Origin of the sequence: Saccharopolyspora ipomoeae (assembly GCF_029952525.1) — a bacterium.
Taxonomy (GTDB): Bacteria; Actinomycetota; Actinomycetes; order Mycobacteriales; family Pseudonocardiaceae; genus Saccharopolyspora; species Saccharopolyspora ipomoeae.
The window spans coordinates 1-57,007 of record NZ_JASAOF010000024.1; the positions used below are offsets into that span (position 1 = coordinate 1).

52 protein-coding genes (1 of these 52 cut by a window edge) are annotated in these 57,007 nt (G+C 70.1%); 22 read left to right on the top strand and 30 right to left on the bottom strand.

What is annotated here, in order from left to right; translation table 11 throughout:
* Positions 1 to 113: 113 nt before the first annotated feature.
* Positions 114 to 938 carry a TrmH family RNA methyltransferase gene (locus QFW96_RS25625; RefSeq protein ID WP_425524793.1) on the bottom strand — a complete coding sequence of 275 codons (825 nt, stop codon included), beginning with the start codon at positions 936 to 938 and terminating at the stop codon, positions 114 to 116.
* Between the two features lie 18 nt (positions 939 to 956).
* On the opposite strand from QFW96_RS25625, the gene QFW96_RS25630 reads away from it, so the two are divergent.
* Together QFW96_RS25630 and QFW96_RS25635 are read left to right on the top strand one after the other, a co-directional pair.
* Positions 957 to 2,393: a WS/DGAT/MGAT family O-acyltransferase gene (locus QFW96_RS25630; protein ID WP_281458290.1), complete on the top strand. Its 1,437-nt coding sequence runs from the start codon at positions 957 to 959 to the stop codon at positions 2,391 to 2,393.
* Entirely contained in the window at positions 2,390 to 2,887 is a 498-nt protein-coding gene (locus QFW96_RS25635; RefSeq protein ID WP_281458291.1) for a DUF6912 family protein, read from the top strand. The genes QFW96_RS25630 and QFW96_RS25635 overlap by 4 nt, the downstream gene beginning before the upstream one ends.
* A 1-nt stretch (position 2,888) precedes the next feature.
* Here QFW96_RS25635 and QFW96_RS25640 read toward each other — a convergent pair whose 3' ends face one another.
* From QFW96_RS25640 to aroA, 3 genes are all read right to left on the bottom strand, one after another.
* The gene (locus QFW96_RS25640; protein ID WP_281458292.1) at positions 2,889 to 3,743 is read right to left on the bottom strand and encodes an SCO4651 family lipoprotein; all 855 of its coding nucleotides are present in this window, start codon (positions 3,741 to 3,743) and stop codon (positions 2,889 to 2,891) included.
* Positions 3,744 to 3,865: 122 nt separating this feature from the next.
* Positions 3,866 to 4,873 (bottom strand): ribosome small subunit-dependent GTPase A, encoded by a 1,008-nt coding sequence (gene rsgA, locus QFW96_RS25645; RefSeq protein WP_281458293.1) that lies wholly within the window; start codon positions 4,871 to 4,873, stop codon positions 3,866 to 3,868.
* Between the two features lie 16 nt (positions 4,874 to 4,889).
* Positions 4,890 to 6,158 carry a 3-phosphoshikimate 1-carboxyvinyltransferase gene (aroA, locus tag QFW96_RS25650; protein WP_281458294.1) on the bottom strand — a complete coding sequence of 423 codons (1,269 nt, stop codon included), beginning with the start codon at positions 6,156 to 6,158 and terminating at the stop codon, positions 4,890 to 4,892.
* Positions 6,159 to 6,289: 131 nt separating this feature from the next.
* Here aroA and QFW96_RS25655 point away from each other — a divergent pair, with 131 nt between their 5' ends.
* From QFW96_RS25655 to QFW96_RS25665, 3 genes are all read left to right on the top strand, one after another.
* Complete coding sequence (locus QFW96_RS25655; protein WP_281458295.1) at positions 6,290 to 7,045, top strand: SOS response-associated peptidase; 756 nt, start codon at positions 6,290 to 6,292, stop codon at positions 7,043 to 7,045.
* Between the two features lie 220 nt (positions 7,046 to 7,265).
* Positions 7,266 to 7,982: an SOS response-associated peptidase gene (locus QFW96_RS25660; protein WP_281458296.1), complete on the top strand. Its 717-nt coding sequence runs from the start codon at positions 7,266 to 7,268 to the stop codon at positions 7,980 to 7,982.
* Positions 7,979 to 8,590: an alpha/beta hydrolase family protein gene (locus tag QFW96_RS25665; RefSeq protein WP_281458297.1), complete on the top strand. Its 612-nt coding sequence runs from the start codon at positions 7,979 to 7,981 to the stop codon at positions 8,588 to 8,590. The genes QFW96_RS25660 and QFW96_RS25665 overlap by 4 nt, the downstream gene beginning before the upstream one ends.
* A 313-nt stretch (positions 8,591 to 8,903) precedes the next feature.
* Here QFW96_RS25665 and ybaK read toward each other — a convergent pair whose 3' ends face one another.
* Entirely contained in the window at positions 8,904 to 9,380 is a 477-nt protein-coding gene (gene ybaK / locus QFW96_RS25670; RefSeq protein WP_281458298.1) for a Cys-tRNA(Pro) deacylase, read from the bottom strand.
* Between the two features lie 225 nt (positions 9,381 to 9,605).
* On the opposite strand from ybaK, the gene QFW96_RS25675 reads away from it, so the two are divergent.
* Positions 9,606 to 10,292 (top strand): sigma-70 family RNA polymerase sigma factor, encoded by a 687-nt coding sequence (locus tag QFW96_RS25675; RefSeq protein ID WP_425524794.1) that lies wholly within the window; start codon positions 9,606 to 9,608, stop codon positions 10,290 to 10,292.
* Entirely contained in the window at positions 10,289 to 10,609 is a 321-nt protein-coding gene (rsrA, locus tag QFW96_RS25680) for a mycothiol system anti-sigma-R factor (RefSeq protein WP_281458299.1), read from the top strand. Before QFW96_RS25675 ends, rsrA begins: the two co-directional genes overlap by 4 nt.
* A gap of 219 nt (positions 10,610 to 10,828) precedes the next feature.
* Here the strand turns inward: rsrA and QFW96_RS25685 are convergent, their stop codons facing one another.
* From QFW96_RS25685 to QFW96_RS25695, 3 genes are all read right to left on the bottom strand, one after another.
* Positions 10,829 to 11,464, bottom strand: a complete 636-nt coding sequence (locus tag QFW96_RS25685; RefSeq protein WP_281458300.1) for a response regulator — start codon at positions 11,462 to 11,464, stop codon at positions 10,829 to 10,831.
* A 59-nt stretch (positions 11,465 to 11,523) separates the two neighbouring features.
* Positions 11,524 to 12,006, bottom strand: a complete 483-nt coding sequence (locus QFW96_RS25690; RefSeq protein ID WP_281458301.1) for a DoxX family protein — start codon at positions 12,004 to 12,006, stop codon at positions 11,524 to 11,526.
* Positions 12,007 to 12,081: 75 nt separating this feature from the next.
* Positions 12,082 to 12,696: a macro domain-containing protein gene (locus tag QFW96_RS25695; RefSeq protein ID WP_281458302.1), complete on the bottom strand. Its 615-nt coding sequence runs from the start codon at positions 12,694 to 12,696 to the stop codon at positions 12,082 to 12,084.
* A 189-nt stretch (positions 12,697 to 12,885) separates the two neighbouring features.
* Between QFW96_RS25695 and pheA the strand changes: the two genes are divergently transcribed.
* Positions 12,886 to 13,809, top strand: coding sequence for a prephenate dehydratase (pheA, locus tag QFW96_RS25700; protein WP_281458303.1), 924 nt, complete (start codon positions 12,886 to 12,888; stop codon positions 13,807 to 13,809).
* Positions 13,806 to 14,456 (top strand): histidine phosphatase family protein, encoded by a 651-nt coding sequence (locus tag QFW96_RS25705; RefSeq protein ID WP_281458304.1) that lies wholly within the window; start codon positions 13,806 to 13,808, stop codon positions 14,454 to 14,456. The genes pheA and QFW96_RS25705 overlap by 4 nt, the downstream gene beginning before the upstream one ends.
* Here QFW96_RS25705 and QFW96_RS25710 read toward each other — a convergent pair.
* Positions 14,453 to 15,331 carry an intradiol ring-cleavage dioxygenase gene (locus tag QFW96_RS25710; RefSeq protein WP_281458305.1) on the bottom strand — a complete coding sequence of 293 codons (879 nt, stop codon included), beginning with the start codon at positions 15,329 to 15,331 and terminating at the stop codon, positions 14,453 to 14,455. The genes QFW96_RS25705 and QFW96_RS25710 overlap by 4 nt on opposite strands.
* Positions 15,332 to 15,463: 132 nt before the next feature.
* Here QFW96_RS25710 and QFW96_RS25715 point away from each other — a divergent pair, with 132 nt between their 5' ends.
* Positions 15,464 to 16,030, top strand: coding sequence for a TIGR03086 family metal-binding protein (locus QFW96_RS25715; protein WP_281458306.1), 567 nt, complete (start codon positions 15,464 to 15,466; stop codon positions 16,028 to 16,030).
* Between the two features lie 18 nt (positions 16,031 to 16,048).
* Here the strand turns inward: QFW96_RS25715 and QFW96_RS25720 are convergent, their stop codons facing one another.
* Positions 16,049 to 16,399 carry a metallopeptidase family protein gene (locus QFW96_RS25720; protein WP_281458307.1) on the bottom strand — a complete coding sequence of 117 codons (351 nt, stop codon included), beginning with the start codon at positions 16,397 to 16,399 and terminating at the stop codon, positions 16,049 to 16,051.
* Between the two features lies 1 nt (position 16,400).
* Positions 16,401 to 17,417 (bottom strand): septum formation family protein, encoded by a 1,017-nt coding sequence (locus QFW96_RS25725; protein WP_281458308.1) that lies wholly within the window; start codon positions 17,415 to 17,417, stop codon positions 16,401 to 16,403.
* 145 nt (positions 17,418 to 17,562) lie between these two features.
* On the opposite strand from QFW96_RS25725, the gene QFW96_RS25730 reads away from it, so the two are divergent.
* The 3 genes from QFW96_RS25730 to serS are packed head-to-tail and all read left to right on the top strand — an operon-like array spanning position 17,563 to position 20,702.
* Positions 17,563 to 18,219, top strand: a complete 657-nt coding sequence (locus QFW96_RS25730; protein WP_281458309.1) for a hypothetical protein — start codon at positions 17,563 to 17,565, stop codon at positions 18,217 to 18,219.
* A 4-nt stretch (positions 18,220 to 18,223) separates the two neighbouring features.
* The gene (locus tag QFW96_RS25735) at positions 18,224 to 19,390 is read left to right on the top strand and encodes a glutathionylspermidine synthase family protein (protein ID WP_281458310.1); all 1,167 of its coding nucleotides are present in this window, start codon (positions 18,224 to 18,226) and stop codon (positions 19,388 to 19,390) included.
* Positions 19,391 to 19,439: 49 nt separating this feature from the next.
* Positions 19,440 to 20,702 carry a serine--tRNA ligase gene (gene serS, locus QFW96_RS25740; RefSeq protein ID WP_281458311.1) on the top strand — a complete coding sequence of 421 codons (1,263 nt, stop codon included), beginning with the start codon at positions 19,440 to 19,442 and terminating at the stop codon, positions 20,700 to 20,702.
* A 153-nt stretch (positions 20,703 to 20,855) separates the two neighbouring features.
* On the opposite strand, the gene QFW96_RS25745 is transcribed toward serS, so the two are convergent.
* Positions 20,856 to 21,485 (bottom strand): endonuclease, encoded by a 630-nt coding sequence (locus tag QFW96_RS25745; protein ID WP_281458370.1) that lies wholly within the window; start codon positions 21,483 to 21,485, stop codon positions 20,856 to 20,858.
* Between the two features lie 52 nt (positions 21,486 to 21,537).
* The gene (locus QFW96_RS25750) at positions 21,538 to 22,410 is read right to left on the bottom strand and encodes an LLM class flavin-dependent oxidoreductase (protein WP_281458312.1); all 873 of its coding nucleotides are present in this window, start codon (positions 22,408 to 22,410) and stop codon (positions 21,538 to 21,540) included.
* A 118-nt stretch (positions 22,411 to 22,528) separates the two neighbouring features.
* On the opposite strand from QFW96_RS25750, the gene QFW96_RS25755 reads away from it, so the two are divergent.
* A complete protein-coding gene (locus QFW96_RS25755) occupies positions 22,529 to 23,341 on the top strand; it encodes an HAD family hydrolase (protein ID WP_281458313.1) in 813 nt (270 codons plus the stop codon).
* A 77-nt stretch (positions 23,342 to 23,418) separates the two neighbouring features.
* Here QFW96_RS25755 and QFW96_RS25760 read toward each other — a convergent pair whose 3' ends face one another.
* Entirely contained in the window at positions 23,419 to 24,510 is a 1,092-nt protein-coding gene (locus QFW96_RS25760; RefSeq protein ID WP_281458314.1) for a peptidoglycan recognition protein family protein, read from the bottom strand.
* A 133-nt stretch (positions 24,511 to 24,643) separates the two neighbouring features.
* Positions 24,644 to 25,882 carry a glycosyltransferase 87 family protein gene (locus QFW96_RS25765; protein WP_281458315.1) on the bottom strand — a complete coding sequence of 413 codons (1,239 nt, stop codon included), beginning with the start codon at positions 25,880 to 25,882 and terminating at the stop codon, positions 24,644 to 24,646.
* A 301-nt stretch (positions 25,883 to 26,183) separates the two neighbouring features.
* Here QFW96_RS25765 and glf point away from each other — a divergent pair, with 301 nt between their 5' ends.
* The 5 genes from glf to QFW96_RS25790 all read left to right on the top strand — a co-directional run bounded on the left by glf (position 26,184) and on the right by QFW96_RS25790 (position 32,738).
* Positions 26,184 to 27,374, top strand: a complete 1,191-nt coding sequence (glf, locus tag QFW96_RS25770; protein WP_281458316.1) for a UDP-galactopyranose mutase — start codon at positions 26,184 to 26,186, stop codon at positions 27,372 to 27,374.
* 1 nt (position 27,375) lies between these two features.
* The gene (locus tag QFW96_RS25775) at positions 27,376 to 29,331 is read left to right on the top strand and encodes a glycosyltransferase (RefSeq protein ID WP_281458317.1); all 1,956 of its coding nucleotides are present in this window, start codon (positions 27,376 to 27,378) and stop codon (positions 29,329 to 29,331) included.
* A gap of 22 nt (positions 29,332 to 29,353) precedes the next feature.
* Entirely contained in the window at positions 29,354 to 29,926 is a 573-nt protein-coding gene (locus QFW96_RS25780) for a phosphatase PAP2 family protein (RefSeq protein WP_406688268.1), read from the top strand.
* Between the two features lie 139 nt (positions 29,927 to 30,065).
* Positions 30,066 to 31,025 (top strand): decaprenyl-phosphate phosphoribosyltransferase, encoded by a 960-nt coding sequence (locus QFW96_RS25785; protein WP_406693185.1) that lies wholly within the window; start codon positions 30,066 to 30,068, stop codon positions 31,023 to 31,025.
* 144 nt (positions 31,026 to 31,169) lie between these two features.
* Entirely contained in the window at positions 31,170 to 32,738 is a 1,569-nt protein-coding gene (locus tag QFW96_RS25790; RefSeq protein ID WP_281458319.1) for an alkaline phosphatase D family protein, read from the top strand.
* A 604-nt stretch (positions 32,739 to 33,342) separates the two neighbouring features.
* Here the strand turns inward: QFW96_RS25790 and QFW96_RS25795 are convergent.
* The 9 genes from QFW96_RS25795 to QFW96_RS25835 all read right to left on the bottom strand — a co-directional run bounded on the left by QFW96_RS25795 (position 33,343) and on the right by QFW96_RS25835 (position 46,209).
* Entirely contained in the window at positions 33,343 to 34,620 is a 1,278-nt protein-coding gene (locus QFW96_RS25795) for an NAD(P)/FAD-dependent oxidoreductase (RefSeq protein WP_281458320.1), read from the bottom strand.
* Positions 34,617 to 35,015, bottom strand: a complete 399-nt coding sequence (locus QFW96_RS25800; protein WP_281458321.1) for a GtrA family protein — start codon at positions 35,013 to 35,015, stop codon at positions 34,617 to 34,619. Before QFW96_RS25800 ends, QFW96_RS25795 begins: the two co-directional genes overlap by 4 nt.
* Positions 35,002 to 36,012, bottom strand: coding sequence for a glycosyltransferase (locus QFW96_RS25805; protein ID WP_281458322.1), 1,011 nt, complete (start codon positions 36,010 to 36,012; stop codon positions 35,002 to 35,004). Before QFW96_RS25805 ends, QFW96_RS25800 begins: the two co-directional genes overlap by 14 nt.
* Positions 36,013 to 36,014: 2 nt before the next feature.
* Positions 36,015 to 39,098 (bottom strand): arabinosyltransferase domain-containing protein, encoded by a 3,084-nt coding sequence (locus tag QFW96_RS25810; RefSeq protein WP_281458323.1) that lies wholly within the window; start codon positions 39,096 to 39,098, stop codon positions 36,015 to 36,017.
* A gap of 105 nt (positions 39,099 to 39,203) precedes the next feature.
* Positions 39,204 to 42,416: an arabinosyltransferase domain-containing protein gene (locus QFW96_RS25815; RefSeq protein WP_281458324.1), complete on the bottom strand. Its 3,213-nt coding sequence runs from the start codon at positions 42,414 to 42,416 to the stop codon at positions 39,204 to 39,206.
* Between the two features lie 112 nt (positions 42,417 to 42,528).
* Positions 42,529 to 43,353: a class I SAM-dependent methyltransferase gene (locus tag QFW96_RS25820; RefSeq protein ID WP_281458325.1), complete on the bottom strand. Its 825-nt coding sequence runs from the start codon at positions 43,351 to 43,353 to the stop codon at positions 42,529 to 42,531.
* 425 nt (positions 43,354 to 43,778) lie between these two features.
* Positions 43,779 to 44,540 (bottom strand): decaprenylphospho-beta-D-erythro-pentofuranosid-2-ulose 2-reductase, encoded by a 762-nt coding sequence (gene dprE2 / locus QFW96_RS25825; protein WP_093423073.1) that lies wholly within the window; start codon positions 44,538 to 44,540, stop codon positions 43,779 to 43,781.
* Positions 44,537 to 45,889, bottom strand: a complete 1,353-nt coding sequence (dprE1, locus tag QFW96_RS25830) for a decaprenylphosphoryl-beta-D-ribose oxidase (RefSeq protein ID WP_281458372.1) — start codon at positions 45,887 to 45,889, stop codon at positions 44,537 to 44,539. Before dprE1 ends, dprE2 begins: the two co-directional genes overlap by 4 nt.
* An 8-nt stretch (positions 45,890 to 45,897) precedes the next feature.
* Positions 45,898 to 46,209 (bottom strand): hypothetical protein, encoded by a 312-nt coding sequence (locus QFW96_RS25835; RefSeq protein ID WP_281458326.1) that lies wholly within the window; start codon positions 46,207 to 46,209, stop codon positions 45,898 to 45,900.
* 181 nt (positions 46,210 to 46,390) lie between these two features.
* On the opposite strand from QFW96_RS25835, the gene QFW96_RS25840 reads away from it, so the two are divergent.
* Positions 46,391 to 46,816: a GtrA family protein gene (locus QFW96_RS25840; RefSeq protein ID WP_281458327.1), complete on the top strand. Its 426-nt coding sequence runs from the start codon at positions 46,391 to 46,393 to the stop codon at positions 46,814 to 46,816.
* Between the two features lie 410 nt (positions 46,817 to 47,226).
* On the opposite strand, the gene QFW96_RS25845 is transcribed toward QFW96_RS25840, so the two are convergent.
* The 5 genes from QFW96_RS25845 to QFW96_RS25865 form a co-directional block, all read right to left on the bottom strand.
* On the bottom strand, positions 47,227 to 50,526 hold the full coding sequence (locus QFW96_RS25845; protein ID WP_281458328.1) for an arabinosyltransferase domain-containing protein: 3,300 nt from the start codon (positions 50,524 to 50,526) through the stop codon (positions 47,227 to 47,229).
* Positions 50,527 to 50,742: 216 nt separating this feature from the next.
* A complete protein-coding gene (glfT1, locus tag QFW96_RS25850; RefSeq protein WP_281458329.1) occupies positions 50,743 to 51,654 on the bottom strand; it encodes a galactofuranosyltransferase GlfT1 in 912 nt (303 codons plus the stop codon).
* Positions 51,651 to 52,469, bottom strand: coding sequence for a galactan export ABC transporter ATP-binding subunit Wzt/RfbE (gene wzt, locus QFW96_RS25855; RefSeq protein WP_281458330.1), 819 nt, complete (start codon positions 52,467 to 52,469; stop codon positions 51,651 to 51,653). The genes glfT1 and wzt overlap by 4 nt, the downstream gene beginning before the upstream one ends.
* 16 nt (positions 52,470 to 52,485) lie before the next feature.
* Complete coding sequence (wzm, locus tag QFW96_RS25860; RefSeq protein WP_281458331.1) at positions 52,486 to 53,349, bottom strand: galactan export ABC transporter permease subunit Wzm/RfbD; 864 nt, start codon at positions 53,347 to 53,349, stop codon at positions 52,486 to 52,488.
* Positions 53,350 to 53,455: 106 nt separating this feature from the next.
* Positions 53,456 to 53,992, bottom strand: coding sequence for a bacterial proteasome activator family protein (locus QFW96_RS25865; RefSeq protein WP_281458332.1), 537 nt, complete (start codon positions 53,990 to 53,992; stop codon positions 53,456 to 53,458).
* 144 nt (positions 53,993 to 54,136) lie between these two features.
* On the opposite strand from QFW96_RS25865, the gene QFW96_RS25870 reads away from it, so the two are divergent.
* Positions 54,137 to 55,336, top strand: coding sequence for a cysteine desulfurase-like protein (locus QFW96_RS25870; RefSeq protein WP_281458333.1), 1,200 nt, complete (start codon positions 54,137 to 54,139; stop codon positions 55,334 to 55,336).
* 105 nt (positions 55,337 to 55,441) lie between these two features.
* Here the strand turns inward: QFW96_RS25870 and QFW96_RS25875 are convergent, their stop codons facing one another.
* Positions 55,442 to 56,419: an NAD(P)H-quinone oxidoreductase gene (locus tag QFW96_RS25875; protein ID WP_281458334.1), complete on the bottom strand. Its 978-nt coding sequence runs from the start codon at positions 56,417 to 56,419 to the stop codon at positions 55,442 to 55,444.
* A gap of 150 nt (positions 56,420 to 56,569) precedes the next feature.
* Between QFW96_RS25875 and QFW96_RS25880 the strand changes: the two genes are divergently transcribed.
* Positions 56,570 to 57,007, top strand: partial view of a M28 family metallopeptidase gene (locus QFW96_RS25880; RefSeq protein WP_281458335.1) — the start only. Its footprint extends 1,074 nt past the window's final position; only the first 438 of its 1,512 coding nucleotides appear in the window; its start codon is at positions 56,570 to 56,572; its stop codon lies off the right edge, out of view.

Consider the following 57,007-nt stretch of genomic DNA (forward strand, 5'->3'; position numbering starts at 1 on the left):
CCGACACATTCCTTACAACGGGGCCGGTAGAAGGCAACTTCTACCGGCCCCGTTTCGTGCGTTCTGGAGAAGGAAGGGGCCGGGCCGACGGAGGTCGGCCCGGCGCCGACAGATCAGGCCGACCAGCGGCGGCGGAGTTCGAAGCAGAGCACCGCCGCAGCGCTGGCGACGTTGAGGGATTCGACGCCGCCGGCCATCGGGATGGACAGGGGCTGGGCGATGCGCTCCTCCACCTCGGTGGACAGGCCGGCGGTTTCGCTGCCGAGGACGAACACGGCGCGGTCGCCGAAGTCGGTGTCGTAGAGGCTGTGCTCGGCGTCGGCGTCCAGGGCGTAGAGCGGGTAGCCGGCTTCGGTGAGGAGTTCGGCGGCTTCGGCGGCGGTGCGGCTGCGCAGCACGGGGGCGTGGAACGCGACACCGGCGGAGGCCTTGATGACCAGCGGGTCGAGACCGGCGACTCCGCGGTGCGGGACGACGATGCCGTCGATGCCGGCGGCGGTCGCGGTGCGCAGGATCATGCCGACGTTGGCGGGCGTGGTCAGGCCGTCCAGCAGCAGGACGGTGCGCGGTGCCGTGGCCGGGTCGGCGAGTGCGTCCACGAGCGGTCGCATCCGGCGGGCGACGACGTCGGCGACGACGCCTTGGTCGTGCCTGCCGTTCCCGGCGAGGACCTTCACCCGGTGCGCGCTGGCGCGCTGCACCTTCACCGCGCGGTCGGCCGCGGCTTCCTCGATCTCCGAGATGGCCCCGCCCCGGAGCCCTTCGGCGACGATCACCTTGTCGACCCGCAGGTCGTAGTCGGCCAACGCCTCCAACACGGGCTTGCGGCCGTAGACGGTGACGAATCGGTCCTTCGGGGAAACTTCGCTGGTCACACCATCAAGTGTCACATGCCCGCCTGAGGGCTCGGCGGGTGAACCCCTCGGTCCGCAGGCCATGTGTGCCAGGATCTCGGCATGCCCGATCGTCTTTCCGCCGTCGACGCCTCCTTCCTCTACCTGGAGGACTACACGACCCCGATGCACGTCGGTGGTGTCGCGGTGTTCCGGCGGCCGCGGAGCGGTTTCGACTACGAGCACCTGCTGTCGATGGTCGATCGCAGGCTCGGTCTGGTTCCGCGCTACCGGCAGCGGGTGATGGAGGTGCCGGGCAGCCTCGCACGACCGGTGTGGGTGGACGACCAGGACTTCGACCTCACCTACCACGTGCGCCGGTCGGCGCTGCCGAAGCCGGGCAACGACGATCAGCTGCACGACCTGGTGGCGCGGCTGATGTCGCGCAAGCTCGACCACACCCGGCCGCTGTGGGAGCTGTACCTGGTGGAGGGCCTGTCCCGGAACCGGGTCGCGATCATCACCAAGACCCACCAGGCGATGATCGACGGGATCGGCGCGATCGACATCGGGCAGGTCATCTTCGACGTGCAGCGCAACCGCGAGATCGAGGACCCGGACGCGCTGTGGATGCCGCGGCCCGCGCCGACGGTGACACAGCTGCTGGTGGAGGCCGCCACCGACGTGGTCCAGCGGCCCGGCGAGATCGTGGAGAACGCGCGGGCCGCGATGGTCGACGCCTCGGCGACGGTCCAGAAGGTGACGCGCGCGCTCGGCGGCGTCGCCTCGGCGGTCCGGGCGGCGGTGGTGCCCGCGCCGAGCGGACCGCTGAACGCGCCGACGTCGACGCAGCGCCGGTTCGCGGTGGCCAAGGCGAAGCTCGACGACCTCCGCGCGGTCCGGCGGGCGCACGGCAGCACGGTCAACGACGTGGTGCTGGCGGTGGTGGCGGGTGCGCTGCGGAACTGGCTGCTCTCGCGCGGCGAGGTGGTCACGCCGTCGACGACGTTGCGCGCGATGGTGCCGGTGTCGGTGCGGTCCGACGACGCCGAGGCGGACGCGGCCTACCAGGACACCGCGAGCCTGCCGGTCGGTTCCGCGGGCAACAAGGTCTCGGCCTACCTGGTGGACCTGCCGGTGGGCGAGGGCAATCCGACGATGCGGTTGCACCAGGTCAGCCACGCCATGCGGGCGCACGCCGAGTCGGGCCAGTCGGTGGCGGCGGACGCGCTGGTGAAGGTCAGCGGTTTCGCCCCGCCGACGTTGCACGCGCTGGGAGCCCGGGTGGCCAACCAGTTCTCGGACCGGTTGTTCAACGTGCTGGTCACGAACGTGCCGGGCCCGCAGGTGCCGCTGTACGCGGCGGGGGCGAGGATGATGGAGATGTTCCCGGTGGTGCCGCTGGCCAAGAACCAGTCGCTGTCGGTCGGGGTGACCTCGTACAACGGCGCGGTGTACTTCGGGCTGAACGCGGATCGGGATGCGATGCCCGACGTCGGCGTGCTGGCGGCGATGATCGGTGAAGCTGTAGACGAGATGATCGGGACGGTCGACGCATGAGGATTTACCTGCCCGCCACGCTGCCGATGTTGCAGCAACTGGTGGCGGACAAGCAGCTGCAGCCGCTCGGCGGGACGGCTTTCGCGTTGACTCCGGCGCTTCGCGAGTCCTACGCCACCGGCGACACCGAGGAGCTGGAGTACGCGGCGATGCGGGAGGCCGCTCGCGCGTCGCTGCGGCTGCTGGCCGCCGACGAGGACGGCAAGATCGAGCAGCGCCGCGTGGTGGTCTCGGCCGACGTCGACGACGTGACGTTGCGGCCGGACCTGGACCACGCGGTGGTGAAGGTGTCCGGCCCGGTGAGCTGGAAGCAGCTCGCCGCGGTGCACGTGGACACCACCGAGGCGGAGGACGCGGTGAAGGCGGCGGTCGAGGTCATCGACGCCGCGGACCTCGGCGACCCGGACGCGGAGTTCGCGCTCGGTGAGGCCGAGGACCACGAGCTCGCCTGGTACGCCCCGCAGGAGGTTCCGTTCCTGCTGGAGCTGATGTAGGTCAGCGCGGCTGCGCCATCGGCGGGAGTCCGTCGAGGACGCCGACGTCGTTGGCCGGGGGCAGCGGGATCTCGACCGGGCTGCCCCAGTCGCGGTAGGTGGAGGTCAGCGAGACCTCGCCGGCCTGGGCGACGCGGGTGGTGGCGGCGAACTTGGCGGGCAGGCCCTGGTCGTCGAGCCAGAGCTGGTAGCCGAGTTCCCGCTCGCCGTCGTCGGCGGCCTGCTGGAAGCGCTCGCGCTGCTGCTCGTCGGGCGCGATCTCGGCGGCCTCGTCGGTGAGGATGCGCAGCTCGTAGCGGGTGGTGGGTCGGCCGTCGACGGTGTCGGGGGCCGTGCCCTGGATGCGGGTGGCTGCTTCGACGCCGCTGAACGTGGCGCGCGGGTCGACGGATTCGTGCAGCTGGTCCAGGGCGGGGCTGAGCAGCTTGGAGCCGAAGTCCGAGCCGTCCTGGGAGATCTTCAGCCACTGCTTGCTCGGGTCGGGCCGGGCGAGCGGGGTGTTGAGGTAGCCGGTGTTGTCCACGATGGACACGGCGAGCTTCTCGGTGCGCGTGTTGCGGGTCTTGCCGTCGAGCGCGAGGTCGGCCTGCGGGCCGCGGTAGCGGACGACTCCGTCGGCGTTGAGCTGTCCGACGACGCCGAGGCTGCCGGTCATGGTCGCGTGCGCGGTGCCGGTGCTGTTGATCTTACCGATGGTGTCGGCGAGCATCGACTCGGCGGCCGGGCGCGGATCGGGACGGGCGGCGGCCCGGGGCGCGGCCGCGTGGGGCTGGGGCTCGCTGGTGCAGGCACCGAGTGCTGCGGTCAGGGCGAGACCGGCGGACAACACCGCAGTCCTGGTGCGGGCTCGGGGCATCGGGACGCGCTCCTCCGGCGGGTGGCGGGATGGCTCGGATTCCGCTGGCCAACGTAGCAACGAAGCCGGGAGCCCACCGGGGACGCGCGTCCCCGTTCGGGGGACGCCCCGAGATCACCGGATCAGGACTCGTCCAGGCCGGCGCGGGAGCGCAGGAGCCTGCGCAGCGAGCTGAGCTGCTCGGCGCTGCCGCCCTCCTCCGCCGCGTAGGTGTCGAGGTGGCAGTCCGGGTCGTCGGTGCCGCCGAGGTGCCCGCAGTTCGGCGGGCACTCCTCGGCGGCTTCGGCGAAGCCCTCGAAGGGGGCGATCACGTCGTCGGCGGTGACGTGGGCGAGGCCGAAGGAGCGGATGCCGGGCGTGTCGACGACCCAGCCTCCGCCGGGCAGCGCGAGCGCGACGGCCGAGGTCGAGGTGTGCCGGCCCTTGCCGACGCCGCTGACTTCGCCGGTCGCGCGTTCGGCAGCCGGGACCAGCTCGTTGACCAGCGTGGACTTGCCGACGCCGGAGTGGCCGACGAGCGCGGAGACCCGGTCGGAGAGCAGCGAGCGCAGCTCGTCGGGCTGGGTGCCGAGGCTGGTGATGGTGATCGGCATGTCCAGCGAGGAGTAGCTGGCGATCCACTCGCCGGGATCGGCGAGGTCGGCCTTGGTCAGGCACAGCACCGGGGAGAGTCCACCCGCGTAGGCGGCGACCAGGCAGCGGTCGATGAAGCCGGGGCGCGGCGGCGGGTCGGCCAGCGCGGTGACGATGATCAGCCGCTCGGCGTTGGCGACGACGACCCGCTCGTAGGGGTCGGTGTCGTCGGCGGTGCGGCGCAGCACGCTGGATCGGTCGGAGACGCGCACGATGCGCGCGAGCGTGTCGGGCTTGCCGGAGATGTCGCCGACGACGCCCACCAGGTCGCCGACGACGACGGGCGTGCGGCCGAGCTCGCGGGCGCGCATGGCGGTGACGACGCGGTCCGGGTCGCCGTCGAGGGCGACGGTCCAGCGGCCGCGGTCGACGGCGATGACCATCGCCTCGGCGGCGTCGGCGTGCTTGGGGCGTTGCTTGCTGCGCGGCCTGCTGCCGCGCCCGGGCCGCACCCGCACGTCGGATTCGTCGAGGTTGCGCCACCCGCGCTTGCTCATCTGCCGGCTCCCGGGGTCACGCGGTCTCCTCCAGCATCGCGGTCCACATCCCGGGGAAGTCGGGGATGGTCTTGCTGGTGGTGGCGATGTCCTCGACGACCACGCCCGGGACCTTGAGGCCGAGGATGGCGCCCGCGGTGGCCATCCGGTGGTCGGCGTAGGAGTGCCACTCGGCGCCGGACATCGGGGCGGGGTCGATGACCAGGCCGTCCTCGGTCTGGCCGGCCTGCGCGCCGAGCTTGTTCAGCTCGGTCTCCAGGGCGGCGAGCCGGTCGGTCTCGTGCCCGCGCAGGTGGGCGATGCCGCGCAGCCGCGACTGGCCGGTGGCCAGGGCGGCCAGGGCGGCGACGGTGGGGGTGAGCTCGCCGACGGCGCGCAGGTCGATGTCGACGGGGGCGAGCTCGTCCGGGCCGGTGACGGTGAGCCCGTCGGCGTCGAGGCGGACCTCGGCTCCCATCCGGTCCAGGATTTCGCGGATCGCGTCGCCGGGCTGGGTCGTGCGGGCGGGCCAGCCGGGGACGGTGACCGTGCCGCCGGTGACCGCGGCGGCGGCCAGGAACGGGGTGGCGTTGGACAGGTCGGGCTCGACGTCGCAGTTCAGCGCGCTGATCGGGCCGGGTTCGACGCGCCAGGTGTTGCGCTGCGAGCGGTCGGCGACGACGCCGGCGTCGCGCAGCATCTCGACGGTCATGTCGATGTGCGGCAGGGACGGCACGGGCGGTCCGGAGTGGCGGACGGTCACGCCCTGGTCGAAGCGGGGCGCGGACAGCAGCAGGCCGGAGACGAACTGCGAGGACGCCGAGGCGTCGATGGTGACGACGCCGCCGGTCAGCGCGCCGGTGCCGTGGACCTCGAACGGCAGGGCGCTGCCGGTGATGTCGGCGCCGAGCGCGCGCAGCGCGTCGAGCACGGTGCCCAGCGGGCGCTTGCGGGCCTGCGGGTCGCCGTCGAAGGCGATCCGGCCGACGGCCAGCGCGGCAACCGGCGGTACGAAGCGCATCACGGTGCCGGCCAGCCCGCAGTCGACCTCGGCGGGTCCGCGCAGGTCAGCGGGGGTGACCTGCCAGGATCCGTCCGGTCCGTCGATGATCGTGGCGCCCAGCGAGCGCAGCGCGGAGGCCATCAGCTCGGTGTCCCGGCTGCGCAGCGGTGCGCGCAGCGTCGACGGGCCGTCGGCGAGCGCGGCGAGCACCAGCGCCCGGTTGGTGATCGACTTCGAACCGGGCAGCGGGACCGTCGCGCGCACGGTGCCGGTGGCGACGGGAGCGGGCCAGAGCTGGGTCATGGGTCAATGATCCCGCACTCCACCCGGTTGTTTCAGCGCCGGGGCGGTCGGGACGCTCGCCTGGGGCGAAGCGGACTGCCAGGATGAAGTGGACTGACGGCTCGTCGGCACGCGGGAGGGTGGAGAAGCGGATGTGCGGCAGGTACGCCTCCAGCAAGGATCCCGGCAAGCTCGCCGCGGAATTCGCCGCTCTGGACGCCACCGGTGGTGCGGCGCCGGGCGCGGACTTCAACGTGGCCCCGACCAAGCGGGTGCTCACGGTGGTGCAGCGGCATCCGCGGGACGAGGCCGCGGAAGCCGACCTGGAGCGCACCGAGCGGTCGATCCGGGTGATGAGGTGGGGTCTGGTGCCGTTCTGGGCCAAGGACAAGTCCATCGGCAGCCGGATGATCAACGCCAAGTCGGAGACGGTGACCAGCAAGCCCGCGTTCCGCAGCTCGATCAAGCGCTACCGCTGCCTGGTCCCGGCCGACGGTTGGTACGAGTGGAAGCGCGAGGGCGGGCGCAAGCAGCCGTTCTTCATGACCCCGCCGGACGGGTCGAGCCTGGCGATGGCCGGCATCTACTCGACGTGGCGGGAGAACGACGAGGCCGAGCCGCTGGTGACCTGCTCGGTGCTGACCGCGGCGGCGGTCGGGCAGCTGACCGAGGTGCACGACCGGATGCCGCTGCTGCTGGAGCCCTCGGCGTGGGCGCACTGGCTGGACCCCGATCAGCCGGACGTGTCGGACCTGCTGGCGCCGCCGTCGCTGGACGTGGCGGAGTCGTTGGAGGTCAGGCCGGTGTCGACGGCGGTGAACAACGTCCGCAACAACGGCGCGGAACTGCTCGATCGCGTGTCTCTCGACGCCTCCGGCGAAGCGGTAGGTTTGGACCCTCGGACGTAGGCGGTGTTGAGGTATGCGGCGGAGCCGCATTCTCTTCCACCACCCCGGCAACCGGCACCGGCGCGGGTTCTGAGCGCCTTCGTGGCGAGTACGCCGGGACGCCTCGTATTGGCATACTCAAGGAGCGGCGCACGGAGTCCACGGAGGCGCTCAGGTTCCGCTACCTGCACCGTCGAGCAACGTGAGTCCTGAACAAGTTCCTTAGTCGAGGTGAGGGCGGATGTGCGGGCGTTACGCCGTGCGGCAGGACCCGGCGGCGTTGGCCGAGGAGTTCGACGCCGTGGATCGCACCGCGGGTGCGACCGGCGCGGACTTCAACATCACGCCGACCAAGACCGTGCCGATCGTGGTGCAGCGGGGTGCCGAGCGCAGCGTCCGCCCGGTCCGCTGGGGACTGGTGCCGACGTGGGCGAAGGAGGCCGACGGCGGACCGCCGATGATCAACGCCCGGGCGGAGACGATCACCACCAAGCCCGCCTACGCCGAGTCGGCGCGGCGCCGCCGCTGCCTGATGCCCGCGACCGGCTGGTACGAGTGGCAGCCCGGTGACAAGCGCCGCCAGCCCTACCTGTGCCGTCGCCGGGACGGCCGGAGCATGGCGATGGCCGCGGTGTTCTCCGCGTGGTGGGACCCGAACTCGGCGGCGCAGCCGCTGGTGACCTGCGCCGTGGTCACCACCGACGCGGTCGGCGAGCTCGCCGACGTGCACCACCGGATGCCGCTGGTGCTGCCCGAGGAGAGCTGGGCGGACTGGCTGGATCCGACGCGAAGCGAGATCGACGAGTTGCTGCGCCCCGAGCCCGGCGTGCTCGGCGAGCTGGCGCTCCACACGGTGTCGACCGAGGTGAACAGCATGCGCAACAACCATCCTGACCTCCTGGAACCCGCCGACCCGGTGCCCGCGCCGGCCGAGCAAGCGGCGTTGTTCGAGTCATGACCAGCATCGAGGTCGACACCCCGCACGGCCCGGCTCGGGCCGAACTGCACTGCGCCGAGGAGGGCCGTGCCGCGCTGCTGCTCGGGCACGGCGCGGGCGGCGGCGTGCACGCGCCCGACCTGGTGGCGGCCACCCGCGCGGCCACCGACGCCGGGGTGCACGTGGCGCTGGTCGAGCAGCCCTACCGGGTGGCCGGCCGCAGGGCTCCCGCGCCGGCCAAGCAGCTGGACGCCGCCTGGCTGGCGGTGGCCGAGGACCTCGGCGAGCGCTGGTTCGCCGACCTCCCGCTGATCTTCGGCGGGCGTTCCTCCGGCGCCCGGGTGGCCTGCCGCACCGCCGAGGCGGGTGAGGCGCAGGCCGTGCTGTGCCTGGCGTTCCCGCTGCACCCGCCGGGCAAGCCGGAGAAGTCCCGCGCCGCCGAGATCGACGCGGTCGACAACCCGGTGCTGGTCGTGCAGGGCGAGCGGGACGCCTTCGGCCGCCCGGAACCGGCTCATCACCGCGAGGTCGTGCTGGTGGCCGGTGACCACTCGCTCAAGGCCGACGTCGAGGCCGTGCACCGGGCGACGTCGGAGTGGCTGGCGAAGGTCGTCCGCCTGCTGGACTGAGATCGCTCCATCGGGTGGCTTCACCAGGTGGAGCGAGTCGTTCGGATCGTGTTCCGGCTGGTCGCGACGGGAATCGCGAGCTTCGATCACCATTTGAAATTCCCCGGATTGCTCCTGCGATCGCGAGCCAGCAGGATCTCCTCGGCGCTGGGCCCCCGAGCGGTCTTCCAACCGGGCAGGACGATTCCCCCGTCCCTGCTCGGAGCGGGGTGCGGCTGTTGCGCGGCAGCGGCACCGGGCGCCGAGGGGAGCGACCTGCGGGTCGCTCCCCTCGGGCTTTTCAGGGCGGTGGTCCGCTGCTCGCGGGTTCGGTTCAGCCCGCGATGTCGGCGAACCCGGCTTGCAGGAGGTCGGCGAGGTCCTGCGGGGCCAGTTCGATCTCGAGTCCCCTGCGGCCCGCGCTGCAGTAGATCGTGTCGAAGGCCCGGGCCGAGGTGTCGATGACGACGGTGAGGCGCTTCTTCTGGCCGAGCGGGGAGATGCCTCCCGCGACGTAGCCGGTGGCTCGTTCCGCTGCGGCGATCTCGGCCATCTTGGCCTTCTTGCCGCCCGCCGCGGCGGCGAGCGCCTTGAGGTCGAGCTGGCCGGTGACAGGAACCACACCCACGGTGAGTGAGCCGTCGACGTCCGCCACCAGCGTTTTGAACACTCGATCGGGTGATTGGCCGAGTGCTTCGGCCGCTTCGAGGCCGAACGACTCGGCGCGCGGGTCGTGGTCGTAGGCGTGCACGCGGTGCGTCACGCCCTTCTTGCTCAACAGCGCGGTCGCTGGAGTTCCCTTGCCTGCCACGCACGTCACCTTAGAGCCCGGAATAGCGCTCCCGGAGCCCGTGTTGAACCCAGCGTGACGATGGATTCGACGAACACCTGCGTGCTGGACCGCCCACCGCGCACGCCGCTGTTGCCTACCGGTAATAGCAGGACAGCGCGGGTATCCTCGAACACGGACCATGCGAAGGAGTGCATGGGTTCGTCGTCTGCCGCCACCAAGCCCGGGCGGCGGGAAAGGAGCCTGGTGCCTGGCACCCCAGAGGACTCTGTGAACACCGCGGACTCCACCACCACCGCGAACCGCGACGTCGCCCCGGAGAAGGTGCAGGACGTCGTGGAGGAGACGGACGAGCAGCGCGCGGCCCGCTTCGAGCGGGACGCCATGCCGCTGCTGGACCAGCTCTACGGCGCCGCGCTGCGGATGACCCGCAACGCGCAGGACGCCGAGGACCTCGTCCAGGAGACCTACCTGAAGGCCTTCTCGGCGTTCAAGTCCTTCACCCAGGGCACGAACCTGAAGGCCTGGCTGTACCGGATCCTCACCAACACCTACATCAACGGCTACCGCAAGCGGCAGCGCCAGCCGCAGCAGCAGCCCACCGATGAGATCGCCGACTGGCAGCTCGCCCAGGCCGAGAACCACACCTCGACCGGGCTGCGCTCCGCCGAGGTCGAGGCGCTGGACCGGCTGCCCGACACCGACGTCAAGGCCGCGCTGCAGCTGCTGGCCGAGGAGTTCCGCATGGTCGTGTACCTCGCGGACGTCGAAGGTTTCGCCTACAAGGAGATCGCCGAGATCATGGGCACTCCCATCGGCACGGTGATGTCGAGGCTGCACCGTGGTCGCAGGCAGCTGCGTGAGATGCTCACCGACGTCGCCCGTGATCGAGGCTTCTTGCGGGAGACCCAGCAGGAGGTGAGCACTTCATGAATTGCGGTGAGCCCGACGAGGCCTCCTGCCAGGACGCGCTCGCCGAGGTGTGGCTGTTCCTGGACAACGAGTGCGACCAGGCGCGGCGCGAGGCAGTGCAGCGCCACCTCGACGGTTGCGGGACGTGCCTGGAGCACTTCGGCATCGAGGAGCACCTCAAGGCGCTGCTGCAGCGCAAGTGCAGCGGCGAGCACGCGCCGACCGAGCTCAAGGATCGGCTGCGCTCCTCCATCCGCGAAGCGGTCCTGAGCAAGGCCGAGATCACCGTCGAACACGGTCCGGAAGGAACCTCGGTCGAGGTCCGGACCAAGAAATGACCACGATCCGCCGTCAGCTTGCTCGGCGGCGGGTGGGGGAACATGAGCGGCGCTGTGGACTCCGCGCGCCACTCCTGATGCATGCCGGTGCACGGCGTCGCGGCGTGCTCGCCGCAGCACCGCTCAGAACCCCGGCGGTGCGAGCTGCCGGGGTGGTGGAGGAGAAAGCGGCTTCGCCGGTTGGTTCGCGCGATCCCGGGGTTGGCTCGTGCGGCCCGGTCACTTCTCGCGGCGGGCGACCCAGGCGGCGGCCTGGGTCCGCCGCTCCATCCCGAGCTTGGCCAGGACCGAGGTCACGTAGTTCTTGACGGTCTTCTCGGCGAGGAACAGGCGCTCGGCGATCTGCCGGTTCGTCAGGCCCTCGCCGATCAGCTCCAGGACCCTGCGCTCCCGTTCGGTGAGCGCCGCCAGCTCGTCCGGTTCCGGGCTGCTGGACTGGCGCAGGTGGGCCAGCACCCGCCCGGTGGTGACCGGGTCCAGCAGCGACCGACCGGCCGCGACCTCACGGACCGCGTTGACCAGGTCCTGCCCCCGCACCTGCTTGAGCAGGTAGCCGGAGGCGCCGGCGTTGATCGCGCCGACCAGGGCCTGCTCGTCGTCGAAGGCCGTCAGGACCAGGCAGTACGGCGCGTCGGGCAGCGCTCGCAGCTTGCGGCACAGCTCCAGGCCGTCGCCGTCGGGAAGTCGCATGTCGATGACCGCGACGTCCGGGGCGACGGCCTGCGCGCGCGCCAAGGCCTCGCCCACGCCGCCCGCCTCGGCGACGATCTCGACGTCGGATTCGGTGTCCAGCAGGTCGCGCAGACCGCGCCGCACCACTTCGTGATCATCGACCAACAGCACTCTGACTGCCACGACGACCACGCTAATGGGCGGTCCGGACACCGCGCGCAGCGGTGTCCGCCCGAGGTGACCTACTTCTTGTTCTTCTTGGCGGTCTTCTTCGCCTTCTTGGCGCTCTTGCGGGCCCGGTAGCCGACGCTGGGCTTGCCGCCGGTGTCGACCGAGGCGAGCAGGACGCCGCCGAGCAGGCCGAGGTTCTTCAGGAAGTGGATCTGCTGCTCGCCGCGCTGCTGCGGGTCCTCGTGCTCCCAGAACCGGTGCGCGGCCAGGGTCGTCGGCACGATGCTGCCCGCCAGCAGCAGCGACGCCAGCCGCGGGAACTTGCCCAGCGCCAGCATCGCGCCCGCGCCGATCTTCACGGCGGCGTCGACGCGCACCAGCGTCTCGGGGTCCGTGGGCACCTGATCGGGCAGCGAGCCCTGGACCGGTCCGGTGACCTTGTCGAGCACCGGCGCGGCGGCCTTGGCGTGGTTCGACGAGTCGCGGAGGGCACCGATGCCGCCCCAGATGAAGATCGAAGCGAGCATCGGACGCGCCAAACGGCGAATCAGCATCGGGAGAACCTCCTGACGTGGGTAGTCCGTGCCCGACGGTACTGACTCGCTCCTGCGCCCGCCTGGCAACGGATCTCAGTGCAGATCGACCTGGGCGAAGACCTCGTCCCAGGCCGCGGCGACCTGCCGGGCGCACAGCTCGGGGGCGGCGCCGCCGATGCCGGTGCCCAGTCCGGGCATGGCGATGGAGTGCACGACGCGGTGGACCGGGGCGCCGTTGTCGAGGACCGCGCTGGCCCACAGCCGCAGCACGGCGCGCGCGGCGAGGTAGGGGTGCACGGTGTCGGCGGGCAGCGACTCGCCGGGTTCGCGCATGGTGGGCGCGCTGATCAGCCAGATCGGGCTGGGCGCGCCGGTGGGGACCAGCAGCGCTTCGCCGACCGGCAGCTCGCCGCCGTGGTAGGCGAGCACGGCGCTGCGCACCTGCTCCTCGACGTCAGGGAAGGCGCGGGCGTACACCGCGTCGATGCCGCCGCGCATCCAGCCGTAGGAGTTGGCCGGGCTGACGACGGCGTCCACGTGCACGTCGAGCACCGAGCCCTGATGAACGGACATGCCTGGCCGGCTCTCCGCGATCTCCTGCCAGGCCGCGGCCAGCGGCTCGTCCAACGCGCAGAGGACGAGCTGCAGCTCCGGCTCCGCTCCTTCTGCCGATGAGCGCCCCGAATCTGCGGTCACGCCACACAGCATCGCAGGAATGCACCGCGTAGTGGCATTGGGTAGGTCACATCTGCGGCGACGTGGCGTTTAGCCGGATCGGTGGCCGCGCGAGCGGTCACGGAGCGTGGAAACCGCCGAGTGGTCGGTGAAAACCGTTCACGTGAGGCCCGGTCGTCGGGTTCGGGGCGGGCCGCTTCACCGGGCCCGTAACCTGGGCGCGTGCCCGACATCGCCTATCTCGGCCCGCCCGGAACTTTCACGGAGCAGGCGACGCGCTTGCTGACCGAGGACTTCGACGCCGAACTCGTGCCCTGCGACACCGTTCCGGTGGCCCTGGCCGCGGTGCGATCGGGGGAGGTGCTGGCCGCCGGCGTCCCGGTGGAGAACTCCGTGGAGGGCTCGGTGCCGGCGACCCTGGACGCGCTGACGATCGACGAACCGCTGGTCGCGGTCCGGGAGGCCGTGATCCCGGTCCAGTTCGACGTGCTCGCCCGCCCGGGCATGACGTTGGAGCGGGTCGAGACGGTGGCCAGCCACCCGCACGCGCTGGCGCAGGTGCGCGGCTGGATGGGCGAGAACCTGCCGAAGGCGGACGTGCGGGCGGTCAGCTCGACGGCCGCGGCGGCCGCCGCCGTGGCCGACGGCGACTTCGACGCGGCGATCTCGGCGCCGGTGGCCGGTGAGCACTACCCGACGCTGGAGCGGTTGGCGACCGGCATCGCCGACGTCCGCGACGCGGTCACCCGGTTCCTGCTGGTCCGCAAGCCGGGCACGCTGCCCGAGCCGACCGGCGCGGACCGGACGTCGATCTGCGCGGTGATCAGCCACGAGGTCGGCACGCTGACGGACATGCTGTCGGAGCTGTCGCTGCGCGGGATCAACCTGAGCCGGATCGAGTCGCGGCCGGTCAAGGACAGCTTCGGGCACTACCGGTTCTTCCTGGACTTCGACGGGCACGTCGCGGACGCGCGGATCGGCGAGGCGCTGGGGGCGCTGCAGCGGCGCTGCGACTCGGTGCGGTTCCTGGGTTCGTACCCGAAGGCGGACCGGGCGGCCGCGCCGGTGCGGCCGGAGTCGTCGGAGCAGGCGTTCCGGGAGTCCGCGGAGTGGTTGGCCGCGGTGCGCGAGGGGAGGTTGGCGTGAGCGGGTTCGAGCTGTCGGCCCCGGCGGGCGTGCGGTTGGTGCTGGCCCGGCACGGGCAGACCCCGGCGAACGTGGCGAAGCTGCTCGACACGCTGCCGCCGGGCCCGGGTCTGACCGAGCTGGGGCGGCAGCAGGCCGAGGAGCTGGCGGAGCGGCTGGCCGAGCGCGACGACAAGATCGTCGGGGTGCACGCCAGCCACGCGCTGCGCGCGCAGCAGACCGCCGAGCCCGTCGCGCGGCGCCTCGGACTGCCGTTGCAGCTGGTCGAGGGCACGCACGAGGTGTTCGTCGGTGAGCTGGAGGGCTTGGGCGGCCCGGAGGTGCTCGCGGTCTTCGACGAGGTCTACGCCGCGTGGCACAGCCACGACCTCGACGTGCCGATGCCGGGTGGCGGCGAGACCGGGCGGGACGCGATCACCCGGTTCCTGGCCGGTGCCCGCAGCGCCCTGGAGGGCGTGTCGGAGGGCGCGGTGGTGATGGTCAGCCACGGCGCGATGCTGCGCCTGGTCGCCGGTGTGCTGGTGGAGGAGATCACCGGCGCGGAGGCCGATTCGCTGCACCTGCCGAACACGGGCCTGATCATCATCGAGTCCGACCCGGCCACCCGCACCGGCTGGCGCTGCCTCGGCTGGGACGGCCTGCTCTAGCGCGACGGGGGCGTTCCGCCGCCACCGGCTTCGGTGCTGGTGTCGATGGCGACGTGCAGGGCGGCCGTGTAGCCGGTCTGCACGTCACCCGTGACGGTGGCCAGCTGCAGCGCGGCGCCGTCGTCGCCGAAGACCATGTCGCCGTCGAGGCTGACGTTGGCGAGGTTGTCCACCGAGGCCTCGTAGCCGGGTTGGGCGTAGACGGTGTCGCAGATGTTCTTCGGCAGCGCGACCTGCGAGGTGGCGATCACCTTCGACACGTCGGTGATGTCGGCCTGGCCGGGGTAGACCTCGAAGTGGACGTGCGGCCACCGGCCGTCGTAGCAGGCCGGGAAGATGCTGGTGAACCGCGCCTTGCCCTGGTCGTCGGCGATCTGGACGCCGCGCAGGAAGTTCTCGTCCTCGATGCCCTCGGAGTACATCGAGTAGCCGCCCTCGCGGGTGCAGTGCCAGACGTAGACCGCGACTCCGGTGAACGGAACGTCTCCCCTGACCAGGTCGGAGATCGTCAGTTCCAGGGTCAGCGGGACGCCCTCGGCGACTCCGGTGGCACCGCCGAAGCTGGAGCGGATGTCCTGGCGGACGATGCCGCTCCGCTCCAGCACGTCAGGTCCGTTGGAGCCGTCGCCCGGGTAGGGCCCGGCGGTCTCCTCGGGGATCTCGCCCTCGCTGGTGGCGTTTCCGGCGCTGGCCTGCGAGCCGCAGGCGGCCAGACCGGCCGCGGCCGCGCCGATGCCGAAGATCCGCAGCACGCGGCGCCGGTCCATCAGCGTGCCGAGGTCGAACCCGAGACCCTGGTCGACGACCTCGTCGGCGGGCCGGGCGAGCGGCCGTCCCCGGTAGGTGGGCGTCGAAGGTGTCCGGTCAGGTGACATGGCGCGTCCCTCCGTCGGTGGTGTCCGGCAACGCGAACGACGCTAGGCCGACGACCTGGGCGAACCTCGTGCCGAACCTGGGAGGTGGCTGGGAACCGGCGGGTGTCGGGGGCACGGCCTACGGTTTCGCGCATGAGCGAGCTGAACGCGGTGGTGGGCGAGGCGCTGGAGTTGTTCGTCGACGCTGTGGAGCGGGTTCCCGAGGGGAGCTGGGACGAGCCGTCGATCCTCGACGAGTGGAGCGTGCGGGAGCTGGTCGGGCACGTGACCGGCAGCGCGACGAAGGTCGCCCTGCTGCTGGAGGGCGGGGAGACCTGGCAGACGCCGTCCGAGCCCGCCGACTGGGTGTGCCCGGACCCGGCTTCGCGGCTCCGCGAGATCGGCGGCCGGATCGAGCGCGCGCTGCCCGGTGCCGACCTGGAGTCGCCGCGACCGTCCCCGGCCGGCGAGGTGCCGTTGCGGCAGGCCGTCGCGTTCCCGGTCGCCGACCTCGCCATGCACGCCTGGGACCTGCGCCGCAGCTGCGGCGGTTCCGCCGAGTTCTCCGAGGGCCTGCTGCGCTACTGCCAGGGCCTGATCGACTCGGTGCCGGAGGAGATGATGCGCGGCAAGGGCGGTTTCGCCCCGGCCACGACCCCACCGGCGACCGCCACCCCCACCGACCGCCTCATGGCCCACCTGGGCCGGAGCGCCGCTTAGGGCCGCGGAAGGAGCTCCTCAGCCCCAGCCGAGTTCGTGGAGCTTCTCGTCGTCGATGCCGAAGTGGTGGGCGATCTCGTGGACGACGGTGATCGCCACTTCCTCGACGACGTCCTCCTCGTCCTCGCACATGGCCAGCAGCGGGTCGCGGAAGATCGTGATCGTGTCCGGCAGGACGCCGCTGTAGGTGTGGTCGCGCTCGGTCAGGGCGATGCCCTCGTAGAGGCCCAGCAGTTCCGGGTCCTCCGGGTGGGTGTCCTCGACCAGCACCACGACGTTGTTCATCGCGTTCGCGAACTCGGTCGGCAACCGGTCCAGGGCGTCGCCGACGAGCTCGTCGAAGCGGGCTCGGGTCATCTCCACCGGCATGTCAGCGCGGCTGCTCGGTCGCCGGGGCGCCGGGCTCGGTCGGCGTGTGCTGGCCCGCCGGGCTCCTGCCGACCTGCACCTGGCCCTTGACGCTGCCGGTCACCGGGGCCAGGCCGCTGCCGTCGGGCAGCTGGGCGCTGAGCTTGCAGTTGACCTGCCGGGACCCCGCCGCCCAGCTCTGCTCGGTGAGGGTGTCCCAGTAGACGATCAGGCCCTTGTCCCTGGCGACGTCCGGGCCGCCCGCGTAGGCCGCGGTCAGCTCCTCGCACTTGGTGGCCAGGAAGCCGTCCTGGTCGTTCTCCGGCGGGTAGTCGCCCTGGAACTGGTCGGACAGGTTGATCACGCCGCTGAGCTCGACCGCGTGCGGGCGGGAGCAGTCCACCGGGTCCCAGACCTGCGTGCCGTTGATGCCCAGGCAGCGGCCCGCCGGGTAGACGTTCGACTGGTCCACCTTCGCGATCTCGCCGGTGATCGGGAACAGCTTCCCGGACGGTCCCGGCTGCTGCAGCCCGCAGTGCAGGGTGCGGTCGCCGTCGGCCCAGCCGTCCTGGCTCGGGGTGAAGGCGCCGACGGTGAAGCGGCCCTCCTCGTCGTACCGGCCGCCCAGGTACTGGTCGGAGACCTCGATGCAGCGCTGCTGCTTGATCTGCTGCCACTGCTGGGTGCTCGGGAACGGCGCGGTCGGGCCGAACTCGCGCAGGTCGTACGGGCCGGTGACCTCGAACAGGTGCGGCTCGGCGCAGGTCACCTTGCGGATGTCGGCGGCGTCCGCCTCGGTCCAGTTCAGGCACTCACCGGCGCGCGTCTCGAAGACGACCTCGGGCGCGGGTGCTTCGCCGACCCCGGCGGGCCCGCTGGTCTTGCCGGACTCCATCGGCCAGTTCAGCAGGATGCTCACCGTGAGGATCAGCAGAGCGCCGATCGCCGCCGCGACCATCACCAGCTTGGCGTTGGGCGGCTTCTTCCGACCGGTTGCGGTCGTCCGATCGGGATTCGGGGTGCTTTCGGACCGGGCCATCGAACACATGATGCCTGGCGCGCGTGTGCGCTGCGCGCAGTCCGCGCCGGAAACGGAGCGGAAAGGAACGCATTCGTTGCCGGTTGCGTCACTTCTTTGAGTAGTGTGGCGGCTGGGAGTAGGGGCGATGACGGAGAACAAGCCAGTGTCTGACAACGGAAGACCTCAGGGGGACGACTCGTTCCCCGACGAGCCGACCCAGCAGGTCCCTGCGGACGCTCAGGGCAGCATCCGCTACCAGGACCCGCAGAGCACGACGCCGCGCGAGCCCACGCTGGCCGAGCAGAAGGCCCGGCAGATGGCGGAGCAGCGCCGCGCCGACGCCGAGCGCGCCGAGCAGGCCGCGGCCGCCGCGAAGACCGCCAAGCGCCGGAAGATGATGATCGGCGGCGGTGCGACCGTCGGCGTCGTCGCCCTGGTGGCCGCGATGTACACGGCGTCGGAGGTCAGCGCCTCGGCGAACGCCGCGACCGAGTACTGCGCGACCGAGCAGAACGGTCAACCGGGTGTGCGCGACCAGGACGACTACTGCGACGAGAACTACGTCACCAGCCACGGCGGTCACGTCAGCGGCGGCATGTTCTTCATGCCGATCTTCCTGCCCGGCGGTGGCATCGGGGGCTACAACTCGTACCGGTACGCCTACACGCCGGCGGGGACGGCCGCGCCGCCGATCGGCTCGCCCGCGACCGGGTCGACCTTCAACAAGCCGTCCGGCAGCACGGTGAAGAACACCAAGGGCTCGACCGTCCAGCGCGGCGGGTTCGGGATCTCCAGCAAGTCCGGTAGCAGCGGGAGCTGAACGAGTGAAGCGCAAGACCGGGGCCCGGCGCCCGGACTGGCAGTCGAAGGTCGAAGAGCTCGGGCTCGTGTTCGGGACCCCGGCGCGCGCCGCCGACGGCAGCAACCGGCCCTACTGGGACGAGAGCGTGCACTACGAGTTCAGCCTCGACGAGGTCCTCTCGCTGGAGGCCGACGTCGAGCTGCTGCACTCGATGTGCCTGGACGCCGTCGACCACGTGATCACCACCGAGCGGTACAAGGACTTCGGCATCGCCGAGTGGGTGTGGCCGCACATCGCCGAGTCCTGGCGGCGCCACGACCCGCACCTCTACGGGCGCTTCGACCTGCGCTACGACGGGTCGGGCCCGGCGAAGCTGCTGGAGTACAACGCCGACACGCCGACCTCCTTGCTGGAGGCCGCGGTCGTGCAGTGGCACTGGCTCACCGAGGTCCACGAGGGCGACGACCAGTGGAACTCCATCCACGAGAAGCTCGTGGAGCGCTGGGGCGAGATCAAGCCGCAGCTGGCCACCAACGAGGTGCACTTCACCTGGTCCGGCCAGGAGCACACCGGTGAGGACAACATCACCGCCGCCTACCTGCAGGAGACCGCCGCCGAGGCCGGGCTGAACACGGTCGGGCTGGCGATCGAGGAGATCGGCTGGGACAGCCTGCTGGAGCGCTTCGTCGACCTCGAAGAGGCGCCGATGAACTCCGTCGCCAAGATCTACCCGTGGGAGTGGATGGTCGACGACGAGTTCGGCAAGCACGCGGTGAACACGCTGCCCGCGACGCAGTGGGTCGAGCCGCTGTGGAAGATGCTGCTGTCGAACAAGGCGCTGCTGGCGATCCTCTGGGAGATGCACCCCGGTCACCCGAACCTGCTGCCGACCTACCTGGACCAGCCCGGGCTGCTCACCGAGTACGTGCGCAAGCCGCGGCTCGGGCGCGAGGGCAACAACATCACCATCGCCGCGCCCGGCTGGGAGACCGAGACGGGCGGTTTCTACGGCGAGGAGGGCTACGTCTACCAGGCGTTCGACCCGCTTCCCGAGTTCGACGGGATGCGGCCGGCGCTGGGCGCGTGGGTCGTCGGCGACGAGTCCGCGGGGCTCGGGATCCGGGAAACCGCTGGTCTGATCACCGATGACGGAGCCGCCTTCGTCCCCCACCGGATTCCGCAGGGGTAGTCGGACCCGGCGCGGGGCGCGGGTTCCAGGCGGACTACGCTGACCAGCTGTGATCGACCTGAAGACGCTACGCGATGATCCGGAAGCGGTGCGCGCGTCGCAGCGCGCACGTGGTGAGGACGCGTCCCTGGTGGACGCGCTGCTGTCCGCCGACGAGCGTCGCAGGTCCGCGGTGTCCCGGGCGGACAACCTGCGCGCCGAGCAGAAGCAGCTCGGCAAGCAGGTCGGCAAGGCCCAGGGCGAGGAGCGCGACGCGCTGCTGAGCCGGGCCAAGGAGCTGGCCGCGCAGGTCAAGGAGGCCGAGGCCGAGCAGGCCGAGACCGACGCCGAGCTGCTGCGCCTGCAGAAGGCGATCCAGAACGTCGTCGAGCCCGACGTGCCGCCGGGCGGCGAGGACGACTTCGCGGTGCTCAAGCACGTGGGCGTGCCGCCGGAGTTCGACTTCGAGGTCAAGGACCACCTGGAGATCGGCAACGCGCTCGGCGCGTTCGACATGGAGCGCGGGGCGAAGGTGTCCGGCGCCCGCTTCTACTTCCTCACCGGTGTCGGCGCGCAGCTGGAGCTCGCGCTGCTGAACATGGCTGCCGCGCAGGCCACCGCGGCCGGGTTCACGCTGGTCGTGCCGCCGGTGCTGGTGCGCCCGGAGATCATGGACGGCACCGGGTTCCTCGGCGCGCACTCCAGCGAGGTGTACCGGCTGGAGGAGGACGACGCCTACCTGGTCGGCACCTCCGAGGTCCCGCTGGCCGGGTACCACTCGGGCGAGATCCTGGACTTCGGCGACGGCCCGGCGCGCTACGCGGGCTGGTCGACGTGCTTCCGCCGCGAGGCCGGCTCCTACGGCAAGGACACCCGCGGCATCATCCGGGTGCACCAGTTCAACAAGCTGGAGATGTTCGTCTACTGCCGGGAAGAGGACGCCCGCGACGAGCACCAGCGGCTGCTGGCCTGGGAGGAGGAGATGCTGGCCAAGATCGAGGTGCCCTACCGGGTGATCGACACGGCGGCCGGTGACCTCGGTTCCAGCGCGGCCCGCAAGTTCGACTGCGAGGCCTGGGTGCCGAGCCAGCAGACCTACCGCGAGCTGACCTCGACGTCGAACTGCACGACGTTCCAGGCGCGGCGGCTCAACACCCGCTACCGGGACGCCGAGGGCAAGACCCGCTTCGCGGCGACCCTCAACGGCACGCTGGCCACCACCCGCTGGATCGTGGCCATCCTAGAGAACCACCAGCAGCCCGACGGCTCCGTCCGGGTTCCCGAGGCCCTCCGCCCCTTCCTCGGCGGCCGCGAGGTCCTCGAACCGAAGTGATTCCCCGGCCCCGGTGCTCCTTCCGGGTTCTGTTGGCATGTGGTGGGGAAGTTTTCATGAAAACTTCCCCACCCACGAGAAGACCCGACACGAGAAGACCCCAGGTGACCTGGGGTCTTCTTCGTATTTCGACGTTTTCATGAAAACTGCGCGTCACCCCACGGCTGAGGCGAGGCTGCGGTCGAGGGTGGTGCGCACCAGGGCCGCGGCGAGTCTGGCGAGGTCGTGGCCCTCGACGAGGTCGGCGAGAGCGTCCGGGTCGGTGGGCAAACCGAGCTTCTTGGCGCCGCTGAGCGCCTTGGAGTCGAAGTAGGGGCGCAGCTCCGGCCAGACGAGCTGGGCTTCGCGGCAGAAGATGTCGGCGCCGACCGGGCCCAGGCGCGGGAGGTCCATGAGCAGGGTGCGCATCTGCTCGGGATCCCCATCGGCCTTGGCGCGCAGTTTCCGCAGGTCGCCGTGGTACTGGTCGAGGATCTTCTCGGCGCCCCGGCCCAGGGCGGTCGAGGTGCTCTCGTCGTAGCGCCGGTAGTGGGCGCGTCCGAGGGCGTCGACGCGCTGCTGCCAGGTGGCGTCGAACATCTTCTGGGGGCTGTTCCACTGCGCCAGCTCGCGGGCGGCGTCCACCGCGATCTCGGCCTTGATCCGCGTGGACAGCAGCACCGACAGCACCACGAGCCGGTACAGCGGCGAGGGCTTGTCGGCCAGCTTGATGCCGGCTTCGGACGCGTAGCTCGTGCCGCCCTCGTCGAGCAGCGCCTGCACCTTCTCGCGCATCGACACCATCGTCACCACCTCCTTGCCGTGGACGGATACCCACGTCCCGGAGGCGGCACACCTACAGCTCGGGCAGGACCTCCGAGGCGATCTCCTCCACCGTGGACTCCGAGCCCTGGTAGGGGCTGTCGGGGCGGGGCCAGTGGGTGATGACGTCGGTGAAGCCGAGCTCGTCGGCGCGGCCCACCACGTCGCGGAAGTGCTCCACACTGGACAGCGAGAACGTCGGCGCCGCGTCGACCTGCAGGTACCGGTCGACCTTCTGCGGGTCGCGGCCCTGCTGGTGGCAGACGTCGGTGAAGCGCAGCGACAGCTCCGCGACCGCGCGCCACCAGCTCTCCACGTCGTCCCCGCCGCGCCCGGTCGTCACCCAGCCCTGGCCGTACTGGGCGGCCAGCTCCATCGAGCGGGTTCCGTTGGCGGCCATCACGAACGGCATCCGCGGCAGCTGCACGCAGCCGGGCGCGCGCCGCGCCTGCACCGCCGAGTAGTACGTGCCGTCGTAGTCGGTGACGTCGAAGCGCAGCACGTGGTCGAGCAGCTCGACGAACTCGGCGAAGCGGTCGGAGCGCTCGGCCGCGGTCAGCTCGGGCTGTCCCAGCACGGACGCGTCGAACCCGGTGCCGCCCGCGCCGATGCCGAGGGTGATGCGGCCGTCGGCGATGTCGTCGAGGGCGGTCAGCTCGCGGGCGAAGTGCACCGGGTGCCGGAAGTTCGGGGAGGCGACCAGCGTGCCGAGCCGGATCGTCGAGGTGACGGTGGCGGCGGCGGTCAGCGTGGGCACGGCGTCGTACCAGGCCTTGTCCACCAGGGAGCGCCAACCGAGGTGGTCGTAGGTCCAGGCGTGGGCGAAGCCGTACTCCTCGGCCATCCGCCAGAGCGGCTCCGCGGCCCACCACCGGTGTTCGGGCAAGATCACGATCCCAACGCGCACGGGTAGACGGTACTGGTAGCGCGTCTGACGTTTCGACCCGATCAGGTGACGAACATCCCGTCGGGAGCTCACCAGCGATGATGTCCGGATTCGCGGCGTGGCGGGCATGATGGACGGCGTGCGTGAACCTGGCCTGGTGGCATCGGACGTGGACGGAACCCTGCTCGACCCGAAGGAGGAGGTCTCCGGCCGCACCGCGGCGACGGCGGGCAGGGTGATCGCATCCGGAACGCCGTTCGTGCTGGTCACCGGTCGTCCGCCGAGGTGGATGCCGCGCATCGTCGCCGCCCTGGGGGTTTCCGGGATCGCGGTGTGCGCCAACGGTGCGGTCACCTACGACACCGCCGCCGACCGGGTGCTGCACAGCCACGACATCGATCCGGTGACGCTGCACGACGTGGTGCGCGAGCTGCGGCGGGAGCTGGGCAGCTGCGCGTTCGCGGTCGAGCGCGCGACCCGCAGCGCCCGCGACGACCTGCGCGAGCAGTTCCTCGCCGAGGCCGACTTCCACCGCAACTGGATGAACACCGACATCCGCGTCGCGCCGACCGACGAGCTGACCGGCAAGCCGGCGATGAAGCTGCTGGTGATGCACCCGGGTCTGACCAGCGGGGAGCTCGCGGCGGCGACGCAGGAGATCATCGGTGATCAGCTGCGGTCGACGTACTCGACGGACTCGGGCCTGATCGAGCTCTCGGCGCCGGGCGTGGACAAGGCCTCCGGCCTGGCCGCCGCGGCCGCCGAGCTCGGCATCGCGCGGTCGGAGGTGATCGCCTTCGGCGACATGCCCAACGACGTCCCGATGCTCACCTGGGCCGGGCACGGCGTGGCGATGCGCAACGCGCACCCGGACGCCCTCGCCGCGGCCGACGAGGTCACCGCTTCCAACGCCGAGGACGGCGTCGCGCAGGTCCTGGAGCGCTGGTGGTGACAGTTTTAGCCATAATTGTCCGGGCATAACGGACATGATCATGGTGCAGTTATGGCTAAAACCGTCACCTCGCGACCTCAGGGGCGACCGGAGCGCTGGGCGTCGGCGGCCTGGGCTCGGATGGCGCCGAGCTGGTCGTAGCCGCGCTTGCCCGGGCAGGCCGTGTAGGCGGCGTCGCGGTGGCCGAAGATCGTCGGCAGCGAGACCTCCTGCCCCGCCGGGTACTTCGAGCCCTCCGGGGCCTCGGAGACCAGGCGCGTGGAGCCGTCGGCGGGCACGCCCGCGGTGTCGAGCTTCCAGGCGGCCATCTCGGCCACCGAGCGCACCGTCTCCGGTGTCGGGGTGACACCGTCGTAGTTGCCCATCATCGAGATGCCGAAGGTGTTGCGGTTGAACCCGCGCACGTGGCCGCCGATCACGTCGCCCGCCAGACCGCCGGTGCGGCCCTCGAAGACGGTGCCGCACTTGTCGACCAGCGCGTGGTAGCCGATGTCGCCCCAGCCCAGCTCGACCGCGTGGTACTGGTAGATCCCGCGCACCAGCTCGGCGGACCGGTCGCAGGTGTAGTCGTTGGTGCCCGCGGTGTGGTGCACGACGGCGGCCTTGGTGGTGGTCGGCTCGACCGGCCAGGTCATCTTCGACTCGTCGGCGCCCCACTGCGCCCGGGTCACCACCGGCGGCATGCCCGCCTGCTGCGCCGAGATCTGCGGTGGCGCCGAGATCTGGGGTGGCGGCGAGACCTGGGGTGACGGGGCACCTTCGGCGGGGTCGATGCCGACGAAGTTCAGCTGGTCGGTGATGTCCTCGCCTCGGCTGCTGGCGCGGACCTGCGCGTCGGTGCTGCGCCCGGTCCACATCGGTTCGCTGCCGCCGTCCTCGGTGTCCAGCCGCGTCCACGGGCCCCAGCCCTCGCCCTCGCGCACGCGGACCTCGATGTGGTCGGGTGCCCGGCCCTTCCAGGTGAGCCCGAGCATGTCGAAGGGCTTGTCGCTGCGCACCTCGCGGACCGAGGAGCGGTCGCGGGCGGTGTCGCGCAGCGGGATGTGCACGGTCTGCGTCCCGGGTTCGGGGGTGGTTTCGGCGACGCCGGACGGTCCCGTGATCGGCAGTACGGCCAGGGTCAGCAGCGCGGCGGCTACCAGCCGCGGGCGCGTGGACCGAGAACGCATGGGCGATACCTCGCTTCGGCTGGAGGGCGGGTGTCCTTTCTCGACACTCGCTTCCTGACGAAAATCGAGTATGGGTCCGGAAGCGATCATTCGCCGCCCGGAACTCCCTTATGCCCGAATCCGAAGGGTGGAATCAGCGTCCCGGAATCAGAGAACGGCTCGTGAATTCCGGGGAATTCACCGGGCGTCGGCCGAAACGGGCGCAGGCGATGGCCGCGCACACGAGGAATCCGATCCCGATCAGCGTGTAGGCGTTGCCCACGATCTGCTGCGAGAAAGTCCAGTCGAGTTCGCGATCGCCGGTGTTGGGCAGGTACCACTGGGGCCCGGCGAGCACGGTGATCGCCGAGATCACCACCGCGATCGTCATCCCGTACCAGCGGTTGCGCAGCGACATCACGAACACCAGCGCCAGCGCCGGGCCCGCCCACACCCAGTGGTGCGACCAGGAGATCGGTGAGACGAGCAGCACCCACACCGCGTTGATCATCAGCGCCAGCGGCACGTCGCGGACGCTCAGCGCGTAGCGGATGCCCATGATCGCCAGGACCAGCAGCAGCAGCGACCCGCCGATCCACAGCGAGTTCAGCGCGAAGCCGGTCAGCTCCTGCTTGGCCAGCAGGCTGCGCAGCGTCAGGTTGCCGGCGTAGACGGTGCCGAAGGAGTCGCCGGTGGACAGCATCTTGTCCAGCCACCAGTCCGCCGAGTCGCGCGGTGCGGCCAGGAATCCGACGAACACGGTGGTGGCGAAGGTGACGCCGGTGATGGACATCGCCCGGTAGTCCTTGCGCAGCAGGAACAGCAGCAGGAAGCCCAGCGGGGTCAGCTTGATCGCGGCGGCGATGCCGACGAGCATCCCGCGCGGCCAGCGGGTGCGCGGCAGCAGGCAGTCGGCTGCGACCAGGCCCATCAGCACCAGGTTGATCTGCCCGTAGTTGAGGGTCTCCCGCGAGGGTTCGATGATCGTCAGCCACGGCAGCAGCAGCGCGGTCGCCACCGCCACCCGGCCCGCGTGCGGCGCGAGGTGGCGCGAGGAGCGGGCCAGCGAGTAGGCGGTCACCAGGATCGCCAGGTGCGAGCACAGCGCGACCACCACGACGGCGGCCGTCTCGGACAGCCAGGTCAGCGGGATGAACAGCAGCGCGGCGAACGGCGGGTAGATGAACGGCAACGTCGCGGAATCCGGCGTCTCGGGGGTCAGATCGTCGCCGTAGACCTGGTAACCGTTGAGCCACGCGCGCGCACCAAGGCGGTAAATCTCGGTGTCCATGTACCCGCGGGTGTCGATCCAGTGCACGAACCAGACCGCCAGCACCTCGAGCACGATCGCCGCGATCAGCACGTGACGCCCGTCACGGGCGCGTGTCGGCACTACAGCTCACCACCCAGCGTTGCGCGCCTCGGACCTGCGTGAAGGGTTTTCACCGGCGCGTCGGTACGGCGCGATGGTAGCCGCCGCCCGACTCGCCGGGCGGGTCGCCTAACGGGTATTAACAGCCACGAATAGTCGCCGCCGGTGTCCTGATCCTCACCCCGGGTGGGTGACGAAATGCCTGGCCAACGAGGAATGGGCGTTGTTCGGCAGTGATATCGACACTCTTCGTGGTCATATGTAGCCAATAACGTCAACGCGGTTTCGGGGTGGCACTGCGCTCCAGCTACCCTCGACGACTGTGAGCTTCGCAGGCTATGACCTGATCGTTGTTGGTTCCGGATTCTTCGGCCTCACGATCGCAGAGCGCGCCGCCACCCAGCTGGACAAGCGGGTGCTGGTGCTGGACCGTCGTGACCACATCGGGGGCAACGCCTACTCGGAGGCGGAGCCCGAAACCGGTATCGAGGTGCACCGCTACGGCGCGCACCTTTTCCACACGTCGAACAAACGCGTGTGGGATTACGTAAACCAGTTCACCGAATTCACCAACTATCAGCACCGGGTGTTCACCAAACACCAGGGGCAGATTTACTCGTTCCCGATGAACTTGGGCCTGCTGTCCCAGTTCTTCGGTCGTGCGTTCACCCCGGACGAGGCGAAGGCGCTGGTCGCCGAGCAGGCGGCCGAGATCGACACCGCGGACGCGCAGAACCTCGAGGAGAAGGCGATCTCGCTGATCGGCCGCCCGCTGTACGAGGCCTTCGTGCGCGGGTACACGGCCAAGCAGTGGCAGACCGACCCCAAGGAACTGCCCGCGGCGATCATCAGCCGGCTGCCGGTTCGCTACAACCTCAACAACCGGTACTTCAACGACGACTTCGAGGGGCTGCCCGTCGAGGGCTACACCGCGTGGTTGGAGAAGATGGCCGAGCACCCCAACATCGAGGTGCGGCTGGCCACAGACTTCTTCGACGTGCGCGGCGAGCTGCCCACCGACGTCCCGGTCGTCTACACCGGTCCGCTCGACCAGTACTTCGAGTACGCCGAGGGCGAGTTGGGCTGGCGGACGCTGGACTTCGAGACCGAGGTCGTCAACACGGGTGACTTCCAGGGAACGTCGGTGATGAACTACGCCGACGAGGAGGTCCCCTACACCCGGATCCACGAGTTCCGGCACTTCCACCCCGAGCGGGACTACTACCCGACGGACAAGACGGTGGTCGTGCGCGAGTACTCGCGGTCCGCGGAGAGCGGCGACGAGCCGTACTACCCGATCAACACCCCGGAGGACCGGCGCAAGCTGGAGGCCTACCGCGAACTGGCCAAGAAGGAGGCCAAGGAGCGCAAGGTCATCTTCGGTGGTCGTCTGGGCACCTACAAGTACCTGGACATGCACATGGCCATCGGTTCGGCGCTGAGCATGTTCGACAACAAGATCGCTCCTTACTTCACCGAGGGTCGTTCGCTGGACGGCTCGCTGGAGGACTGACGTGACCGACCGGACCCCCCGAGAGCCCAACGCCGCTGGTGAGAGCAAGCTCAGCGACGTCACTTCGGTGCGCGCCGGGACCTCGGACGTGGCACCCGAGCAGGTGCTGCAGCGGATCGTGTTCCCGCGCGGCGAGGACCCGCTGGACGTGCGTCCGCTCTACATCGACGAGCCCGAGGCGCTGGCCAGCACCGTCACCGTGGTGTCCCGCCGGCACCTGCGCGTCCCCGCGCACAGCAAGATCTCCCTCGCGTCCTACTTCAACGCCTTCCCGGCCAGCTACTGGAAGCGTTGGACCAAGATCGAGGAGACGGTGCTGCGGCTGCGGGTCAGGGGGTCCGGTCGGCTCGACGTCTACCGCTCGAAGGCCAACGGCGACAGCGTCCACCTGCAGGGCACGCCCGTCTCCAGCGAGGACTGGACCTCGTTGGAGTTCAAGGTGTCGCTGCAGCCGTTCGAGGACGGCGGCTGGATCTGGTTCGACCTGTTCACCAACGACGCCGAGCTGGAGATCAGCGACGGCGCGTGGACGACCGAGCAGCCGATGCCGCACCAGCAGGTCGTGGTCGGCACCACCACCATCCGGCCCTCGGAGTGCATCGAGGCGCTGAAGACCCTCGGGGAGGACCCGCAGGTCATGGCGGTGGTCGAGCGCGTGATCGTCGCCGACCAGGGCCCGCAGAAGATCCACGAGGTGGAGGGCTTCGACGAGGCCGCCAAGGCCATCGGCGACAAGCTGCACGTCATCGAGCAGGACAACCTCGGCGGCTCCGGCGGGTTCGGCCGGGTCATGTACGAGGGCATCCACAACTCCGACGCCGCCCAGGTGATGGTCATCGACGATGACATCGCCCTGGAGCCGGACGGCGTGCTGCGGGCCAACGCCTTCGCCCGCGCCGCCACGCAGCCGGTCATCGTCGGTGGTCAGATGCTGAACCTGCAGGCGCGCTCGCGGCTGCACACGATGGGCGAGGTCGTCGACCTCGGCCAGGGCATCTGGCGGGCCGCGCCGGGCGCGGTCACCGACCACGACTTCGCCAAGAAGCCGCTGCGCAAGACCAAGAAGCTGCACCAGCGCATCCACTCCACCTACAACGGCTGGTGGATGTGCCTGTTCCCGCGCGAGATCATCGAGCGCACCGGGTTGCCGCTGCCGCTGTTCATCAAGCACGACGACTCGGAGTACTCGCTGCGCGCGGGCGGCCACGGCTACCCGACGGTGACGCTGCCGGGTGCGGCCATCTGGCACATGCCGTGGACCGACAAGAACGACGCCACGGACTGGACCGCCTACTTCCACACCCGCAACCGGCTGATCCTGGCCGCGCTGCACAGCCCGGAAGAGGTCAAGAACAACATCGTCAAGCAGGGCCTCAAGCTCACGCTGCGGCACCTGCTGTCGATGGAGTACTCCACGGTCGCCGTGCAGCAGAAGGCCATCGAGGACTTCCTGAAGGGCCCGTCGGGCCTGTTCGACAGCCTGCGCTCGGCGCTGCCCGAGGTCCGCGAGCTGCGCAAGGACTACGACGACGCCAAGACGCTGCCCTCGGCGCGGGAGTTCCCGCCGCCGAGCGCGGACCCGATCATGGCCGAGGGCCTGCTCAACCCGCCGGTGAACCCGGCGGTGATCGCGGCCCGCGCTTCCAAGGCGCTGCTGCACAACCTCAAGGAGCCCGCGCACGACGCGACGGACCGGCCGCAGCTCAACGTTCCGGCCGCCGCCGCCCGCTGGTTCCTGCTGGGCAACCTCGACAGCGCCACGGTGTCCAACGCCGACGGCAGCGGGGTGGCGTTCCGGCGCCGCGACCCGGAGACCTTCCGCAAGCTGGGCCTGGAGGCGCTGGCCAACTACAAGCGGCTGGGCCAGGAGTGGGCGCGACTGCGCGAGGAGTACCGGGCGGCGCTGCCCGAGCTGACCAGCGCGGAGTCCTGGAAGCAAGTCTTTGATCCCCGATGACGCCGACCTTCCCGGAGACGAAGTGGCAGAGCTGACTACGTTGATCGGCCCCGACGACGTGACCGACCTCAAGCAGGACGAGCAGGTCACGGCCGAGACCGTCGCGCTGCGCAAGGTGCAGGGCGCGCTGGCCAAGCCCGCGGTCGTCAAGACGGCGCACGCGATGTCGCTGTTCGGCGAGCACGCGGCGGGCTGGCTGGCCATCGGTGCCGTCGGTGCGCTGGCCGATCGCAAGCGCCGCGGTGAGTGGGTCACCGCCGCTGCCGGGGTCGCCGCCGCGCACGCGGCGTCGATCGCGGTCAAGCGGGTGGTCCGCCGCCCGCGCCCGAAAGACCCCGAGATCCAGGTGCTGGTCGGTACGCCGAGCCAGCTGAGCTTCCCGTCCTCGCACGCGACGTCCACGACGGCCGCCGCGGTGCTCTACGGCGGGTTGACCGGCAAGAAGCTGACCCCGGCCCTCGTGCCGCCGATGATGGTCAGCCGTCTTGTCCTGGGGGTTCATTACCCGAGCGATGTGGTCGCCGGTTCGGTGCTCGGCGGTGCCGTGGCACTGGCCACCCGGCGATTCATGAGACGGCGGAGGAACCGTGCCTGACAACAAGCAAGCTTCGGCCGACGTGGCCGAGACGCCTGATGCCGAGAAGGCTCCCGATGCCGAGGAGGCGACCGACGCCAGGAAGGCTGAGGTGGAGTCTGACGCGGAAGGCACCATCGGCGCCGAGTTCGGCGACGAGGTGCTGGAGTCCGAGCCGGCCAAGACCGACGACGACAAGGACAAGTCGTCGGACGCCTACCACGCGAAGGTGACCGCCAAGGCGGGCACGCCCGCGGGTCTGGTGACCGGTCTGATCAAGGAGCTTCGCCCGAAGCAGTGGGTGAAGAACGTCCTGGTGCTGGCCGTGCCGTTCGCGGCGGGCGAGATCCTGGACCCGGCCATCCTGCTCGACGCGGTGGTCGCGTTCGTGGTGTTCTCGATGGCCGCGTCGGGCATCTACTTCGTCAACGACGCGATCGACGTCGAGGCGGACCGGCAGCACCCGACCAAGCGCAACCGGCCGATCGCGGCCGGGCTGATCCCGGTGCCGATCGCCTACGTGGTGTGCGTGCTGCTGCTGGGCGGCTCGCTGGTGATCTCGGCTCTGACGAGCATGCAGCTGCTGGCCGTGATGGCGCTCTACATCGCGGTGCAGCTGGGCTACTGCTTCGGACTCAAGCACCAGCCGGTGATCGACCTGTGCATCGTGGCCTCCGGGTTCCTGCTGCGCGCCATCGCCGGTGGTGCGGCGGCGAACCTGGTGATCACCCAGTGGTTCTACCTGATCGTGGCGTTCGGCTCGCTGTTCATGGTGGCGGGCAAGCGCTACGCCGAGGTGAAGCTGGCGGCCGAGACCGGCGCGAAGATCCGCAAGTCGCTGAAGGCGTACTCGCCGTCGTACCTGCGGTTCGTGTGGGCGATCGCGGCCGCGATCACGATCATGACCTACTCGCTGTGGGCCTACGACATCCGCGAGTTCGAGATGTCGCGCTGGGGCCTGATCTCCATCGTCCCGATGGTGATCGCGATCCTGCGGTACGCGGTTGACATCGACAAGGGTGTCGCCGGTGAGCCGGAGGAAGTGGTCCTCAAGGACAAGGTCCTGATGGTGCTCGGCGCGATCCTCGCCGGCTGCCTGTTCCTGGCGTTCTACCTCTGAGCAACGCTTCTCGGCGAAGCCCCCGGCCCCTGGTGGCCGGGGGCTTCGCCGTTCTGCACGGTTTGTTCATCGACGATCATCGGCCCGTTCACCCCGCGCGGTGAGAGTGGACGGCGTTCCCGAATCGATGGAGGACCTGCTGTCATGGACGTTTCGAAGCTCTCGCGGCGGCACGTGCTGCTGGGCGGTGCCGCGGGTGCCGCGGCGCTGACCGTGGCCGGCGCCCCGTCGGCGTTGTCGTTGCCGGGTGCCGGTGCGGTCCGACGCGCCGGGGTGTTCAGCGTGGGCGTGGCCTCGGGCGACCCGCTGCCCGACGGGTTCGTGCTGTGGACGCGGTTGGCGGCCGACCCGCTGGCGGAGGACGGCATGGGCGGCATGCCGAACAAGGCGATCCCGGTGGAGTGGGAGCTCGCCGAGGACGAGAACTTCACCCGCGTGGTCCGCCGCGGCGAGGCCCAGGCCGCGCCCGAGCTGGGGCACAGCGTTCACGTGGAGCTGGAGGGCCTGCGCCCGGGCCGGGACTACTTCTACCGCTTCCGCGCCGAGGGCGAGGTCTCGCCGGCCGGACGCACCCGCACGGCTCCGCTGCCGGGCACGATGGGCGAGCTGCACATGGCTTTCGCCTCCTGCGCCCAGTACGAGCACGGCTACTTCACCGCGTACCGGCACCTGGGCGACGAGCGCCCGGACCTGGTCCTGCACCTGGGCGACTACCAGTACGAGTACCAGGCGGGCGACTACGAGATCCCGGGCGGCAACATCCGCGATCACGCCGGGCCGGAGACCGAGACGCTGGCCAACTACCGGCAGCGGCACGCCCAGTACAAGACGGACGCCGACCTGCAGCACGCGCACGCCGCGGCCCCGTGGGTGGTCGTCTGGGACGACCACGAGCTGGACAACAACTGGGCGGACGAGGTCTACGAGCACCCCGACGAGCCGCAGCCGAACTTCCTGGAGCGCCGCAAGGCCGCGTTCCAGGCGTACTACGAGAACATGCCGCTGCGCCGCGCCCAGGTCCCGCAGGGCATCGACCTGCGGTTGTTCCGGCGGATCGAGTGGGGTTCGCTGGCGACGTTCCACATGCTCGACACCCGCCAGTACCGCGACGACCAGGTCGGCAACGACGAGTTCCCGACGCAGGACCCGGCGCGCCTGGACCCGAAGCGCAGCCTCACGGGCGCGGAGCAGGAGCGCTGGCTGCTGCAGGGCCTGCGCTCGTCGCGAGCTCGGTGGGACGTCCTCGGCCAGCAGGTCATGTTCGCCGAGATCGACTACCTGAACGGCGACGAGAAGGCGTACAACCCGGACGCCTGGGACGGCTACGTCGGTTCCCGGAAGCGGGTGATCGAGGGCTGGAAGCAGGCGGGCACCCGGAACCCGGTGGTGCTCACCGGAGATGTGCACACCCACTGGGCCAACGAGATCCACGACGGCGAGAACGTGGTCGCCACCGAGCTCACCGCGACCTCGATCACCAGCGGCGGCGACGGCTCAGCGGAGCTCACGGACAAGGAGAAGGCCTACTTGGCGGAGAACCCCCACGTGAAGCTCTACAGCAACCAGCGCGGCTACATCTCCACCAAGATCACGGAGGAGAAGGTGGAAGCCACCTACAAGGTCCTCCCGCACGTCTCCAAGCCGGGCGCCGAGGCGGAAGACCTGGCCACCTTCACGATCCAGGACGGAACCCCAGGCCTGAACCCCACCTGAAAGCCTGAAAACCCCTCACTCCCAACACGTTCCGCAACGAACGCGACCTAAGCGACCCAAGCCTTGGTAGAAGTGACCCACGACGAATACGTTTCGAAAGGGGCGCGACCAAGACGACCCAAGCTTTGGCAGACGCGACCCACTGCGGATACGTTTCGCAAGGCAGGGGAAATTTCGTCCGAAATTGGCACCCTCCACAACGCAAGAAAACCACGAAAAAAGCCAATTTCGGACGAAATTGCCCCTCAGCGCCCACCCAAAGCACCCCGCGAAGCGCCCCAAGAGACCCCGAGGGGTGGGACAGTTTTCATGAAAACTTCCCCACCCCACCCGCAAGACGAAACCCCAAAACCCCAGATCAACCACGTAGAAGACCTCAAGATCCACCCACCGAGAGACTCCCGTGGGGTGGGACAGTTTTCATGAAAACTTCCCCACCCCACGGGGTTCTTCAGGATCGCTTCGCGGGGTCGAGCTGCTTGCGTGCGGAGTGGCAATTTCTCCTGAAATTGGCTTCGTCTTGGGGTTCCCTCGCGTTGTGGGGTCTGCCAATTTCAGGAGAAATTCCCACTGCCTTTCGAAACGTATCCGTAGTGGGTTTCTTTTACTGAAGTTCGGGTTCTCTGAGGCCCAGGCGTTCTGTCACCTCGTGCGCCATCGCGATCGCGTACGACTGACCCCGGTCCTGGGGGTAGATCTGGGACATCGTGGCCAGGGTGACCCCGGGCAGGTGCGTGGTGTGCGGGGGGATCAGGGACCGGTAGGTCGGAGTCACGATGGGCTGGGCGAAACCGGCCTTGGAGAAGTGCCAGTTCCGGATCCAGGAGCGGTCGAAGTCGGGGTTGAGCCGTTTCAGCCAGGGCACGTACTGGTCGAGCAGGTCCGCCGGGTCGGTGGTGAACCGCCAGTCGTCGCGCGGCACGTAGTTGCCGACGTAGACGACGTGGTTCCCCCCGTACTCCTGCCGGTCGACCATGTTGGTGTGCTCGACGACCGCCAGGAACGGGAACTCCGGGTCGTTGATGTTGAGCCAGTAGTACGGGATGACGCTGCGGTCGAGCTCCAGGACGAAGCAGGTCGCGCCGAGGTACTGGTTGCGCCAGAGCACGTCGTCGGACTCGATGTCGGCGGCCTTGGCGAACGCGGGCTGCGGAACCGTGACGATGAGCCGGTCGAACTCGTACTCGCTCCCATCACCGGCCCTGACCAGCACTTCCTCCCCGGGCTGGGCGATCGACGACACCGGTTTGCCGAACTCGATCTTCCCGCCGCGCTCGCTCACCGCCTCGGCCAGCGCCCGGTACACCTGCTCGAAACCGCCGTGCACGTACCCGAGTTCGAACGTCCGGCAGTGGATCCGGGCCCACAGCCACGCCATCGAGATCTCCTCGGCGTGCTCGCCGAACTTCCCCTGCAGCAAGGGCTCCCAGATCTTCGAGGTCACCTTCGGCCCCGCCCACCGGCGCATCCAGTCCAACGCCCGCACCTCGTTGAACCGGGCGCCGTCGCGGATCACCTTGAGCGCGGCCGAGGACGCGCCGAACCGGAACCGGTCGATCATCGAGAACTCGGGGAACTTCAGCATCTCCACCGGCGTGCCGAAGTCGTGCAGCTTCCCGTCCAGGTAGATCCCGGTGGTGGGCTTGTGGAACCGCAGCTTGTCCCGCAGCCCGAGCTCCTCGATGAGCTCGATCATCGCGGTGTCGCTGGCGAAGCTGTGGTGGTAGAAGCGCTCCAGCGGGGTGCCGCCGACCTGGAGGGAGGCCGCGAGCCCGCCGAGTTCGTCGGAGGCTTCCAGCACCGTCACGTCGTGTCCGGCGCGCACCGCGTCGAAGGCCGCGGTCAGGCCGGTGGCGCCGGCGCCGACGATCCCCACTCTCATCCGAAACTCCACCTCTTGTTGATCGTGTACTGGAACAGCAGGACGACGGGCAGGCTGGCGAGCTTGACGAGGTTGGCGTCGACGCCGAGCCCGGTCGAGAACGCCGCGAGCAGCAGGAACGTGAGCACGATCCCGGCGATTCCCACCGCGTAGAAGCGCAGGAACCGCACCAGGATCCGGTCGGTCTTGCGGAAGTTGAACACCGAGTTGAGCACGAAGTTGTTGGTGATCCCGGCGGTCGTGCTGAGCGCGTTGGCGACCTGGTGGTGCACGCCGACGTAGTTGAACAGCACCAGGAACAGCAGGTAGTCGAGCAGCACGCCGCTGCCGCCGATCACCGCGTAGAGCAGCAGTTCCCGGCTGATCAGCCGGGGGCGCGGCTCAAGCTTGGTCATGCCGGATCACATCCCGGACGATGTAGAGGGGGCGTTGCTGCACTTCGTGGTAGATGCGGCCGATGTAGCTGCCGATGACCCCCAGCGACAGCATCTGCAGACCGCCCAGGAACAGCATCACGACCATCAGCATCGTCCACCCGGACACGGTGATCTCGGGGAAGAACAGCCGCAGCGTTACCGAGTAGATGATCCCCGCGAGCGCCAGCGCGAGACTCGCGAACCCCATCCGGGTGATGAGCTTGAGCGGGACGGTGGAGAACCCGGTGACGCCGTCGGCGGCCAGCCGCAGCATCTTGCGCATCGGGTACTTGGTCTCGCCCGCCACGCGCTCGTCGCGGTCGAAGAGCAGTTCCTGCTGCTCGAAGCCCATCGAGGCGACCATGCCGCGGATGAACCGGCTGCGTTCGCGGAAGCTGCGGAGCTCGTCGGCGGCGCGCTTGTCGAGGAGCCGGAAATCGCCGGTGTCGACGGGGATGTCGACCTCGGCGCAGCTGCGCAGCAGCCGGTAGTAGGCGTGCGCGGTGAACCGCTTGAACGGGGTGTCGCGGCGGGTCCGGCGCCGCGCCTGCACGACCTCCGCCCCGGCCAGCCACGCGTCGATCATCTCGAGGCTGACCTTCGGCGGGTCCTGCAGGTCGGTGTCCATCACGATCACCGCATCGCCGGTGGCGAGGTCGAGCCCGGCGGTGATGGCGATCTGGTGGCCGAAGTTGCGCGCGAAGTCGACGACCCGCACCCGCGGATCGTTCTTGGCGATGTCCCGCAGGATGCGCAGCGATCCGTCGGCGGAACCGTCGTTGACGTAGACGAACTCGTAGTCGAACTCGGGCCGCCCGGCGACGGTGGAGGTCAGTTCGGCGTGGAAGTGCTTGATGCCCTCGGCCTCGTTGTAGACGGGAAGGACGTAGGAGATCAGCTGCCCGGTCTCGGTCTCGTGCCGCTGCTTCTGCTGCGGCACCGGTATCCCGACCTCGTGACGAATCGCGTCGGACATGGTCACTCCCCTCGCCAACCCCACCGCGGCTCGTCAACGCGTTGGACGTCGAATCGGTTGCCCGGGTAGGGGTATTCCACCTCGAACAGGTGTCCCCACTCGGAGTAATCGGGTGTTTTCTCTTCTCCGTTGAGCCTTGTCGGGATCTCTTTTTGGACACCGACGTCGCGGACCCCGGCGAACGCCCCGCCGATGCCGCGTTCGAACGCGGCGGTCCCGCCGAAGCCCATCGAGTTCGGCGGCGTCACCAGGTAGGCGGGCGGTTCGACCAGGCCGTCCTGGACCTTCGGCAGGTCCCGCAGGCACGGCGCGTTCCAGGTCATGGACCAGTCGACGTAGGTCGGGGCCTTTCCGCGCATGTACTCGGTCAGCGGGATGACCTGCCGGATCCGGGGGCCGCTGACCGCGACCCAACCGGCCGGGTCGGTGGTGCCGTCGAGCGCGGTGATGCGGACCCGGTCGGCGCCGGGCGGGATCTGCGCGGGGGAGAGGTGCAGGTCGCGCCAGCCGGGGTGGTCCTGCGGCTCGTCCTCGATGACGTGATCGGTCGGGTAGGTCTCGCGCTCGTCGGCGTCGCGCCAGGTGTCGTCGAGGACGACTTCGCGGGTGCCGCCGGGCCCGGAGAACTCCAGGGCGACGCGGTTGCCGTCGCCGCTGCGCCCGGCGACGCCGACGGCCAGCTCCTGGTCCTCGGCGAGCGCGGGCAGCGGGAACCATCCGGTGGTGACGGTGCCGGTGTTGATCTGCCCGCCGGTCAGGCTGCCCCACACCGGGGCGCCTTCGGGCGGGGTGAACCCCGGTGCGAACCCGGTGCCCTCGGTGAACCCGGCCATCTCGGCTCCGTCGCCGCCGCGCAGCGGGGCGAGGTCCGGGGTGACGACGATCTTGTCGGCGATGCCGCAGCTGCCGCCGCGCACCGCGTCGAGGCCCTGGCCGCCGATCGAGTAGGCGTCGTGGCCCTGCCGGATCGGTGCCACCGCGAACGAGCCGAGCACGATCGTCACCGCCACCCCCATCGCCGTGACGCAGACCAGTGCGGGCGTGCGGATCAACGCCTGGCGCATCCGGTCGTCCCGTCGCCGGACCAGCGCGGATCCGGCCATCAGCAGCCCGGCGATCAGCAGCCAGCACAGCGGGTTGTTCAGCGGCCGGACCGGGCCTTCGCCCCAGGGCACCCCGTACTGGGAGTGCAGGAACCAGTTGTTCTTGCCGGAGAAGACCAGCGCCGCAGTGCCCCCGGCGAGCGCGGTGGTCACCAGCGCGGCGACGAGCACCACCCGGTCCCGGCTCGCGGTGGCCGCGGTGATCCCGATCACCACCGCCCCAGCGGCCAGCGTAGCGGCTCCCACTCCTGCGAGCGCGCCGAAGTAGTGCGTCCACTTCGACGGCGTCAAGGTCATCACACCCACGCTCACCAGCAAGGAAGCAGCCGGCACGTGCACCAACCACAATCCGTCACCCCCGTCACCCGATCGAACACCCCGGTTTTCGTCGGGGGGAGAACTGCGGTGCCCGACCCGGGAGCGGAGGAGGACGACGAGCGTGTAGGCGGCGAGGAGGAGGGTGAGCAGGACCGCTGCTCTGCGGGCGATGTCGCCTTGCAGGTCGAAGCCGAGGAGGTACTGGTAGCGGGTGATCTCCTGGAACCAGGGGACGTTCGGGCCGTAGTAGCCGTGCAGGTCGGTGGCCTTGGCGGTGGTGAACACCGATTGGTCGGCGAACATCGCGACCAGGCCGACCGAGGCGATGCCCGCCATCACCGCGAGGACCGCCGGGCCCGCCATCCGCCAGAGGCGCGGGGCCAGGACCAGGAACGGGGCCACGGCGGTGAGGCCCATCGGGTTGATCGCGATCGACAGGCCCGCGCACAGGGCTGCCACGCCGAGCCAGAGCCGCCGCTCGGTGCGGGCGGCCTGCAGAACAGCGGCGAGGACGGCCGTGAGGCCGAGCGCCTCGAACGCCTCCGGGCGGACGCCCATGCCGAACGGCAGCCACCAGCCCAGGAACGCGATCACGGCCACCGCGCGGACCAGCGGACGGCGGTGCCTGCCGGGCAGGGCCGCGCCGAGCACGCCGCGGCTGAGGACCAGCCAGGTCAGCAGCGCCGCGAGGATGCTGGGAACGCGCATGGCCAGCGGGTTCTGGTTCCACTCGGCGACCGGCAGCAGCAGCTGCTGGACCAGCGTGAACGGGGCCTCGGAGGCGTTCTCCCAGCGGTAGTAGTTGCCGATGTCGCCGGTGTTGAGCCCGTTCTGCACGGTCACCGACGCGAACGAGTCGTCCGGCGAGTTCGGCCCCAGCAGCCACCACCCGGCGAGCACGGCCAGCACCACCAGGTCGAAGCCGTAGCCGATCAACCGGTGGAGCGGGCGCTGGACCGGGCGCTCGACGTCGCGGCGCCGTCCGCGGTCCAGCACCGCCAGGACCGCGAACCCGGCCGCCGCCAGCAGCAGCTGAAAGCCGATGAGCAGCAGCTTCCCCTGCGTCGGGGACGTCGCGAACCAGTTCGCGGTGACCACGTCGACCCGCGTCCCGTCCGCTTCGGCGGGGGAGAGGTCGGTGGCGAAGGCGACGATGTCGCGGACCCCGGCGGGCACCGAGGCCGTCCGGTCGCCGATGCGAACCGTCGAGCCGGACGGGCCGCCGTCGACGGCCACGTCGCAGGCCCCCGCGACCGGGGCGCCCGCGATGGGGGCGCGCAGCGCCTCGACCCCGGCGACCAGGACGATCACGTGGTCCTGCGCGGTGGTGACCGCGAAACCCTCGGTGGGCTGGCCGGGCGGCCGCGAGGACACCAGCGTCGTCGGCGCACCCCGGTCCTGACCGGCGCGAACCACCTCGCACGGAACCCGGACGTGGACCTGGTCCGGGTGGTACGGGACGACGAACGCGAGCGTGGACTCCGGCTGCTGACCGGCCTGCGGCCACGTGACGGTGACCCGCTCGCCGATCACCGGCGCGAACGGCACGACCAGCGCGGCCAGCACCGCGAGGACGCCGAAGAGCAGACCCGCGACCTGCGCGAAGCGGCGGCGCGGTGCGAGTGCTGCGGGTGCGGGCGGTGAGGCGTCCGCGGTTCGCTCCATCCCGTCCAGCACCGTTCCCCCAGCTCAGCTACGTTCAGCGGGTGGGCCTGATTCCGGCCCCGGGAAGGTCAGTTTCAGGCATCCCGCCGTCTCCCGCATGCACGATCACCCCTGATCGAACGGGTAGTCACCGTCCCCATCGGCGCCGCTGACGCGTTCCCGCTGGCGAGTCGTGGTGTAGGCGTCGTGCTCGCGGTCGTAGCGGACCGCGAGCAGGTGACCCCAGCTGTAGCCCGGCGTCCCGCGCAGCCGGGTGGGCAGCTCCATCCGCTGCGAGACCATCGGCACCCCGGCGAACACGCCGCCGAGCTCGGCGTCGTAGGCCATCGAGTACTCGCCCTCCGGCGGCGTGATCAGCATCCGCGGGGTCGCCGCGACACCGTGCCCGACCTGCGGGTAGTCGCTGCGGCAGGGGAACACGAAGCTCATCGGCCAGTCGATGAGCACCGGTCCCTGCGCGTCCAGCGCCTGCCGCAGCCCCACCACGTCGCGCACCACCGGGCCGCTGATGCTCAGCCAGCCCTGCCGGTCGGTGCTGCGGTCCGTGGCCAGCACGCGAACCCGGTCGGCGCCGGCCGGGATGTCGCCGGGCTCGACGGTCAGCGAGCGCCAGGCGGTGAAGTCGCGCCAGTCGTCCTCGCGGCCGTGCCGGGGGTCCTTGAACGGCAGGTCGGTCGGCGGCGGGTCGCGCAGCACCTCGCGCCCCAGCGGGCGCTGCCCGGCGGCGAACTCCAGCGTCAGGGTGTTGCCCTGCTCCGGGCGGCCCGACACCCACAGCGACAGGGTCTGCTCGGCGCCGACCTCCGGGAGTCCGAACCACGGGGTGATCAGCGATCCGGTGTTCTGCGGCCCGCCGGTCCGGCTGGTCCAGGCGAAGTCGCTGGCGCTGCGGGCGGTGGGCTCGTCGCCGCGCGGGTCGTCCGGATCGGCCGGTTCCGGCCGCTGCAGCGGGCCGCCGCGATCCTCCAGCCGCAGGTCCGGTTCCTGCGGCGGGGCTCCGCCGGCGGTGAACCCGTCCAGCTCGCCGGTGGCGCCGGGGTCGAGGGGGCGGAGGGATTCGGCGACCGGCAGGGCCTGCACCTCGTCCTCCAGGCCGCAGCTGGTGGCCTCGTGGCTGAGCCGGTTCATCCGGGCCACCGAGAACCGGTCGCCCATCGTCTCCGGCACCGACAGGAACGATCCCAGCAGCACCAGGGCCATCGCCAGCGACGAACCCGCCAGCACCGACGCCGGTGCGACCGTCCACATCAGACCGCCCAGCGGCCGCGACCGCAGCCGCATCCGGATCAGCAGCGCGACCAGCGTGAGCAGGCCGGCCACGAGCCCGACGAGCATCCAGAGCACCGGGCTGTCCAGCGGCACGTCCGGCCGCACCGGGGTGTCCGACCACGGCATCGCCAGGTTCGACTGCCACGGCCACGCGTTCGGGCCCATGAACGCCAGCCCCGCCGCGACCGAGGCCGCGATCGTCCCGAACACGCCCAGCAGCCGCGCCTCCCGCTGCGCGTCGGGGAGCTTGCCGACGCGCACCAGCAGCACCGCGGTCACCGCCACCAGCGCCGGGCCGACGCCGATCAGCGCGCCGAAGTGGTGCGTCCACTTCGACGGGGTCAGCCACAGCGCCGCCAGCACCGAGGCGACCGAACCCAGCAGCAGCGGCAGCTCCGGCATGTCGACCGACCGGTGCAGCCGCCGCATCGCGCAGGCCGCGCTGATCAGCACCGCCGTGATCACCAGGAACACCACCAGCCGCTTGCTCGCGGTGCCCCACATGGTGGTGCCCAGCAGCTTCGCGTAGCGGTCGATCTCCTGGTACCAGCCCAGGCTCGGCCCGAACTCGTCGTGCACCCTGGTCGCGCCCAGCACGCCGTTGAGCGACGAGTCGGCGAACATCGCCACCAGACCGACCGACCCCAGGCCCGCCAGCAGCGCGACCCGCGTCGGCACCAGCACCCAGCGCGGCAGGGCCCCCGGCCGCATCAGCAGCGCGGCGATGCGCGGGGCGAAGACCAGCACCATCAGCAGCGCGCTCACCCCGGTCGGCGTGATCGACACCGTCAACCCGCAGGCCAGCGCGGCCACGCCCAGCCAGCCGAACGGCGCGGAGCTGCGCGAGGCCAGCAGCAGCGACGCCACCAGGATCGAGGTGCCCAGCGCCAGGAACGGCTCCGGGCGGATGCCCAGGCCGTACGGCAGCCAGCAGGCCAGGAAGAGCACGGCCGAGACCAGGTGCACCGGCAGCCTGCGGCTGTTCCGGCAGAGCGGGGCGACGATGCCGCGACTGACCAGCAGCCAGGTCAGGAACCCGGCGATCGCGCTGGGCATCCGCAGCCAGAACGGGTCCAGCCCGTCCGCCGACCACCAGCGCATGAAGTGCTGCACCAGCGTGAACGGCGCCTCGGAGGCGTTGAACCAGCGGTAGTAGTTGCCGATGTCGCCGGACTCGGCGTAGTTGCGGACCGTCATCATCGCGAAGCCGTCGTCGTCGGTGAGCGGGCCGACGAACAGCCACGTCCAGATCACCGCCGCCACCCCGGCGTCCACCGGCCACAGCAGCGGGCGCACCCGGAACCGGCCCAGCACCGGCGGGGTGTGGGCGAACAGCAGCAGCAACGAGCAGACCGCCAGCAGCAGCGACGCCTCGATCAGGCTCCGCTTGGTCTCGGTGGGCGCGGTGTCGGCCCACGAGTAGGTGCGCGCGGTGACCGAGAACCCGCGCAGCTGCTCGCCTTCCAGCGCCGTGGCGAGGGTGAACACCTCCGGCGCGGGCACGCCCGGCAGGGCGATCGGCGCGCGCCCGGCCGGTTCGACGACCGAGTTCATCCCGTCGCCGCGCACCGTCAGCCCGCACGTCCCGGCGGGCAGCCGGACCTCGCGCTCGCCCAGCAGCAGCCGCGGCTCACCGTCCTCCGTGGACAAAGTCAGGCCTTCGCGGTCGCTGCCCGGCGGCAGCGTGCTCAGCACCGTCGTCGGCTCCGGGCGGGCTTGGGCGGCGCGCATCGTCGCGCACGGCACCGTCGCGCGGAACTCCGCCGGCCGGTAGGGCGTGAGGAACGCCGTCGTCGTGGGGTTCTCGCCGGCCCCGGTCGGCGTCCGCACATCAGCCTGCGTTCGCACGTCAGCCGGCCAGTGCACCTCGGTGCGGTCCAGCAGCACCGGCGCGAGCGGCAGGGCGAGCGCGCAGCACAGGCCAGCGATCCCCAGGCAGAGCGCGACGACGTGCGCCAGCCACCGGCCCAGGCGCGAACGCCGAGGCCCCTCGTCGTGGTGCGGTTCGGCGGCCGGTTCGGCGGCGGCGGTGTCCGTCAGGTACTTCACGCTGGGGATCTCCCGGGATGCCGGTGGAAGAACTGCGTTGAGCCTCTTGCAGTTTCACGAGTTCCGCCCCCGGCCGGGTTGTCCGACACGCCGGAAGGCGTCCGACGAGACGTCAGTGGGACTTGCGTGCGATCGCCATGAGATGAGGGCTCGCACCCAGCAGCTCCGGCACCGACTCGACGCGGCGGATCGCCTTGAGCACCGCGTCCCGGTGCCTGGGATCGGCGAGCCTGCGGGTGTCGGTCGCCCACGCCGCCGCGCTCTCCACCGCCACCAGCTCGATCGCCCGGAAGCCCGCGTCGGCGACCTCGTCGCGCAGGTCGGAGGGCCGGTGGAAGTAGGTCAGGGTGAACCAGCGCGGGTGCTCGCCCGGATCGGTGTTGCGGTGCAGGCCGTCGTCCAGCACGCCCTCGACCAGCCCCTGGAAGTCCTCGTCGCCGATGTCGCCCACCGCCACCCCGTCGAACGTCGAGGCGTACCGCGACACCGCGGCCGCCAGCAGCACCCCGCCCGGCTTGAGCACCCGGTGCGCCTCGCGCAGCGCCCGCAACCGGTCGGCGCGCTCCAGCAGGTGGTACAGCGGGCCGAGCAGCAGCACCGCGTCGGCGGTGCTGTCCTCGAAGGACAGGTCGCGGGCGTCGCCGACCGCGCAGCTCGCCAGCGGCGCCGCAGGCTGGGCCGCTGAGGCCTCCGCGGCGGCCGTCACGTGCGGCTCCCACGCGTCGACCAGGTGCACCGCGTAGCCGTCGCGGGCCAGCGGCAGGGCGTAGGCGCCCTCCGCGCCGCCGATGTCGTAGACGACACCCGGCGCGGGCGGCAGGTGCCTGCCCAGCAGGTCCGCGGTGCGCAGCGCTTCCAGATATCCCCAGGTGCTCAGGCGATCCCGTTCCGGACCGAGCCGGTAGTACTCGGCGATGGCCGTCTCGAAGTCGTCCACGAGGGATGAGGCTACTGCCGGTGTCCAGTCGCCCACGTGCGGTACCGGTGAACCCGCCGGAGATGGGCCGAACGGGCGAAAAACGCGGTGTTCCCGGACTGCTCGCGAAACCTGGCAACGGGCTCGCGCGTCTCACGGACGTTCCGTGGGTCCCCCGGAACTTGAGGGCAGGCGGAGGACCCACGGACGCGGATGCCTGGGGAACCCCACTTCTCCGGGCATCCGCGCTTCCTGACGGAAGCCTGGCAGGCGTCGCGAGCCCGCACAATGACAGATCGCCGCGCAGGGCCGAAACGTTGCCCGCCGATGACAACAACTTATCCCAAAGCGGGAACGCGGCGGTGGCGGTCGGGGAGGGGAGAACGGGCCGAAGACGAGAACGGGGCCGCCGGGAAGCACCCGACGGCCCCGCTGAGCTCACCCGATCAGAACGGCAGCTTCTTGAAGATGAAACGCGGGACGTGCTTGAGCACGAACATCACCCAGCGCATCTGGCCGGGCGCGTAGACCTCTTCCTTGCCCTTGCGAACGCCGTCGATGATCGCCGCGGCGACCTGGTCCGGGGTCTGCGACATGGGCGGCGGCTTCATGCCCGCGGTCAGCTTCGTGTGCACGAAGTTCGGGCGGATCACGGTGACCTTCACACCGTGCTCCTCCAGCGCGTAGGTCAGCCCGGTGTAGAAGATGTCCAGGCCGCCCTTCGACGAGCCGTAGACGAAGTTCGAGCGGCGAGCGCGCTCACCGGCCGGGGACGCCATCACCGCGATGCTGCCGTGGCCCTGCTTCTTGAGCTTGTTGGCCAGCAGCACGCCGAGGCCCACCGGGGCCACGTAGTTGATGTCGGCGACCGCGCGGGCGGCCTCGAAGTCCGTCCAGCCCTTCTCGTTGTCGCCCTGGATGCCGAAGGCGATCAGGGTGACGTCGACGTCGCCGTCGGCGAAGGCCTTGTCGATGACCTCGGCGTGCGTCTCCGGCTTGCGGGCGTCGAAGTGCAGGATCGACACCGTGCTGCCCGTCTTGCGCAGCTCCTCGGCCGCGGCGTTGAGGCGCTCCGACTCCTCGGGGCGGTCGGCCAGCACGATCCGCAGCGGCTGCGCCTGCGCGTACTGCTTCGCGGTGGTCAGCGCGATGTCCGAGGTGCCGCCCAGCACCAGCAGCGATTGGGGGTTGCCAACAGCGTCGATCACAGCTCAAGCCTCCGGCTCATGTCTGAGGCGAATTTGCCTTCGGGGTCAATGGTCTTGCGGATCTTGGAGAACTCTTCCGCCCGCGGGTACATCTTGTGGAAGTTCTCGGCCGTCGTGCGCGAGTCCTTCGCCGTGTACAGCCGGCCGCCGAGGCCCATGATGTCCTCGTCCAGCTCCTGGCAGAAGCGGCCCAGACCGTCCACGATCGGGAAGTCCAGGCACACCAGCCAGCCGGGGTGCGGGTAGGACAGCGGGGCGCGGTTGCCCTCGCCCATCTTCTTGATGACGTTCAGGAACGACACGTGGCCGGAGTTCGCGACCTTGCGGATGATCCGCTTCAGGTCCTCGTCCTTGCCGTACGGCAGCGAGAACTGGTACTGCAGGAAGCCCTGCGAACCGTACGCGCGGCTCCACTCGCCGATCAGGTCCAGCGGGTGGTAGAAGGCGGTCAGGTTCTGGATCAGGTCCCGGCCGCGCTTCGGCGTCTTCATGTAGTACAGCTCACCGATCGTGCCGAACGTGAGCTTGTTCGCCAGCCGCGGCGGGAAGATGTCCGGCAGCGTCAGCAGCTGCGGCGCGTCGAACTTCAGCGGGTCGGCCCGCAGCTTCGGCGGCAGCTGGTCCAGCGTCGCCAGCGAACCGCGGCCGAACGCGCCCCGGCCCAGCTTCGGGCCCGTCGACATCGAGTCGAACCACGCCGACGAGTACGTGTACTTGTCGTCCGAACCGTCGTTGAACAGCTCGATCGTCTCGTCGAGGTTCGCCGTCCGGTCGGCGTCGGCGATGAAGTACGCCGTCTCCGTCCGGGTCATCCGGATCGACGCCCGCAGGATGATGCCGGTCAGGCCGATGCCGGCCACCGTCGCCCAGAACAGATCGGCGTCCGGGCCGTTCGGCGTGATCGTGCGGATCTCGCCGTCCGCGGTCAGCAGATCCATCGCCACCACGTGGTTGCCGAAGCTGCCCGCCGAGTGGTGGTTCTTGCCGTGGATGTCGTTGGCGATCGCGCCACCGACCGTGACCTGCCGAGTACCCGGCAGAACCGGGACCCACAGGCCGTACGGCAGCGCGGCCTTCATCAGCTCTTCCAGGCTCACGCCCGCGTCGACGTCGACGATGGCGGTGTCCGGGTTGATGTCGTGAACGCGGTTCAGCGCGGTCATGTCGACGACCACGCCACCGGCGTTCTGCGCGACGTCGCCGTAGCTGCGGCCCAAGCCGCGGGCGATGACGCCCCGCTCGTCGGCGGTGCGCACCGCCTCGGCGATGGCGTCGACGTCGGTCGTGCTGAGCACGCGCGCCCGGGACGGCGCGGTTCGTGCCCAACCGGTCAGCGTGCGGTACTCCATTGCTGCGGTCACAGGCCCAGCCTTCGCGAAAGGTCGAGTTGATTCATCTGCACGTGTGCGACGTGCTCGAACTTGGTGATCTCCAGGAGACCGTCAGGCGATTCCAGCCGGCCGACGGTCGTCCAGGACAGCTCCGAGGGTGCACTCCCGAGCGTGCGGACGCGGACCTCACCGTCCGCTACGAGCAGACCCGGCGACCGGAGCGGACCGCCGAAGCCTCCCTGCCAGTGGTGGTCGGCGGACGCACCGACAACGGCCCTGGTCGGCGCCGTGCGCGCCCGGCCTCTCGGTGTCAGCGAGTCGTCCTTTACCGATCCCACCCAGCCGAGTCTATCCGCGCATCGGGTTGTTCTACCGCCGGGTACGAGCGGTCCCCGGCGATGCGCGAAGCGTCATCGCTACACTCGCGGGGGACGTGTCTACCGCTGTCCGGGCAACCTGGACGCGGACGGTCCTGGGCGTCCGGTCCTGCCGTCGTTGCTTGAAGGTGAACCTGTGACAGTGGCCGAAACCGCAACCGAACCCAAGAAGCTGGGGGTCTTCAACCAGCTTGTCCGCTTCATCGCAATCGGTGGCGGTTGCGCGATCATCGACTTCGGCACGTACTCGCTGATGCTGGGCGTGCTCGGGTGGCCGTTCTGGTTGTCGCGAGGCATCAGCTTCATCCTCGGTACCTCGGCGTCCTACGTCATCAACCGCAAGTTGACGTTCCAAGGCGCCAACACCGGCAACACCAAGGCCAAGGCCGGGGCGTTCGCCCTGGTGTACATCGTCACGTTCTTCGTGAACTGGGGCACCAACCAGCTGCTGGTCGTCTGGACCGGGGCGGACGAGCCGTGGCTCGTCACCGTCTGCTGGGTCGTCGGCCAGGGCCTCGGGACGCTGATCAACTTCGTGATGCTGAAGTGGGTCGTCTTCCGGGAGTGAAACCTGAGGTTTTCGGGGCGCTCGGCCGGGACGGTCGGGCGCCCCTTTTCGTGGGTGGGGTGGGGAAGTTTTCATGAAAACTGCGCCACCTCGTGGGGTTCTTCGGGGGCGCTTCGCGGGGTCCTTCTGCGGGGGTGCGGAGTGGCAATTTCGCCAGAAATTGGCTTCGTTCCGTGTTCTTCTTGCGTTGTGGGGGTTGCCAATTTCAGGCGAAATTTCCACTGCCTTTCGAAACGTACCCGTAGTGGGTCGCTTCTACTGAAGCTTGGGTCGCCTTGGTGGCGTTCGTTTCGAAACGTATTCGTAGTGGGTTGCTTCTACTGAAGCTTGGGTCGCTTCGGTCGCGGTTGTTGCTAAACGTAGACGCGCCCACCAAGCCCCAAGACCTGGTGAGCGCGCCTGGCGTTCCCTTACTGGTCTGACTCCTCCGGGGCTTCGAAGCCCTTGACGTCGTTCCTGTCGTCGGAGCTGGGGACGTCGCCCGGGAGTTGCAGGGTCTTCGGGAGGGGTCCCGGGGACCACCTGCCCCAGTGGGTTTCCGTGTGGACGTCCATCGCCGTCTGGGCCGGGACCGCGTCCTGGTCGTACGGGTCGACCGCGTAGAGGGAGCCCCAGTCCCGGTGGATGTTGTTCTTCATGTAGGTCGGGAGCTCGCGCATGCTCGTGGCGACGTTGAGCCAGCCGAACGGGCCGCCCGCGTCCGGCGAGGACCAGCCCTGGCCGATGTCCCGCACCTCCGCGCCCGCGGCGACCCGGAACTTCGGGATCTCCGCGACGCCGTGGTGCACGCCCGGGAGCTGCAAGCACGGGTGGACCAGGGCCGCCGTCCACTCCACGAACGTGGGCTGGTCGCCGACGAAGTCGGTCATGTTCACCAGCTGCGGGGCTCGGGGGGCGCTGACCGCGACCCAGCCGTTCGGGCCCAGGGCGTTGTCGACCGCGACCACGCGCATCTTGGTGGCGCCTTCGGACTTGCCGCCCAGGGTGTAGCGGAAGTCCCGCCAGCTCGGGGCGCCCTGCTGCACCACGTACTTGCGCTCGGTGATGAGGAAGCCGTTGGGCGTGTCGTGGCCGAACTCCAGCGCCACCGAGTTGGCGCCCAGCTCCGAGCCCGCCAGCGACAGGACCACCGGCACCTCGCCCTTCTGGGCGCGCTCCGGCAGGTCGTACCACTGGGTGCGCAGCTCACCGGTGCCCACGCCCGCGGTGTCGTAGCTGCCCCAGACCGGGGCGTTGTCGTTGCCGAACTGGTGCGGGGGCTTCCAGTTGGGTTCCTGCGGGTCCGTGCCGTCGCCCGGGGGCAGGCCCGGCCGGTTGAAGCCCTGCAGCTTGGCCTTCATGTACTGCTGGGCGTCTTCCTTGTCCTGCAGGCGCTTCGGCGGGACCCCGATGTTCTCGTCCTCCGACGGGGCCGCCACCGAGGGCTGGTCACCCGACACGCGCAGCATCCCCGACTGGGGATTGGTCTCCACGTAGATGTAGTCCGAGAGGCCGCAGCTGCTTCCCACGACCTGCTTGATGTTGTCCGCGCCGAGGCTGTAGCTGCCCCACTGCTTCTGGATCACCTTGCCGAAGTTCGCCAGCTCGAACAGCACCAGCAGGGCGCAGATGATCGACAGCGGGGCCGTGCCCATCCGCAGGGCCCGGCTGCGGCCCTCCTCGCGGTTGAACCGCTCGTCGACGACCTTCGGGTTGTGCTCGTCGATGCGCAGGTGCTCGATGAACGCCACGACCATGGCGATGAACGCGATGATCAGCAGCACCGTGCTCAAGTGCCTGCCCAGGAACTGCGGCGGCATGTTGTACCAGGGCACGCCCCAGCCCGAGACGTACCACCAGGCGTTCGGGCCGGTGGCGGCGAAGGCCAGGATCACCATCAGGCCCGCGAAGAACACGGCCCGGTTGCGCTTCGACCGCAGCACCGTGCTGCTCGTGGCCAGCGCCGTCAGCGCCGCCAGCGCACCGCCCGTGGCGGCGAAGATGCCGAAGTGGTGCGACCACTTGGTGGGGGTCAGCACCAGCACGGCGAACGACATGGCGCTGATCGCCAGCAGACGGCGGCTCGGGCCCAGCGCCGCACCCCGGATCCGGCCGCGGCGCAGCAGCACCACCGCGCACGTCGCCAGGCACAGGATCACCAGCAGCACCGGGAAGCGCCGCGTCATCGACCCGTCCGCCGTGGGGCTGAACAGCAGGTTGTAGCGGCTCAGCTCCTCGTACCAGCTCTGGCTCGGACCGATGTCGGTGCGCAGCTCGGTCGCGTCCATCACCGACTGCCACGTCTGGTCGGCGAACACCAACGTCAAGATCACGAACCCGGACGAGGCGATCGGCGCCAGCACCGGCAGCCAGCCGAACTCCATCGCCCGCTTGCGGACGAGCCGGAACAGCGGCTTGAGCGCCGCCACGAACGGCAGCACCGACACCATGCCGTGCGGGTTCGCACCCACCGACAGCGCCGCCACGACCAGGCCCAGCGCGGCCGGCATCAACCGGTCCGTGGCCACCGCGCGCTCCACCGCGCACAGCGCCAGCAGCGAGAACAGCACCACGACCGGCTCGGGACGCAGACCGTTGTCGTAGGGCAGCCAGAACGCCAGGAACACCGCGGCCGCGGCCCAGCCGGCGGCGTTGGAGCGCCGCACCTGCTGGCCGAGCCTCGGCAGCACCTCGCGGGAGATCAGCAGCCAGCTGATGATGCCCATCAGCAGCGCGGGCAGCCGCACCCACGGCGTCGCCGTGGAGACCTGCACCCACAGCGAGTAGACCTCGTAGAACCAGCCGAACGGCGCCTCCGGGACACCGAACCAGCGGTAGTAGTTGCTGATGTAGCCGAAGCTCTCGCGCGTCCGCGCGATGTTCAGGATGTAGCCGTCGTCCGAGGTCATCGCACCGATGACCCACCACACCAGCAGCGAACCGATCACCGCGATGTCCCGGAACGTCGGCTTCCACCAGCCGACGGCCAGCCACTTCGGAGGACGGCGGCCCGCGCGCACGTCCAGGCGCCGCAGGCACACCACCGAGCCGATGAACGCCAGCACCGCCAGCGCCATCGCCGCCAGCTTCAGCGGCGTCGCCTGGCTCTCGTAGCGGGTGTCCACCCGCGCCTCGAACGACAGACCGTTCACGTCGTCGCGCTGGTCGTCGATGCCGGAGTAGATGCCCGTCAGCTGCGGACGCTGGTCACCGCGCATGTTCGCGATCGACTGGTCGCCGACGCTGGCGGTGCTGCCGTAGCCGTCCGAGTGCAGCGAGATCGAGCAGTCGCCCGCCGGGATCGGGGCCGTGCCCACCTGCTGGCCCTTGGTCAGCAGCGTCAGCTGGCCGTTGTCGACCTGCAGCGTCAGGCCCGTCAGCGTGCCGTAGTCCGACGACGGCGGGTTGGTGCTCAGCAGCACGCCCGGGCCCGTCGTGCGCGCGTCGAGGCTGCGCGCCGAGGTGCACGGCACCTCCGCCTTCAGCCACAGCGGCGAGTAGCCCACCAGCGGGGCCGACACCGACTTCGTCCCCTCCGACGTCGGCCACTTCAAGGTGGTGATGTCGTGGTTGACGGGGAGGAACGGAACCGCCAGCGCGAGGACCGTGCCCAGCAGGCCCAGAACGGAGGCGAAGAGCTTCAACCGCTTGGCCGACGGTCGAGCGCGGTCGGTCCCGTTGTCTGCCGAAGGGTCGTCCGTTCGGCGGCTGTCATCCTGGCCACTGAGCACGAAGGGAGAATAGTAGTTGCTGGTCCGAGCGCTTTCGCGGCATTCCGGCGATGTGCGAATCGACACCAGCGGTAACGCCGTGAGCTGCGAACTCAGTTCGATCTCAGGCGCGTCTAAGCGTTTCGTGATCTTCCGGTTATCGAGTCCCCGTGAAGCCCGTGTGAAAAAGTCGAGCGGCCGTCGCAGAACCGACGACCGCTCGATCCGCTGATCCGATCAGCGGCGGAAGAACCGCTCCTTGCGCCCCTGGATCACCAGCCGCAGCCACTCCCGGAACGCCTTCGGGTCCTTGCGCTGCACCACGAAGTACAGGCCGAACCGGATCACCTCGAGCGCGCCGATCTTGCGCATGCCCGGCTGCGAGAGCAGGTAACCGCGGTTGCGGTAGGTGTAGTAGCGCTTGTTGTCGTCCGAGGGGTCCTGCGCGTGGAACCGGCCGCCCAGCATCGGCTTGAACTCCGCCGACCCGTCCGGGTGCAGGAACTTCGTGCGGAACGTGGTGCCGAACGGCAGGCCCGAGCGCACCAGGCGGCGGTGGATCTCCACCTCGTCGCCGCGGAAGAACAGCCGGTAGTCCGGTACGCCCACCACGTCCAGCGTGCTCGCCCGGAACAGCGCGCCGTTGAACAGCGAGGCGATTCCCGGCAGGAACTCCTCCGGCAGCTCGCTGACCTTGCGCTTCCAGGTCAGGCCGCGACGCAGCGGGAACGCCAGGGTGTCCGGGGTGTCGATGTTGACCACCACCGGCGACACCGCGGCCAGCCGGCGCTTCTCGGCGACCTCCAGCAGCGTCGACAGCGCGTGCTCGTCGGCCGGGCGGCCGTCGTCGTCACCCAGCCACACCCACTCCGCGCCCAGCGACAGCGCCGTCAGCATGCCCAGCGCGAAGCCGCCGGCACCGCCGAGGTTGCGCTGCGAGGCGATGTAGGTGGAGGGCACCGGGCAGTCGTCGACCACGTCGGAGGCCGACTGGTCGGGACCGTTGTCGACCACGACCAGGTGGTCCGGCAGCCGCGTCTGGCTCGCGATGACCTTCAAGGACTCGGCCAGCAGCTCGCGACGGTGCCTGGTGACGATGACCGCGACTACGGATCCGGCGGGCAGCTGCTGTGCGGAGTCGGTGCTCATGAGCCTTCTTTGCTCCCGATCGTGGCCCGGGATTCGCCGATCCGGGCCAGGGTTTCCTCACTCAGGTTGTTGAAGGGGTCGTACCCCTTGTAGTGCGTCAAGACCTCGCGCAGCGAGCCCTCTTCGCGAATACCGCCCTTGTCCATCCAGATCGCGGTGCTGCACAGCTCGACGAGGAATTCATCGGAGTGGGAGGCGAAGACAAGCATGCCGGACCGCTTCACGAGGTCGTTGAGGCGGTCCCGCGCCTTCTCCAGGAACTCCGCGTCGACCGCGCCGATGCCCTCGTCCAGGATCAGGATCTCGGGGTCGATCGAGGTCACGACGCCCAGCGCGAGCCGGACCCGCATACCGGTGGAGTAGGTGCGCAACGGCATCGCCAGGTAGTCACCCAGCTCGGTGAACTCGGCGATGTCGTCGATCCGCTTCTCCATCTCCCTGCGGGACATGCCCAGGAAGAGGCCGCGGATGATGATGTTCTCGTAGCCGGAGATCTCCGGGTCCATGCCCACGCCGAGGTCGAACACCGGCGCGACCTTGCCGACCACGCGGGAGCTGCCCCGGGTGGGCTCGTAGATGCCCGACAACAGCCGCAGCAGCGTGGACTTGCCCGCCCCGTTGTGGCCGACCAGGGCGACCCGGTCACCCTCGCGCAGCGAGATGTTGATGTCGTGCAGCGCTTCGATGACCGGCACCCGGCTGTCGGTGCCGATCTTGCCCCCGGCCCGGCCGAGCACGGCCTTCTTCAGCGAGCGGGACTTCGCGTCGAAGATCGGGAAGTCGACCGCCGCGTTCCAGACGTCGATGCTGACCATGATTGTTCGGCCTCACTCAGACCCAGTAGGAGACACGGGCACGGTAGTTGCGCAGCACGATCAGCGCCAAAGCCCAACCCACGACGGTGATCACGCCGCACACCAGCCAGTGGTGCCAGGCGATCGGCGTGCCGAGCATCGGCTGCCGGATGATCTCCAGGAAGTGCATGAACGGGTTGATCTCGGCGAGCTTGGCTCGCTCGGCGATCGCGGGGTTCGGGTTCGTCTTGAACTGGTCGTAGTTCCACACGATCGGCGTCATGAAGAACATCAGCTGCACGATGCTCTGCGTCACCGGCGGGATGTCGCGGAAGCGGGTGGAGATGGTGCCGACGACCAGGATCACCCACGCGCCGTTCATCGCGATGAGCATGAAGGCCGGGACGGCCAGCAGCACCGTCCAGCTCAGCGGGTGCGGGAAGACCACGATCAGCACGAAGTAGACGACGAGGTTGTGCGCGAAGAACAGCATCTGCCGCCACAGCAGCCGCAGCACGTGGATGCTGACCGGCGCCGGGAGCTGCTTGATCAGGCCCTCGTTGGAGATGAAGACCTCGGAGCCCTCGTTGACGCAGTTGCCGATGAAGCCCCACACGATGAATCCCACCGCGAGGTAGGGGAGGTGCTCCGCCAGCGGCTGCTCGAACAGCTGCGAGTACAGCAGACCCAGTGCGGTGACCGTGACCGCCATGCTGATGGTGATCCACAGCGGGCCGATGACCGAGCGCCGGTAGCGCTGCTTGATGTCCTGCCAGCCCAGATGAGCCCACAGCTGTCGCTGGCTGAGGGCGTCACTGATGTCCTTGAACGCTTTTCGCCAGGACCGCGGCGAGTTCTCGGAAGGCGCCGGAGGTCGGTCTAGCGTGCTCGTAGCATGCACGAGCGAAAGAGTACCGACCACGGCTGCGCACTTTCGGGCTGGGCATCACTCGAAGGGGTAGCGCCCGCTTGACGTCGGGCGCTACCTACCGTTACGGCGTGAGCGGTTAGAGGTACTGCCCGGTGCCTTTCATCGGCCCCATGTCCGGTTCGCCGGACCCGGCGGGCAGGCCCCGGCGCATCTGCTCCAGCTGAGCCCGCGCGGCCATCTGCTGGGCGAACAGCGCCGTCTGCAGGCCGTGGAACAGGCCCTCCAGCCAGCCCACCAGCTGCGCCTGGGCGATCCGCAGCTCGGCGTCCGAAGGCGTGCTCTCCTGCGCGAACGGCAGCGACAGCCGCTCCAGCTCCTCGATGAGCTCCGGCGCCAGGCCCTGCTCCAGCTCCCGGATCGAGGACTGGTGGATCTCCTTGAGCCTGCTGCGGCTGGCCTCGTCCAGCGGCGCCTGGCGGACCTCCTCCAGCAGCTGCTTGATCATCGTGCCGATGCGCATCACCTTGGCCGGCTGCTCGACCATGCCGTTGATGTCCTCGCCCTGCTCGTGGCCTTCTCCGCCCGCCTCGGCGGCGGCCTCGGCGGACGCGGCGCCGACCGGGTTGCCGTCCTCGCCGACCACGAACACCTGCGGGCGCTGTTGCTCGTTCATGCCTCCCATGCTTCCAGTCTGCCGCGCCCGCGCGGGCCGCGTAGTCCCGACTCGCCCGCAGCGCTGGGGAAACGGATCACGAATGATGCAGTATTGGCCACCCGGAGGGGGAAACGCGGCTCGCGTGTGCGTAGTGTCTGAATCATGGCGTTCGACGTCGCGGCGGTTCGCGGACTCTTCCCCGCGCTCGGCGACGGGTGGGTGCACCTGGACGCCCCGGCCGGCATGCAGGTTCCCGAACAGGTGGCCACGGCGGCGTCGACGGCGCTGCGGGCCCCGGTTTCCGGGCCTGGCGGGAACTTCCCCGCCTCGCAGCGCGCCGAGGCGATCGTGGAGGCCGCTCGTCGCGCGATCGCGGATCTCGTAGGTGCCAAGCCTTCCGGGGTGGTGCTCGGGCCGAACTCGGCCGTGCTCCTCGGGCGGCTCGCCGACGCGCTCGGCGACGGCTGGATGATCGGCGACGACGTCGTCGTGTCCCGGCTCGACTCGCCCGCCAACGTCGACCCGTGGCAGCGCGCCGCGCAGCGCTCCGGCTCCACCGTGCGCTGGGCGGAGATCGACATCGAGACCTGCGAGCTGCCGACCTGGCAGTACGGCGAGCTGGTCACCCCGCGCACCAAGGTGGTGGCGGTCACCGCCGCCTCCGGTGCCGTCGGCACCCGGCCCGACCTGCGCCCGGCCGCCGAGGCCGCCGACGAGCACGACGCGCTGCTGGTCGTCGACGCCTCCGCGGCGGCTCCGTTCGTGCCGCTGGACATCACCGAGCTCGGCGCCGACGTCATCGCCGTCAACGCCTCGGCGTGGGGCGGGCCGCAGGTGGGCGCGCTGGCGTTCCGCGACCCGGCGATGCTCGACCACCTGCCGTCGGTGGCGCTGGACCACAGCGCCCGCGGCCCGGAGCGGCTGGAGATGGGCCCGCACGCGCTGCCGCTGCTGGCGGGCCTGGTCGCCTCGGTGGACTACCTCGCCGGGCTCGACGACGCGGCCATCGGACCGCGCCGCGAGCGGCTGCTGACCTCGCTGCGCGCGGTGAAGTCGTACCAGGCGGGGCTGCTGAACACCCTCACCAACGGGCTGCGCAAGATCGACGACGTGATGCTCATCGGCGACTCGATGCGGCGGATCCCGGCGGTGGCCTTCACCGTCAACGGCGTGAAGGCCGAGGACGCCGTCGCCCACCTCGCCGACCGGGGGATCTGCGCCTTCGCCGATCCGGGCACCCACGGGGTCTTCGCCGCGCTGGGCGCGGCCGAGGTGGGCGGGGCCGTCTGCGTGGGCCTGGCCCACTACACCAACACCACCGAAGTCGACCAGCTGCTCCAGGCCGTCGCCGAACTCACCTGACCGGGTGGGAGTTCGGATCTCGCGCGGAGCTCGAAGCCGCGATCGATCGGACCCGCGATCGATCGGACCCGCGATCGATCCAACTCCGCGCGACATCCGAACCCGTCACCGCACCAGGAGGATCTTGCCCCGGACGTCGCCCGCTTCGAGGGTGGCGTGGGCGCGGGAGGCCTCGGCCATCGGGACGCGGGCGTGCACCGGCATCCGCACCTCGCCCGCTTCGACCAGCGGCCAGAGGCGCTCGCGCACGTCGGCGACGATGCGGGCCTTGCCGTTCGGGCCCTCGACGGGGCGACCGCGCAGCCCGAGCATCGACATCCGCAGCCGCTTCATGAGCATCTTGCCCATGTTCAGCTCGGCCTTGGCGCCGCCCTGCATCCCGATCACGGCCAGGAACCCGTCGGGGGCCAGCGCCGAGAGATTGCGGTCCAAATAGGACGCACCCATGTTGTCCAGGATGATGTTCGCGCCGCCGAGTCCCTTGAGGACCTCGACGAAGTCCTCGTCGCGGTAGGAGATCACCGGGTCCGCGCCCAGCTCCGCGCACAGCGCCCGGCTCTCCGCCGACCCGGCGGTCGCCGCGACCCGCGCGCCCAGCGCCTTGGCGACCTGGATGGCGCAGGTGCCGATGCCGCCCGCGCCGCCGTGCACCAGGAACAGGTGCCCTTCCCGGAGCCCCGCCTCCATCACCACGTTCGACCAGACCGTGCAGGCGACCTCGGGAATGCCCGCCGCCTCCACCAGGTCCACCCCGTCGGGCTTGGGCAGCACCTGCGCGGCCGGGACCGCGACCCGCTCGGCGTAGCCGCCGCCGGCGAGCAGCGCGCAGACCTCGTCGCCGACGTTCCAGCCGGTCACGCCGTCACCGATCTCGGCGATGGTGCCGGAACACTCCAGTCCGGGGATGTCGCTTGCGCCCTTCGGCGGCGGGTAGTTGCCTTGGCGCTGAGCGAGGTCGGCGCGGTTGACCGCTCCGGCGGCGACGTCGATGACCACTTCACCGGGACCGGGTTCCGGGTCCGGGTGCTCCGTCCACACCAGAACGTCGGGGCCGCCAGGCTCGCTGATTGAAATCCCATGCATGCCCGTGACGGTAGTCAGCCGCGGGCGGCGCGAAAACCGAGAACTCGGGTCCGGCCGGGAAAAACGGGAAACATTCCCACTTCTGAACTCGTGCGGGTTTCGCTTGACTGGGATCCTCATCCACCCATTCCACTCAAAACGGGGAGCACGATGAGTTCGCGAACCATCACACCCAGACGCACCGCGGCGGCGCTGGTCGCCACCTGCGCGGCCGCGCTGGTCGCCATCGCCCCGGCCTCGGCCGCCCCCGCGGGGCTCGGCGACCGGGTCACCGGCGACGCGGTGAACCGCCACCTGAACGCGTTGCAGCGCATCGCCGACCTCAACGGCGGCAACCGCGCGTCCGGGCTGCCCGGCTACGAGGCGAGCGTGGACTACGTGGCGGGCAAGCTGCGCGGCGCGGGTTTCGACGTGACCACGCCGGAGTTCACCTACGACGCCTTCTACCTGGACTCCTTCAGCCTCGCGGTCGCCGGTCAGCCCACCGAGGGCGACGCGCTGGAGTACTCCCCGGCCACCCCGCAGGGCGGCATCACCGCCCCGCTGTCGGTCGCCGCGGTCGACGACACCCCGGGCTGCGAGGCGAGC

Bases quoted from the DNA above. Each gene is read 5' to 3' on its own strand.
- QFW96_RS25625 (WP_425524793.1), bottom strand. From the start codon at position 938: ATGGCCTGCGGACCGAGGGGTTCACCCGCCGAGCCCTCAGGCGGGCAT.
- QFW96_RS25630 (WP_281458290.1), top strand. From the start codon at position 957: ATGCCCGATCGTCTTTCCGCCGTCGACGCCTCCTTCCTCTACCTGGAG.
- QFW96_RS25635 (WP_281458291.1), top strand. From the start codon at position 2,390: ATGAGGATTTACCTGCCCGCCACGCTGCCGATGTTGCAGCAACTGGTG.
- QFW96_RS25640 (WP_281458292.1), bottom strand. From the start codon at position 3,743: ATGCCCCGAGCCCGCACCAGGACTGCGGTGTTGTCCGCCGGTCTCGCC.
- rsgA (WP_281458293.1), bottom strand. From the start codon at position 4,873: ATGAGCAAGCGCGGGTGGCGCAACCTCGACGAATCCGACGTGCGGGTG.
- aroA (WP_281458294.1), bottom strand. From the start codon at position 6,158: ATGACCCAGCTCTGGCCCGCTCCCGTCGCCACCGGCACCGTGCGCGCG.
- QFW96_RS25655 (WP_281458295.1), top strand. From the start codon at position 6,290: ATGTGCGGCAGGTACGCCTCCAGCAAGGATCCCGGCAAGCTCGCCGCG.
- QFW96_RS25660 (WP_281458296.1), top strand. From the start codon at position 7,266: ATGTGCGGGCGTTACGCCGTGCGGCAGGACCCGGCGGCGTTGGCCGAG.
- QFW96_RS25665 (WP_281458297.1), top strand. From the start codon at position 7,979: ATGACCAGCATCGAGGTCGACACCCCGCACGGCCCGGCTCGGGCCGAA.
- rsrA (WP_281458299.1), top strand. From the start codon at position 10,289: ATGAATTGCGGTGAGCCCGACGAGGCCTCCTGCCAGGACGCGCTCGCC.
- QFW96_RS25690 (WP_281458301.1), bottom strand. From the start codon at position 12,006: ATGCTGATTCGCCGTTTGGCGCGTCCGATGCTCGCTTCGATCTTCATC.
- QFW96_RS25695 (WP_281458302.1), bottom strand. From the start codon at position 12,696: ATGCTGTGTGGCGTGACCGCAGATTCGGGGCGCTCATCGGCAGAAGGA.
- QFW96_RS25710 (WP_281458305.1), bottom strand. From the start codon at position 15,331: ATGTCACCTGACCGGACACCTTCGACGCCCACCTACCGGGGACGGCCG.
- QFW96_RS25715 (WP_281458306.1), top strand. From the start codon at position 15,464: ATGAGCGAGCTGAACGCGGTGGTGGGCGAGGCGCTGGAGTTGTTCGTC.
- QFW96_RS25720 (WP_281458307.1), bottom strand. From the start codon at position 16,399: ATGCCGGTGGAGATGACCCGAGCCCGCTTCGACGAGCTCGTCGGCGAC.
- QFW96_RS25725 (WP_281458308.1), bottom strand. From the start codon at position 17,417: ATGGCCCGGTCCGAAAGCACCCCGAATCCCGATCGGACGACCGCAACC.
- QFW96_RS25745 (WP_281458370.1), bottom strand. From the start codon at position 21,485: ATGGTGTCGATGCGCGAGAAGGTGCAGGCGCTGCTCGACGAGGGCGGC.
- QFW96_RS25760 (WP_281458314.1), bottom strand. From the start codon at position 24,510: ATGCGTTCTCGGTCCACGCGCCCGCGGCTGGTAGCCGCCGCGCTGCTG.
- QFW96_RS25790 (WP_281458319.1), top strand. From the start codon at position 31,170: ATGGACGTTTCGAAGCTCTCGCGGCGGCACGTGCTGCTGGGCGGTGCC.
- QFW96_RS25795 (WP_281458320.1), bottom strand. From the start codon at position 34,620: ATGAGAGTGGGGATCGTCGGCGCCGGCGCCACCGGCCTGACCGCGGCC.
- QFW96_RS25800 (WP_281458321.1), bottom strand. From the start codon at position 35,015: ATGACCAAGCTTGAGCCGCGCCCCCGGCTGATCAGCCGGGAACTGCTG.
- QFW96_RS25805 (WP_281458322.1), bottom strand. From the start codon at position 36,012: ATGTCCGACGCGATTCGTCACGAGGTCGGGATACCGGTGCCGCAGCAG.
- QFW96_RS25810 (WP_281458323.1), bottom strand. From the start codon at position 39,098: ATGGAGCGAACCGCGGACGCCTCACCGCCCGCACCCGCAGCACTCGCA.
- dprE1 (WP_281458372.1), bottom strand. From the start codon at position 45,889: ATGGAGTACCGCACGCTGACCGGTTGGGCACGAACCGCGCCGTCCCGG.
- glfT1 (WP_281458329.1), bottom strand. From the start codon at position 51,654: ATGAGCACCGACTCCGCACAGCAGCTGCCCGCCGGATCCGTAGTCGCG.
- wzt (WP_281458330.1), bottom strand. From the start codon at position 52,469: ATGGTCAGCATCGACGTCTGGAACGCGGCGGTCGACTTCCCGATCTTC.
- QFW96_RS25865 (WP_281458332.1), bottom strand. From the start codon at position 53,992: ATGAACGAGCAACAGCGCCCGCAGGTGTTCGTGGTCGGCGAGGACGGC.
- QFW96_RS25870 (WP_281458333.1), top strand. From the start codon at position 54,137: ATGGCGTTCGACGTCGCGGCGGTTCGCGGACTCTTCCCCGCGCTCGGC.
- QFW96_RS25875 (WP_281458334.1), bottom strand. From the start codon at position 56,419: ATGCATGGGATTTCAATCAGCGAGCCTGGCGGCCCCGACGTTCTGGTG.